56 protein-coding genes, 2 tRNA genes, 1 other RNA gene and 1 pseudogene (2 of these 60 running past the window's edge) are annotated in these 55,312 nt (G+C 70.6%); 34 read left to right on the top strand and 26 right to left on the bottom strand.

Features of this window, described 5'->3' with window-relative positions:
- The 5 genes from DC008_RS16835 to DC008_RS16815 form a co-directional block, all read left to right on the top strand.
- Positions 1-359, top strand: partial view of an SDR family oxidoreductase gene (locus DC008_RS16835; RefSeq protein WP_108707682.1) — the final stretch only. It extends 523 nt beyond the left edge of the window; only the last 359 of its 882 coding nucleotides appear in the window; its start codon lies beyond the left edge, outside the window; its stop codon occupies positions 357-359.
- 93 nt (positions 360-452) lie between these two features.
- Positions 453-1,757, top strand: a complete 1,305-nt coding sequence (locus DC008_RS16830; RefSeq protein ID WP_108707681.1) for a bifunctional glycosyltransferase family 2/GtrA family protein — start codon at positions 453-455, stop codon at positions 1,755-1,757.
- A complete protein-coding gene (locus tag DC008_RS16825) occupies positions 1,754-3,814 on the top strand; it encodes a glycosyltransferase family 39 protein (RefSeq protein ID WP_108707680.1) in 2,061 nt (686 codons plus the stop codon). The genes DC008_RS16830 and DC008_RS16825 overlap by 4 nt, the downstream gene beginning before the upstream one ends.
- Positions 3,815-3,871: 57 nt before the next feature.
- Positions 3,872-5,419: an MFS transporter gene (locus DC008_RS16820; protein WP_108710731.1), complete on the top strand. Its 1,548-nt coding sequence runs from the start codon at positions 3,872-3,874 to the stop codon at positions 5,417-5,419.
- 82 nt (positions 5,420-5,501) lie between these two features.
- Positions 5,502-6,287, top strand: coding sequence for a TetR/AcrR family transcriptional regulator (locus DC008_RS16815; protein WP_108707679.1), 786 nt, complete (start codon positions 5,502-5,504; stop codon positions 6,285-6,287).
- 10 nt (positions 6,288-6,297) lie between these two features.
- Here the strand turns inward: DC008_RS16815 and DC008_RS16810 are convergent, their stop codons facing one another.
- The 4 genes from DC008_RS16810 to DC008_RS16795 all read right to left on the bottom strand — a co-directional run bounded on the left by DC008_RS16810 (position 6,298) and on the right by DC008_RS16795 (position 10,692).
- Positions 6,298-6,768, bottom strand: a complete 471-nt coding sequence (locus DC008_RS16810) for a PPOX class F420-dependent oxidoreductase (RefSeq protein WP_055625249.1) — start codon at positions 6,766-6,768, stop codon at positions 6,298-6,300.
- 48 nt (positions 6,769-6,816) lie between these two features.
- Entirely contained in the window at positions 6,817-7,641 is an 825-nt protein-coding gene (locus DC008_RS16805; protein ID WP_108707678.1) for a YceI family protein, read from the bottom strand.
- Between the two features lie 92 nt (positions 7,642-7,733).
- The gene (locus DC008_RS16800) at positions 7,734-10,160 is read right to left on the bottom strand and encodes an MFS transporter (protein WP_164492458.1); all 2,427 of its coding nucleotides are present in this window, start codon (positions 10,158-10,160) and stop codon (positions 7,734-7,736) included.
- 82 nt (positions 10,161-10,242) lie between these two features.
- Entirely contained in the window at positions 10,243-10,692 is a 450-nt protein-coding gene (locus tag DC008_RS16795) for a MarR family winged helix-turn-helix transcriptional regulator (protein WP_055625252.1), read from the bottom strand.
- Between the two features lie 206 nt (positions 10,693-10,898).
- Here DC008_RS16795 and DC008_RS16790 point away from each other — a divergent pair, with 206 nt between their 5' ends.
- Positions 10,899-11,093 (top strand): hypothetical protein, encoded by a 195-nt coding sequence (locus DC008_RS16790; RefSeq protein WP_055625253.1) that lies wholly within the window; start codon positions 10,899-10,901, stop codon positions 11,091-11,093.
- 28 nt (positions 11,094-11,121) lie between these two features.
- On the opposite strand, the gene DC008_RS36340 is transcribed toward DC008_RS16790, so the two are convergent.
- The 6 genes from DC008_RS36340 to DC008_RS16760 all read right to left on the bottom strand — a co-directional run bounded on the left by DC008_RS36340 (position 11,122) and on the right by DC008_RS16760 (position 15,994).
- Complete coding sequence (locus DC008_RS36340) at positions 11,122-11,400, bottom strand: hypothetical protein (protein WP_341867291.1); 279 nt, start codon at positions 11,398-11,400, stop codon at positions 11,122-11,124.
- A gap of 500 nt (positions 11,401-11,900) precedes the next feature.
- Positions 11,901-12,806, bottom strand: coding sequence for an RNA polymerase sigma factor SigF (locus DC008_RS16780; protein WP_062665734.1), 906 nt, complete (start codon positions 12,804-12,806; stop codon positions 11,901-11,903).
- A 268-nt stretch (positions 12,807-13,074) separates the two neighbouring features.
- Positions 13,075-13,926: an RNA polymerase sigma factor SigF gene (locus tag DC008_RS16775; protein WP_179199572.1), complete on the bottom strand. Its 852-nt coding sequence runs from the start codon at positions 13,924-13,926 to the stop codon at positions 13,075-13,077.
- 164 nt (positions 13,927-14,090) lie between these two features.
- On the bottom strand, positions 14,091-14,384 hold the full coding sequence (locus DC008_RS16770; RefSeq protein ID WP_108707675.1) for a Dabb family protein: 294 nt from the start codon (positions 14,382-14,384) through the stop codon (positions 14,091-14,093).
- Positions 14,381-14,560: a hypothetical protein gene (locus DC008_RS16765; RefSeq protein WP_108707674.1), complete on the bottom strand. Its 180-nt coding sequence runs from the start codon at positions 14,558-14,560 to the stop codon at positions 14,381-14,383. Before DC008_RS16765 ends, DC008_RS16770 begins: the two co-directional genes overlap by 4 nt.
- 399 nt (positions 14,561-14,959) lie before the next feature.
- Complete coding sequence (locus tag DC008_RS16760) at positions 14,960-15,994, bottom strand: protein NO VEIN domain-containing protein (RefSeq protein WP_164492317.1); 1,035 nt, start codon at positions 15,992-15,994, stop codon at positions 14,960-14,962.
- Between the two features lie 338 nt (positions 15,995-16,332).
- On the opposite strand from DC008_RS16760, the gene DC008_RS16755 reads away from it, so the two are divergent.
- From DC008_RS16755 to DC008_RS35235, 3 genes are all read left to right on the top strand, one after another.
- On the top strand, positions 16,333-16,875 hold the full coding sequence (locus DC008_RS16755) for a hypothetical protein (protein ID WP_244221366.1): 543 nt from the start codon (positions 16,333-16,335) through the stop codon (positions 16,873-16,875).
- Between the two features lie 430 nt (positions 16,876-17,305).
- Entirely contained in the window at positions 17,306-18,670 is a 1,365-nt protein-coding gene (locus DC008_RS16750; RefSeq protein ID WP_108707672.1) for an AAA family ATPase, read from the top strand.
- A gap of 37 nt (positions 18,671-18,707) precedes the next feature.
- Complete coding sequence (locus DC008_RS35235) at positions 18,708-19,514, top strand: hypothetical protein (RefSeq protein ID WP_123954008.1); 807 nt, start codon at positions 18,708-18,710, stop codon at positions 19,512-19,514.
- A 125-nt stretch (positions 19,515-19,639) separates the two neighbouring features.
- Here the strand turns inward: DC008_RS35235 and DC008_RS16745 are convergent, their stop codons facing one another.
- Positions 19,640-20,344 (bottom strand): P-loop nucleotide/nucleoside kinase family protein, encoded by a 705-nt coding sequence (locus DC008_RS16745; RefSeq protein ID WP_108707671.1) that lies wholly within the window; start codon positions 20,342-20,344, stop codon positions 19,640-19,642.
- Positions 20,314-21,072 carry a GntR family transcriptional regulator gene (locus tag DC008_RS16740; RefSeq protein ID WP_108707670.1) on the bottom strand — a complete coding sequence of 253 codons (759 nt, stop codon included), beginning with the start codon at positions 21,070-21,072 and terminating at the stop codon, positions 20,314-20,316. Before DC008_RS16740 ends, DC008_RS16745 begins: the two co-directional genes overlap by 31 nt.
- Positions 21,073-21,482: 410 nt before the next feature.
- Between DC008_RS16740 and DC008_RS16735 the strand changes: the two genes are divergently transcribed.
- From DC008_RS16735 to DC008_RS16680, 12 genes are all read left to right on the top strand, one after another.
- Positions 21,483-21,746 carry a DUF6284 family protein gene (locus DC008_RS16735; protein WP_108707669.1) on the top strand — a complete coding sequence of 88 codons (264 nt, stop codon included), beginning with the start codon at positions 21,483-21,485 and terminating at the stop codon, positions 21,744-21,746.
- Complete coding sequence (locus DC008_RS16730; RefSeq protein ID WP_108707668.1) at positions 21,743-22,633, top strand: DUF2637 domain-containing protein; 891 nt, start codon at positions 21,743-21,745, stop codon at positions 22,631-22,633. Before DC008_RS16735 ends, DC008_RS16730 begins: the two co-directional genes overlap by 4 nt.
- Positions 22,633-22,980, top strand: a complete 348-nt coding sequence (locus DC008_RS35960; protein WP_108707667.1) for an RRQRL motif-containing zinc-binding protein — start codon at positions 22,633-22,635, stop codon at positions 22,978-22,980. The genes DC008_RS16730 and DC008_RS35960 overlap by 1 nt, the downstream gene beginning before the upstream one ends.
- A 1-nt stretch (position 22,981) precedes the next feature.
- Positions 22,982-23,299, top strand: a complete 318-nt coding sequence (locus DC008_RS16720; protein WP_108707666.1) for a hypothetical protein — start codon at positions 22,982-22,984, stop codon at positions 23,297-23,299.
- Between the two features lie 103 nt (positions 23,300-23,402).
- The gene (locus DC008_RS16715) at positions 23,403-25,511 is read left to right on the top strand and encodes an FtsK/SpoIIIE domain-containing protein (RefSeq protein ID WP_108707665.1); all 2,109 of its coding nucleotides are present in this window, start codon (positions 23,403-23,405) and stop codon (positions 25,509-25,511) included.
- A 204-nt stretch (positions 25,512-25,715) separates the two neighbouring features.
- Positions 25,716-26,180, top strand: a complete 465-nt coding sequence (locus DC008_RS16710; RefSeq protein ID WP_108707664.1) for a hypothetical protein — start codon at positions 25,716-25,718, stop codon at positions 26,178-26,180.
- A 91-nt stretch (positions 26,181-26,271) separates the two neighbouring features.
- Complete coding sequence (locus tag DC008_RS16705; RefSeq protein WP_108707663.1) at positions 26,272-27,000, top strand: DNA cytosine methyltransferase; 729 nt, start codon at positions 26,272-26,274, stop codon at positions 26,998-27,000.
- Complete coding sequence (locus DC008_RS16700) at positions 26,997-27,890, top strand: bifunctional DNA primase/polymerase (RefSeq protein ID WP_108707662.1); 894 nt, start codon at positions 26,997-26,999, stop codon at positions 27,888-27,890. Before DC008_RS16705 ends, DC008_RS16700 begins: the two co-directional genes overlap by 4 nt.
- Positions 27,887-28,306, top strand: a complete 420-nt coding sequence (locus DC008_RS16695; RefSeq protein ID WP_244221365.1) for a hypothetical protein — start codon at positions 27,887-27,889, stop codon at positions 28,304-28,306. Before DC008_RS16700 ends, DC008_RS16695 begins: the two co-directional genes overlap by 4 nt.
- Positions 28,303-29,451, top strand: a complete 1,149-nt coding sequence (locus DC008_RS16690; RefSeq protein ID WP_108707661.1) for a DUF3631 domain-containing protein — start codon at positions 28,303-28,305, stop codon at positions 29,449-29,451. Before DC008_RS16695 ends, DC008_RS16690 begins: the two co-directional genes overlap by 4 nt.
- Positions 29,452-29,621: 170 nt before the next feature.
- Positions 29,622-29,855 carry a helix-turn-helix domain-containing protein gene (locus DC008_RS16685; protein WP_108707660.1) on the top strand — a complete coding sequence of 78 codons (234 nt, stop codon included), beginning with the start codon at positions 29,622-29,624 and terminating at the stop codon, positions 29,853-29,855.
- A gap of 75 nt (positions 29,856-29,930) precedes the next feature.
- Positions 29,931-31,160: a tyrosine-type recombinase/integrase gene (locus DC008_RS16680; RefSeq protein ID WP_108707659.1), complete on the top strand. Its 1,230-nt coding sequence runs from the start codon at positions 29,931-29,933 to the stop codon at positions 31,158-31,160.
- Between the two features lie 95 nt (positions 31,161-31,255).
- On the opposite strand, the gene DC008_RS35445 is transcribed toward DC008_RS16680, so the two are convergent.
- The 6 genes from DC008_RS35445 to DC008_RS16655 all read right to left on the bottom strand — a co-directional run bounded on the left by DC008_RS35445 (position 31,256) and on the right by DC008_RS16655 (position 34,889).
- Positions 31,256-31,837: an RNA polymerase sigma factor gene (locus DC008_RS35445; protein WP_164492316.1), complete on the bottom strand. Its 582-nt coding sequence runs from the start codon at positions 31,835-31,837 to the stop codon at positions 31,256-31,258.
- 53 nt (positions 31,838-31,890) lie between these two features.
- Positions 31,891-32,634 (bottom strand): hypothetical protein, encoded by a 744-nt coding sequence (locus DC008_RS35440; RefSeq protein WP_164492315.1) that lies wholly within the window; start codon positions 32,632-32,634, stop codon positions 31,891-31,893.
- 599 nt (positions 32,635-33,233) lie between these two features.
- A tRNA-Ser gene (locus DC008_RS16670) sits at positions 33,234-33,318 on the bottom strand.
- Between the two features lie 56 nt (positions 33,319-33,374).
- The gene (gene tadA, locus DC008_RS16665) at positions 33,375-33,806 is read right to left on the bottom strand and encodes a tRNA adenosine(34) deaminase TadA (RefSeq protein ID WP_235073242.1); all 432 of its coding nucleotides are present in this window, start codon (positions 33,804-33,806) and stop codon (positions 33,375-33,377) included.
- 38 nt (positions 33,807-33,844) lie between these two features.
- Positions 33,845-34,372, bottom strand: coding sequence for a tRNA adenosine deaminase-associated protein (locus DC008_RS16660; RefSeq protein ID WP_055625259.1), 528 nt, complete (start codon positions 34,370-34,372; stop codon positions 33,845-33,847).
- A 313-nt stretch (positions 34,373-34,685) separates the two neighbouring features.
- The gene (locus DC008_RS16655; protein ID WP_108707656.1) at positions 34,686-34,889 is read right to left on the bottom strand and encodes a hypothetical protein; all 204 of its coding nucleotides are present in this window, start codon (positions 34,887-34,889) and stop codon (positions 34,686-34,688) included.
- Positions 34,890-35,029: 140 nt separating this feature from the next.
- On the opposite strand from DC008_RS16655, the gene upp reads away from it, so the two are divergent.
- Positions 35,030-35,665, top strand: coding sequence for a uracil phosphoribosyltransferase (upp, locus tag DC008_RS16650; RefSeq protein WP_108707655.1), 636 nt, complete (start codon positions 35,030-35,032; stop codon positions 35,663-35,665).
- A 15-nt stretch (positions 35,666-35,680) separates the two neighbouring features.
- Here the strand turns inward: upp and DC008_RS16645 are convergent, their stop codons facing one another.
- A complete protein-coding gene (locus DC008_RS16645) occupies positions 35,681-36,322 on the bottom strand; it encodes a LytR C-terminal domain-containing protein (protein WP_235073239.1) in 642 nt (213 codons plus the stop codon).
- A 112-nt stretch (positions 36,323-36,434) separates the two neighbouring features.
- Positions 36,435-36,731, bottom strand: coding sequence for a type II toxin-antitoxin system VapB family antitoxin (locus tag DC008_RS16640; protein ID WP_003999914.1), 297 nt, complete (start codon positions 36,729-36,731; stop codon positions 36,435-36,437).
- A 114-nt stretch (positions 36,732-36,845) separates the two neighbouring features.
- Here DC008_RS16640 and DC008_RS16635 point away from each other — a divergent pair, with 114 nt between their 5' ends.
- The gene (locus DC008_RS16635) at positions 36,846-38,504 is read left to right on the top strand and encodes a helicase HerA-like domain-containing protein (RefSeq protein ID WP_108707653.1); all 1,659 of its coding nucleotides are present in this window, start codon (positions 36,846-36,848) and stop codon (positions 38,502-38,504) included.
- 31 nt (positions 38,505-38,535) lie between these two features.
- On the opposite strand, the gene DC008_RS36250 is transcribed toward DC008_RS16635, so the two are convergent.
- The 4 genes from DC008_RS36250 to DC008_RS16620 all read right to left on the bottom strand — a co-directional run bounded on the left by DC008_RS36250 (position 38,536) and on the right by DC008_RS16620 (position 40,482).
- Entirely contained in the window at positions 38,536-38,661 is a 126-nt protein-coding gene (locus DC008_RS36250; protein WP_267146085.1) for a hypothetical protein, read from the bottom strand.
- A 47-nt stretch (positions 38,662-38,708) separates the two neighbouring features.
- Positions 38,709-39,038 carry a hypothetical protein gene (locus DC008_RS35710; RefSeq protein WP_208646145.1) on the bottom strand — a complete coding sequence of 110 codons (330 nt, stop codon included), beginning with the start codon at positions 39,036-39,038 and terminating at the stop codon, positions 38,709-38,711.
- A gap of 76 nt (positions 39,039-39,114) precedes the next feature.
- Entirely contained in the window at positions 39,115-39,708 is a 594-nt protein-coding gene (locus tag DC008_RS16625; RefSeq protein ID WP_108707652.1) for an HhH-GPD-type base excision DNA repair protein, read from the bottom strand.
- A 54-nt stretch (positions 39,709-39,762) separates the two neighbouring features.
- Positions 39,763-40,482: a siderophore-interacting protein gene (locus DC008_RS16620; RefSeq protein ID WP_108707651.1), complete on the bottom strand. Its 720-nt coding sequence runs from the start codon at positions 40,480-40,482 to the stop codon at positions 39,763-39,765.
- An 80-nt stretch (positions 40,483-40,562) separates the two neighbouring features.
- Here DC008_RS16620 and DC008_RS16615 point away from each other — a divergent pair, with 80 nt between their 5' ends.
- From DC008_RS16615 to DC008_RS16575, 9 genes and pseudogenes are all read left to right on the top strand, one after another.
- On the top strand, positions 40,563-42,671 hold the full coding sequence (locus DC008_RS16615; RefSeq protein ID WP_108710728.1) for a penicillin acylase family protein: 2,109 nt from the start codon (positions 40,563-40,565) through the stop codon (positions 42,669-42,671).
- Positions 42,664-43,281: a GNAT family N-acetyltransferase gene (locus DC008_RS16610; protein WP_108707650.1), complete on the top strand. Its 618-nt coding sequence runs from the start codon at positions 42,664-42,666 to the stop codon at positions 43,279-43,281. The genes DC008_RS16615 and DC008_RS16610 overlap by 8 nt, the downstream gene beginning before the upstream one ends.
- Positions 43,278-43,751, top strand: a complete 474-nt coding sequence (locus tag DC008_RS16605; protein ID WP_108707649.1) for a cupin domain-containing protein — start codon at positions 43,278-43,280, stop codon at positions 43,749-43,751. The genes DC008_RS16610 and DC008_RS16605 overlap by 4 nt, the downstream gene beginning before the upstream one ends.
- Positions 43,748-44,511 (top strand): annotated as a pseudogene (locus tag DC008_RS16600) (SDR family NAD(P)-dependent oxidoreductase). Before DC008_RS16605 ends, DC008_RS16600 begins: the two are co-directional and overlap by 4 nt.
- Positions 44,505-46,448: a copper resistance CopC/CopD family protein gene (locus DC008_RS16595; RefSeq protein ID WP_374207389.1), complete on the top strand. Its 1,944-nt coding sequence runs from the start codon at positions 44,505-44,507 to the stop codon at positions 46,446-46,448. The pseudogene DC008_RS16600 and the gene DC008_RS16595 overlap by 7 nt, the downstream one beginning before the upstream one ends.
- A 181-nt stretch (positions 46,449-46,629) precedes the next feature.
- On the top strand, positions 46,630-47,442 hold the full coding sequence (locus tag DC008_RS16590; RefSeq protein ID WP_108707646.1) for an Fpg/Nei family DNA glycosylase: 813 nt from the start codon (positions 46,630-46,632) through the stop codon (positions 47,440-47,442).
- An 86-nt stretch (positions 47,443-47,528) separates the two neighbouring features.
- Complete coding sequence (locus DC008_RS16585) at positions 47,529-50,003, top strand: SpoIIE family protein phosphatase (protein ID WP_108707645.1); 2,475 nt, start codon at positions 47,529-47,531, stop codon at positions 50,001-50,003.
- 229 nt (positions 50,004-50,232) lie between these two features.
- On the top strand, positions 50,233-51,528 hold the full coding sequence (locus DC008_RS16580) for a phosphatase PAP2 family protein (protein ID WP_108710727.1): 1,296 nt from the start codon (positions 50,233-50,235) through the stop codon (positions 51,526-51,528).
- Positions 51,529-51,666: 138 nt separating this feature from the next.
- Positions 51,667-52,170 (top strand): COG4315 family predicted lipoprotein, encoded by a 504-nt coding sequence (locus DC008_RS16575; RefSeq protein ID WP_235073229.1) that lies wholly within the window; start codon positions 51,667-51,669, stop codon positions 52,168-52,170.
- Between the two features lie 9 nt (positions 52,171-52,179).
- On the opposite strand, the gene DC008_RS16570 is transcribed toward DC008_RS16575, so the two are convergent.
- Positions 52,180-52,755 carry a DUF6529 family protein gene (locus DC008_RS16570; RefSeq protein ID WP_244221364.1) on the bottom strand — a complete coding sequence of 192 codons (576 nt, stop codon included), beginning with the start codon at positions 52,753-52,755 and terminating at the stop codon, positions 52,180-52,182.
- Between the two features lie 211 nt (positions 52,756-52,966).
- Positions 52,967-53,054 (bottom strand) — tRNA-Ser (locus DC008_RS16565).
- Between the two features lie 73 nt (positions 53,055-53,127).
- On the opposite strand from DC008_RS16565, the gene ffs reads away from it, so the two are divergent.
- Both ffs and DC008_RS16555 read left to right on the top strand, forming a co-directional pair.
- Positions 53,128-53,222, top strand: an RNA gene (gene ffs, locus DC008_RS16560) — signal recognition particle sRNA small type.
- A 51-nt stretch (positions 53,223-53,273) separates the two neighbouring features.
- Positions 53,274-55,312: the 5' portion of a DNA polymerase III subunit gamma and tau gene (locus DC008_RS16555; protein ID WP_108707643.1), read on the top strand. It continues 181 nt past the right edge of the window; only the first 2,039 of its 2,220 coding nucleotides appear in the window; its start codon is at positions 53,274-53,276; its stop codon lies off the right edge, out of view.

The following is a 55,312-nucleotide window of genomic DNA, read 5'->3' as shown; positions in this document are numbered from 1 at the left end:
TGACCGAGACCGCCCGCCGTACCGGTGTGGCCGGCCACCCGGGCGACGGCACCCAGCGCTGGCCCGCCGTGCACGCGGCGGACGCGGCGGCGCTCTTCCGCCTGGTGCTCGAGTCGGCGCCGGCGGGCACGGCCTGGCACGCCGTGGCCGACGAGGGCGACGCGGTACGGGACATCGCCGCGGTCGTCGGTCGGCGGCTCGGCCTGCCCGTGGCGTCGGTGCCGGCGGAGACCTTCGGTCCGTTCGGCCCGATCTTCGCCGCGGACCAGCCCGCGTCCAGCGTCCGCACCCGCGAGGTCCTCGGCTGGCGGCCGAAGCACCCGAGCCTGCTCGAGGACCTGGAGAACATCCGGCCCTGACCCGGACGAACGGGGACAAGCGCCCGCGCACTCACAGGTGCGGCACAGCCCCACCACACCGCCGGAACAGGGCAGTTGACGACAGTCGGCCCCATGCGAACCGACTCTTCCCCCGGCTCCCTGCCGGCCCGGGAGCACCTCCCGGCCATGGACGCCGGTACCCCTGTCCTGGACGTGGTGATCCCCGTCCACAACGAGGAGAAGGACCTTCGGCCCTGCGTACGGAGACTGCGCGACCACCTCGCGCGCACCTTCCCGTACCCCTTCCGCATCACCGTCGCGGACAACGCGTCGACCGACGCCACCCCGCGCGAGTCGCGCCGGCTGGCGACCGAGTTCCCCGAGGTGAGAGCCGTACGGCTGGAGCAGAAGGGACGCGGCCGAGCGCTGCGGACGGTCTGGTCCGCGTCCGACGCCCCGGTCCTCGCGTACATGGACGTGGACCTGTCCACGGACCTCAACGCCCTGCTGCCGCTGGTCGCCCCGCTGATCTCCGGTCACTCCGACCTGGCGATCGGCACCCGGCTCGGCCGGGGCTCACGCGTGGTGCGCGGCGCCAAGCGCGAGGTCGTCAGCCGCGGCTACAACCTCATCCTGCGCGGCTCGCTCCAGGCGCGCTTCTCCGACGCCCAGTGCGGGTTCAAGGCGATACGCCGTGACGTGGCCGAGGTGCTGCTGCCGCTGATCGAGGACACCTCCTGGTTCTTCGACACGGAGATGCTGGTGCTCGCCGAGCGGGCGGGCCTGCGGATCCACGAGGTGCCGGTCGACTGGGTCGACGACCCCGACTCCAGCGTCCACCTGGTGCGGACCGCGACCGAGGACCTCAAGGGCGTATGGCGGGTGGGCCGGGCCCTGGCGACGGGATCCCTGCCGCTGGACCGGCTCGCCCGCCCCTTCGGCGACGACCCGCGCGACCGCGAGGTCCGGGGCGTGCCCCAGCACCTGCTCCGCCAGCTCCTCGGCTTCTGCGCGGTCGGAATCCTCTCCACCGTCTTCTACCTGCTCCTCTACAGCGCCTTCCGTACGTTCGCCGGGCCGCAGACGGCCAACGCGCTCGCCCTCCTGGTCTCCGCGGTCGCCAACACCGCAGCCAACCGGCGCCTCACCTTCGGGGTGCGCGGCCGTACCGGCGCCGTACGCCACCAGGCGCAGGGGCTGGTCGTCTTCGGCATCGGCCTCGCCCTCACCAGCGGCTCGCTCGCCGCCCTCGACGCGGCCGGCGGTGAACCCGCGCACTCCACCGAACTCGCGGTGCTGGTCGCCGCCAACCTCGCCGCGACCGTCCTGCGCTTCCTCCTCCTGCGGGCCTGGGTCTTCCCGGACCGGCGCGCGCCCGTCCCGTCCGGCACCTCCCACCCGCCCCGTACCGCGACCGAAGCGAGGGACCCCCGATGACCGTCCACGACCAGACGTTCGTACGGCGGTTGTGGCGCGGGCGGCCCGAGGACCCGCGGTGGGCCCGCCCGGCGTTCCTCGCCCTCCTGCTCGCCACCCTCCTTCTCTACCTGGCGAACCTCAGCGCCTCCGGCTACGCCAACTCCTTCTACTCGGCGGCCGTCCAGGCGGGCAGCGAGTCCTGGAAGGCGTTCTTCTTCGGTTCGCTCGACGCGGCGAACGCCATCACCGTCGACAAGCCCCCGGCCGCGCTGTGGCCGATGGCGCTGTCCGTGCGCCTGTTCGGACTGCACAGCTGGGCGATCCTGCTGCCCGAAGTCCTCATGGGCGTCGGCACGGTGGCCGTGGTGTACGCGGCGGTACGCCGCCGCTTCAGCCCCGCGGCCGGCCTGATCGCGGGCGCGGTGCTCGCGCTCACGCCCGTCGCCGCGCTGATGTTCCGCTTCAACAACCCGGACGCGATGCTCGCCCTGCTGATGGCGGTGGCCTGTCATCTCGTCGTCCGGGCCCTGGAGGACGGCCGTACGCGCTGGATCGTGTGGGCCGGTGCCGCGATCGGCTTCGCGTTCCTGGCCAAGACGCTGCAGGCGTTCCTGATCCTGCCGCCGCTCGCGCTCGTGTACGCCGTCTGCGCACCGGTCCCGGTGCGCAGGCGCGTCGCTCAACTGGCCGCGGGGCTCGCCGCGATCGTCGTGGCGGGCGGCTGGTGGGTGGCGGTCGTCGAGCTGTGGCCCGCCTCCTCCCGCCCGTACATCGGCGGCTCGCAGAGCGACTCCTTCCTGGAACTGACCTTCGGCTACAACGGCCTCGGCCGGCTGAACGGCGACGAGACCGGCAGCGTCGGCGGCGGCGCCCCGGGCGGGGGCGGAGGCGGCGGCTGGGGCGAGACCGGCTGGGACCGGATGTTCGGCCCGGTCATCGGCGGCCAGGTCTCCTGGCTGATCCCGGCCGCGCTGATCCTGCTCGTCGCGGGCCTGGTGGCCACGCGCAAGGCGGCGCGCACCTCGGTGACCCGCGGTGCGTTCCTGGTCTGGGGCGGCGCCCTGCTCACGACGATGCTGGTGTTCAGCTATATGCAGGGCATCTTCCACGAGTACTACACGGTTGCTCTCGCCCCCTGCATCGCCCCGCTGGTCGGCATGGGCGCCGCGCTGCTCTGGGAGCGACGCGAGCGGGTCTGGGCCTCGCTCACCCTGACGGCCGCGATGACAGCGACCGCCGCCTGGGGGTACGTCCTGCTGAACCGCTCCTCCGGCTATCAGCCCTGGCTGAAGTGGCTGGTCCTGGTCGGCGGTCTGACGGCGGCGCTGGGCCTGCTGTTCGCGGCCCGGCTGGGACGCCGGATCGCCCTCGGCGTGGCCGGACTGGGACTCGTGACCGCGCTGGCCGGCCCGGCGGCGTACACCCTCACCACGCTGGGCGAGGCCCACACCGGTTCGATCGTCACGGCGGGCCCCGCGGTCACGGGCGGCCGGGGCGGCGGTCCGGGCGGCGGTGGTGGCCCCGGCGGAGGCATGCCGGGCGGGAACATGCCCGACGGCAACGGCTTTCCCGGGCGACCAGGTCAGGGCCGGCAAGGTCAGCAAGGCCAGGGCCGGCCCGGCCAGAACCTCCCCGGCGGGACGCTTGGCGACGGCAACCCCCAGGGCGAGACGCCCGACGGCCGTGGCGGGGCCGGCGGCATGGGCGGCCTGCTCGACGGCGCCGGCGTGAGCGACGAGGCCGAGGAACTCCTGGAGGACGACGCACAGGCGTACACGTGGGTCGCCGCAGCGGTCGGCGCGCAGAACGCGGCGGGCTACCAGCTCTCCACGGGCGGCCCGGTCATGGCGATCGGCGGCTTCAACGGCACCGACCCGTCCCCGACGCTCGCCGAGTTCGAGGAGTACGTGGCGAACGGCGAGATCCACTACTTCATAGCGGGCGGTGGCGGCATGGGCGGCGCCGGCGCCGGCACGTCCTCCCAGATCAGCACATGGGTCCAGGAGACCTTCGCATCGGTGACGGTCGACGGCACGACGTTCTACGACCTCACGAAGCCGGATGCCGAAGGCTGAGGGTGGCCGTAATCGCGTTGTACGCCGTACAGGAACCCCTCTACGGTGTAGAACATGATGACGTCCTCACCGGAACAGGCCGCGGCCCAGCCGCCGCAGCAGCCGCCCGCCCCCGGCGGCCACCCCCAGCGCTGGCTGATCCTCGGCGTCCTCTGTCTCGCCGTGCTCACCGTGGTGCTGGACAACACCGTCCTGAACGTGGCGATCCCCTCCCTCACCCGGGAACTGGACGCCTCCACCTCCGACATCCAGTGGCTGATCAACGCCTATTCGCTGGTCCAGTCGGGCCTGCTGCTCACGGCGGGCAGCGCCGCCGACCGGTACGGCCGCAAGAAGATGCTGGCGGTGGGCCTGGTCCTGTTCGGCACCGGTTCGCTGGTGGCCGGACTGGCCGGGTCCACCGGCCAGTTGATCGCCGCGCGGGCCGGCATGGGCGTCGGCGGCGCGCTGCTGATGACGACCGTGCTGGCCGTGGCGATCCAGATCTTCACGCCCGAGGAGCAGCCGAAGGCCATCGGCATCTGGGCGGCGGTGAACTCGCTGGGCTTCGCCGCCGGGCCGCTCCTCGGCGGCTTCCTGCTGGACCACTTCTGGTGGGGCGCGATCTTCCTGGTCAACCTGCCGGTCGCGGCGCTCGCCCTGGTCGCCGTCGTGACACTCGTCCCGGAGTCGAAGAACCCTCCCCCGAGCTCTCGGCTTCGCTCGAGCAGGGGGGACCCCCATGGCGACCGCCCCGACATACCAGGGGCCCTGCTCTCCACGATCGGCATGGCCGCGCTGGTGTTCGCGATCATCTCCGGTCCTGAGCACGGCTGGACGTCGGGCCGGGTGCTGCTGACCGCGGTCGTGGCCGTCGTGGTGCTGGCCGCCTTCGCGCAGTGGGAGCGCCGCGTCCCGTATCCCATGATCGACATGCACTTCTTCCGCGACCGGCGGTTCACCGGTGCGGTCTCCGGTGGTGTCCTCATCACCTTCGGCATGGGCGGCTCGCTCTTCCTGCTCACCCAGCACATGCAGTTCGTCCTCGGCTACGAGCCCCTGGAGGCCGGACTGCGGACGGCACCGCTCGCCCTGATGATCGTCGCGCTGAACTTCACCGGCGTCGCCGCGAAGTGGGCGGCCCGGCTGGGGACGCCGCGCGCCATCGGGCTCGGCATGCTGGTGATGGCGGCGGGCCTGGCCTCCGTGGCCACGGTCGCTCCCGGCGGCTACACCGGCACCCTGCTCGGGCTGGTGCTCATCGGCACCGGCGCCGCCGTGGCGAGCCCCGCCATGTCCCACGCCATCATGAGCGCGATCCCGCCGGAGAAGGCCGGCGTCGGAGGCGGTATCAACGGCACCGTCGCCGAGTTCGGTACCGGACTCGGGGTGGCCGTGCTGGGCGCCCTGCTCAACGCGCGGTTCGCCGCGCTGATCCCGATGGCGGCCGCCTCCCTGCCGCTGGCGCTGGCCCGGGCGGACGGCGCGGCCGAGCGCGGGCGGGTCCTGGACGCGTTCTCCTCCGGCCTGCAGACGAGTCTTCTGGTCGGGGCGTCGGCCGTGCTGCTCGGCGGACTGGTCGCCGGGGCGTTGCTGCGGCGGGCGGAGAGGGCAGACAAGACCTGAGTGCCGGCTCGGGCGGCTCCCCGGACCCCGGGGGCCGCCTGGCATCCTGAACAGCCGGTGACGGAGTCGAGGAAGGTGCGCGATGGCGAGGGCAGCCCGGCAGTCCCTGCGGACCAGTGTCTGGCTGGAGGAGAAGCCCCGCCGTGGTGGCCGTGCCGGCGGGGGTCAGCCCTCCGGCCTCGACCGGGAACGCATCACCGAGGCGACCGTACGGCTGCTGGACGCCGAGGGGCTGGCCAAGTTCTCGATGCGCCGGCTCGCCGCCGAGCTGAACGTGACCGCGATGTCCGTGTACTGGTACGTGGACACCAAGGACGACCTGCTCGAACTCGCCCTGGACGCGGCCTTCGGCGAACTCGACCTGCCCGACGCCGACTCCGAGGCCGACGAAGACACGGACTGGCGGGACGAGCTGCGCGCGCTCGCCCGCGCCTACCGGGGCCTCCTGGTCCGCCACCCCTGGCTCTCACCGCTGATCGGCACCTACGTCAACATCGGCCCCAACAGCCTCCGCTTCTCCCGGCAGGTGCAGCGCATCGTGCGCCGGACCGGCCTGCCCGCGCACGGCCTGGTGGCGGCGATCTCCGCCGTCTTCCAGTTCGTGTACGGCTTCGGCACGATCGAGGGGCACTTCATCGCCCGCAGCGCGGCCTTCGGGATGAGCCCCGACGACTACTTCCGGCATGCGATGAGCTCGGTGACCGCGTCCGCCGAGGCCGCCGACATCGTCCAGGACTCCGCCGAACTCATGGAGGCCCGGGGCGGCGACACGGTCGAGGAGATGTGGGAGCGGGACTTCGAGTTCGCCCTGGACCTGCTGGTGGCCGGCATCGAGGCGATGGTCGACCGGGCAGGCCCCACCTCGTAGTCCAACGACCTCAGTCGCCCTCGACCAGCCGCGCCGGGAATCCGCCCGTGGCCACCGGACCCCAGCGCTCCGGCGTCACCCGGATGATGGACTTGCCCTGTTTCACCATCGCCGCCCGGTACTCGTCCCAGTCCGGGTGCTCCCCGGCGATGTTCCGGTAGTACTCGACGAGCGGCTCCACCGAGTCCGGCGCGTCGACGACCTCGGCGGTCCCGTCGATCTGCACCCAGGGCCCGTTCCACTCGTCGCTGAGGACGACCACGCTCACCCGCGGATCCCGCTTGGCGTTACGGGTCTTGGCCCGCTCCGGGTACGTGGAGACCACGATCCGCCCCGAGTCGTCCACCCCGCAGGTCAACGGGCTGGCCTGCGGGCCGCCGTCGGACCGGCGGGTCAGCAGCAGGGCCCGGTGCCGGGGCCGTACGAAATCGAGCAACTCTTCGAGGGAGACCCGGGTGTTGGTCGCGATGTTCGGTGCCATGGGACGAGCCTAGGGCGCCGCGACCCGTTCAGCCTGACCCTGCTGTGCTCAGGCTTCCGGGAGTGTCTCGCCCTGCACGGCCTGGATGTCGAGCTCCACCTTCAGCGTCGTACCGATCGCGGCGATGCCGGCCTGCACGACCTGGTTGTAGTTCATGGCGAAGTCGTCCCGGCGCAGCTCGGTCGTCGCCCGGAACGCGGCGCGGGTGCCGCCCCACGGGTCGGCGCCGGTCCCGAGGTAGGCGAGGTGCAGGTCCACCGGACGCACCACCCCGCGCATCTCCAGCTCGCCGCGCACCATCCAGCGGTCGGTGCCGGTGGCCTGCGTGACGCCCGTCGAGCGGTAGACGATCTCCGGGTGCCGCTCCACGTCCAGGAAGTCCGGCGAGCGCAGATGCCCGTCGCGCATCTCGTTGCCGGTGTCGATCGAGGCGGCCTGGATCACCGCCTCCACCCTGGACTTGGTGATGTCGTCCGGCGCGATCTCGACGGCGGCGGAGAACCGCGTGAACCGGCCGCGCACACTGGAGATCCCCAGGTGCTGGGCGACCGCGGCGACCGTGGAGTGCGCCGGGTCGACGGTCCACGGGCCGGGCGGCGGCAGTTCGGTGCCGCCCTGGCGGGCCAGCGTGACCGTGCCGACCTCGGCCCGCCCGCCGGCGGTCACCAGCGCGCTCGCGGCGGCCGGCGCGTAGCCGACGGCGGTGACGATGACGGTGTAGGCCCCGGCGGGCAGCGGGTTCGCGTCGTGGACCGCGCCCTCCGGGTCGGCCTCCAGCCGCAGCACCTGCGCCCCGGTCATGTCCGTCACCGTGACGACCGCGTGCGGCACGGCCCATCCGTCCCGCGTGCGGACCCTCGCGGTCAGTCCCATCTCACGTACTCCTCAGGGGTCTTTGAGAGAACCGGCCCGTGGCGGCGGCGCGCCTTGGCTCGGAGCGCGCCGCCACCACGGGCCGGGTCGGGTCACTCGCCGGGGTGGGCGAGTTCGATGTCGTGGTCGTCGGTGCCGCGGCCGGTGACCGTCAGCGCCGTCGCCACCGGCGGGTAGCCGGTCGCGATGACCGTGTACTCGCCGCCGTCCAGGTCGGTGAAGGCGTACGCCCCGTCCGCCCCGGTCGTCGCCGTGCCGACGACGTTCCCGGCCGCGTCGACCAGCGTCACCCGGGCGTCGGCCAGCGGGCCGTGCGGCGCCCGGACGACACCCTGGACCTGGGCACCGGCCTCCAGCTCGACCTCGATCCGGGTGACCCCGGTGCCGGCGACCTCGACGGGCAGGGCGCGCGGCCGGAAGCCGTCGGCGTTGACCGCGACGGTCACGGCCCCGGGCACCAGCTCGGCGAAGCCGAACTCGCCCTGCTCACCGGTGGCGGCGGAGGCCAGCAGGTCGCCGCGCACATCGGTGACGATCACCATGGCGCCGGTGACCGGCTCCCCGCCCTGCGCGGCGCGCACCACGCCGTTCAGGCCGCTGGTGCCGCTGAGCAGGATGTCGTACGCCACCGGCTCGTCGCCGTCGACGACGATCGTGGAGGCCTGCGGCTGGAAGCCGTCGGCGGAGGCGATCAGGACGTACGAGCCCGCGCCCGGCGCGTCCACCGCGTAGGCGCCGTCGGCCTGCGCGACCGACCGGCCCAGCTGCCGTCCCGCCAGGGAGATCAGCGTGACGGCGGCCTGCGGAACCGGCGCGCTCTCGGCGCCCCGGACGAAGCCGCGGACCGGGACCCCGCCGGAGGCCGCGCCCCCGGCCGCCTCGGCGTCGGCCACGGTGGCCACGGCCGCGAGGGCCTGGGCCGTGCCCGGGGCGGTCTCGGCCCGCGCCTCCGGAGCGGTCTCCGCAGCGGCAGGCGTCGCGGCCGTCGTCTCGGCCGGTACGGCACCCGCGTCCTCTTCGGCCTGGGCCAGGGCACCCTTCGTCTTCAGGGGGACCTCCTTGATGAACACGGCGAACACCAGGGCGAGCAGGGCGATCGGCGCCGAGTACAGGAAGACGTCGGCGACACCGTGGCCGTACGCGCCCTCGACGACCGTGCGGACCGGCGCGGGCAGGGAGTCCAGGTCGGGGATCTCACCGTGACCGGAGGACGAGCCCCGCACCCCGAGCCCGGCCAGACCGTCCTGGACGTAGTGGGTGATCCGGTGGCTGAGAACCGCGCCGAGCGCCGAGACGCCCATGGCACCGCCGAGGGACCGGAAGAAGTTCACGACGGAGCTCGCGACACCCAGGTCGCTCGGGTCGACCTGGTTCTGCGTGGCGAGGACCAGGTTCTGCATCATCATGCCGACGCCGAGACCCAGCAGCGCCATGTAGATCGCGACGTGCCAGTACGCCGTGTCGTAGCGGATGGTGCCGAGCAGGCCCAGGCCCGCCGTGACCAGCACACCGCCGCCCAGCAGCCAGGCCTTCCAGCGGCCGGTGCGGGTGATGACCTGGCCGGAGACCGTCGAGGAGACGAACAGGCCGAGGATCATCGGGATCGTCAGGACACCGGACATGGTCGGCGACTCGCCCCGGGCCAGCTGGAAGTACTGGCTGAAGAAGATCGTGCCCGCGAACATCGCGACACCGACGAACAGCGAGGCCAGCGACGCGAGGGTGATGGTGCGGTTGCGGAACAGCCGCAGCGGGACGATCGGCTCGCTCGCCCTGGACTCGACGAACACGAAGAGCAGCAGCAGCACGAGCGCGCCACCGGTCATCGCACCGGTCTGCCAGGACATCCAGTCGTACTTGTCGCCGGCGAAGGTCACCCAGATCAGCAGCAGGCAGACCGCGGCGGTGATGAAGAACGCGCCGCCCCAGTCGACCTTGACCTTCCGCTTCACCACGGGCAGGTGCAGGGTGCGCTGCAGCACGATCAGGGCGACGACGGCGAAGGGCACGCCGACGTAGAAGCACCAGCGCCAGCCGAGCCAGTCGGTGTCGGTGATGACACCGCCGATCAGCGGGCCGCCGACCATGGCGGTGGCGAAGGTGGCGCCGAGGTAGCCGTTGTACCGGCCGCGCTCACGCGGCGAGATCATCGCCGCGAGGATGATCTGGGCCAGCGAGGACAGACCGCCCATGCCGATGCCCTGGACCGCGCGGAACGTGATCAGCATGGCCGGGTTCTGCGACAGACCGGCCAGCGCCGAGCCCGCCACGAAGACGACCAGGGACAGCTGTATCAGCAGCTTCTTGGAGAACAGGTCGGCGAGCTTGCCCCACAGCGGAGTGGACGCGGTCATCGCCAGCAGCGACGCGGTCACCACCCAGGTGTAGGCGCTCTGACCGCCGCCGAGGTCCTGGATGATGTCGGGCAGCGCGTTGGAGACGATCGTCGACGACAGGATCGCGACGAACATCCCGAGCAGCAGCCCGGTCAGGGCCTCCATGATCTGCCGGTGGGACATCGGAGCGCCGGTCGGGGCTCCCGAATGCTTGGCGTGGGCCCGCACACCGGCTGGTGTGGTCGTTGCCATGAACTTCCTTCTCCTACTGGGTGATCGCGGGTGTACGGCAGTCGTCGAAGCTGGCCCTCAGCCGGGCCATGAGCCGGATGAGCGCGGCGATGTCGTCGTCGGACCAGTCGCCGAGCCGCTCCTCGAGCAGCCGTGTGGTCCGGTGGGACATCTCCCGCACCCGTTCCTCGCCGCTGGGGGTGAGTCGCACGATGCGGCTTCGCTTGTCCGCCGGGTCGGGGGAGCGCTCGATCCAGCCGCGCTCGGCCACATGGGCGACATGCCGGCTGGTGACCGACATGTCCACGGCGAGCAGCTCCGCGAGCTTGCTCATGCGCATCTCCCCGTGGCGGACCAGCAACGTCAGTACGGCGGCGGAGCCGGAGGGGCAGTCGGACGGCAGAGTGCGTCCCATCTCCCGCTTCACGGCGCCGAAGGCACTGAACTGGCGGACCAGCTCCTCGTACTGTGCCGTTTCGGCCATCACACCTCCCGTATTTGTTGCTCAGGGCAACTATAGACAGTGCTTGGTTGCTACAGGCAAATAAATCCGGGGGTGTGGCCGCAAAAACTTGGCAAAGGCAAGTATTGCGGCCGTAAATGTGCAGGTGGCGTGGGGTGTGTGGACCTGTGTGCGGAGCGGCGTCCCCCACTTGGGCCGCACCGGCACATTCGCTAGGGTCTCGGGCCATGGCTAACACCCAGGGCCCCCAGGGCCACCACGACCCCGCAGGCAGCACCCAGATGTTCCGCGCCTTCGTCGACGAGGGGCCGCAGGCCGCCGCAAGCCCCCAGGCTTCCTCCGGCCCGCGCATCGGTCTGATCGTCGGCGTGATCGCCGCCGTCGTGATCGTCGCCGCGGTCGCCTGGCTGGCGCTGAAGTAACTCCGCGAGCAGTGGCGGCAGTACGGCCCTACTCCCACCGGACGGAGACGTCCCGCGTCTCGACGTGCATGCCGAGCGGCACCCTCCAGGCGTCCACGCACACCGTCCAGGTCCGCTCGGTCCGCGCGCCGGCCGCGAGGGGCGCCGGGAGATCGTGCGTCGACTCCACCGTGGACCAGTCGACGCCGAGCGCCCCGATGACATGGCTGCCGAAGATGACGGTGCCCGAACGCACCGGCCGACCACCCGCGTTGTGGAAGGCGAGCGTCACCTTCTCGCACCAGCGCCGGTCCGCGGGCTCGCGCACCGGCTCGCTCGTGACGAGCCGCGCCGGTGGGGCGGGTGCCGGGGATGCCGGGCTCGTCGGCGCGCTCGCGGAGGGGGCCGGGGCCCCAGGAGCCCCGGACGCCACGGGACCGGGGCCGGAACCGCCCGACGGTCGCCCCCCTACGGTGCTCGCGGCCTCCGTACCCGCTTCCGGCGCCCCCGCCTCCGTGGTCGTGGACGAGCCGGGCCCCTGAACCGCCCGCCGCTCGGCAGCGTCACCCGATCCCCCGGACGGCAGCGGCACCAGCCTCACCGCCCCGGTCGGCCCCGGAGTACCGGACGGCCCGCCCCCGGGCCCCGTCGCGACGAACCCCTCACCACCCTCGCCACCGCCCCCGCACGAGGCCAGGCCGGCCCCCACGCAGACGACGACGGCCGCCGACGCGCCCAGGAGGGCGGACCGACGGCCGGGTGTCGAGGTCGTCCACATCGCGCGGAGCATCGGGCCATGGTGGCTGACACCCCGTCACATGGGAAGGCTCAGTCGGAGATGAGTCCCTCGCGCAGTTGGGCCAGGGTCCGGGTGAGCAGCCGGGAGACGTGCATCTGGGAGATGCCGACCTCCTCGCCGATCTGCGACTGGGTCATGTTGGCGAAGAAGCGCAGCATGATGATGCGCCGCTCGCGGGGCGGGAGCTTGGCCAGCAGCGGCTTGAGGGACTCCCGGTACTCGACGCCCTCCAGCGCGGTGTCCTCGTAGCCGAGCCGGTCGGCAAGCGAGCCCTCGCCGCCGTCGTCCTCCGGGGCCGGGGAGTCCAGCGAGGAGGCGGTGTAGGCGTTGCCCACCGCGAGGCCGTCGACGACGTCCTCCTCGGACACGCCCAGCACGGCGGCGAGTTCGGTGACGGTCGGCGAGCGGTCCAGCTTCTGGGACAGCTCGTCGCTGGCCTTGGTCAGCGCCAGGCGCAGCTCCTGGAGCCGGCGCGGGACGCGCACCGACCAGGACGTGTCGCGGAAGAACCGCTTGATCTCGCCCACGACCGTCGGCATCGCGAAGGTCGGGAACTCCACGCCCCGCTCGCAGTCGAAGCGGTCGATCGCCTTGATCAGGCCGATGGTGCCGACCTGGACGATGTCCTCCATCGGCTCGTTGCGCGAGCGGAAGCGGGCCGCCGCGTAGCGCACGAGTGGGAGGTTGAGCTCGATCAGGGTGTCCCGGACATACGCGCGCTCGGGGCTGTTCTCGTCCAGCGCGGCGAGCCGCAGGAACAGGGAGCGGGACAGGGTGCGGGTGTCGATGTCCGCCGAAGCCGGGACGGCTGTGATGTCGGATGCCGGAAGAGCCGGGGCCGGAACGGCCTCGAGAGCCGAAACGTCGAGCGCGGCGTCGGGCGACTCGCTCTTCATGAGCGTGAGCACCTTCGAGCTGCCCTGGTCTGCGGACATGCCACCCCCTCTGGGTCGCGGGACGGTCGTGGCGAACGCTCCGAACGAGGAACGCCAGCCTTCACCTGAATACCGGAGCCGAAGCCGCGGCAAACGCGCTAGCCGAAGAATGTCACATGTCGGCAACACGCTGTAGTGACATGTCGACATGTGAGATCCGAATCAGCCCTGCGTACAGGGGGTCTGACGGCGTTTTGGCTCTCAACTGTCGGCATCGGCCCTGGTGAGCGATTCGCTCTCGCAGGTGATGGCTCGCTCGGATTTGCGGTCAGGCGTCGATACGGTTCGCCGAGCGGAGCCGCTGGAAGCTACGCGCCAGTAGCCGCGATACGTGCATCTGGGAAACGCCGAGTTCCGCACTGATCTGCGACTGGGTGAGATTGCTGTAGTAGCGCAGAAGCAGAATGCGCTGTTCCCGCTCCGGGAGCTGGACGAGGAGATGGCGGACCAGGTCGCGGTGCTCCACGCCGTCCAGCGCGGGGTCCTCGTAGCCGAGCCGGTCGAGCAGCCCGGGCAGCCCGTCGCCCTCCTGCGCCGCCTCCAGCGAGGTGGCGTGGTACGACCGCCCGGCCTCGATGCAGGACAGGACCTCGTCCTCGGTGATGCGCAGCCGCTCGGCGATCTCGGAGGTGGTGGGGGTGCGTCCGAAGGCGGTCGTGAGGTCCTCGGTGGCGCTGTTCACCTGGACCCACAGCTCGTGCAGCCGGCGCGGCACGTGGACCGTGCGGACGTTGTCGCGGAAGTAGCGCTTGATCTCGCCGACGACGGTCGGCATCGCGAAGGTCGGGAACTGCACGCCCCGGTCCGGGTCGAAGCGGTCGATGGCGTTGATGAGGCCGATGGTGCCGACCTGGATCACGTCCTCCATCGGCTCGTTGCGGGAGCGGAAGCGGGCGGCCGCGTAGCGCACGAGCGGGAGGTTCGCCTCGATGAGCGCCGCGCGCACGCGGTTGTGCTCCGGCGTACCCGGCTGGAGCTCCTTCAGCTCCCCGAAGAGGACCTGGGTGAGCGCCCGGGTGTCGGCGCCACGGCTGCGCGGCGGGGACGCGGGGGTTTCCTCCTGCGTCGGGGCTTGAGGCGCAGTACTGGCCGGCACGGTCAACTCCACCTCGTGATCCATCAACTCATCCGTCAAAAGCGGTCATAGCATCACAAGACAGTTCATTGTGTTCAAGTACCGCATAATCCCGTGTTGAGGGCCCGTCACCCCGCCGGACACGCGAAAGCCCCCCGCCGGGGGGCGGAGGGCTCGGGAAAGGGGCGTGCGCCCGGGGGTGCCGTGCCTCAGAATTCGTAGTCGGCGATCACCCAGCTGCTGAACTCCCGCCACAGGGCGACGCCCGCCTGGTGCTCGGGGTGGTCCACATAGGTGCGCAGGGCGGCCTGGTCGTCGAAGGCGGAGTTGATGGCGAAGTCGTAGGCGATGGGGCGGTCGCTGAGGTTCCAGCCCAGCTCCCAGGACCGGATCTCGGGGATCTTGCCCTCCAGCGAGCGGAAGGCCTCGACGCCCTCCACCACCCGGGGGTCGTCGCGCTCGACGCCCTCGTCGAGCTTGAACAGGACGAGGTGGCGGATCATGAGTCTCCTCCGTTGGCGATCCAGGTCATGAACTCCCCGACGGCCTGGGCGGCGTCCGAGATCCCCTCGAACCCGACCTGGACGTAGTCGGCGGCCTTGGCCGGGTCGGTGATGATCACGTAGAGCGCGAAGACCACGATCAGGTAGACGGCGATCTTCTTGCCATTCACCGCCATCGCGGCCTCCCCTGTGGCTGCTGTGCCCAGCGCGTCGAAAGAGCCGGAAAGGGCCCCGTGTTTCCGGCGGTGAGTGTAGCCTCCACGCCTCCACGGAGATCAACAGCACGAAGGGCCCCGTCTTGCGACGAGGCCCTTCCAGAGCGGTAGCGGAGGGATTTGAACCCTCGGTGACTTGCGCCACACTCGCTTTCGAGGTCTGTTCGTGCTGGCCAGAGGGTCATTCAGGGCCGTTCAACCTCGTTCATTCGCGCATCCTCGCCCGCCGCGTGAACCGCTGTGGACGGCTCCGAACGGGATTGAATGAGACGGAAACTGAGACGGAGCCGCCTCGGCTCGGCCGGCGCCCACCCTGGTAAGAGCCCAGGTCGTTCACCACATCTGGGGATCCCACTTAGGTCAGGCCGAAGGACGGCCTGTACGGGCATCCTCAGGAAGTGGGTAGCGATATGCAGTGGCCACGAGCTCTTCGCGACTCGGTGTCCAGTCGACCCACGTGCGCCATCGCCCGCCACGGCATCGAAGATCGGCATCCAGTTCGATCTGATCTACCACTATGAGGCAGGTCGGCAGGCCTTCAGCGTGGCGGACCTCTCCTTCGGTTAGATCGATGGCTTCACGCGTCGTAGTGCTGCCCTTCACCTCTATATGAGACTCAGCCCCGTCCTTGCGCACGGTGATGTCCCAAGGGGAGTGGTCGCCCACGTCCTCGACCTCGTAGCCCAGTGAGCGATAGTGACCGAGTACAAGGTCCATCGCATACCGCTCGACAGCCCGCCGCCGCTCGGCATCACGCTGTCGACCGTAACCGGTCGACTCAGGCGACCGGAGCGGTGACGAGGTCCGAAGGTTGGGTGTACTTGGCTCATGAGGCTCAGATATCGCGACCTGACGCAGTTCCAGCAGCTCAGGAAGTTCCTCTACCAGGACTCGCGGGAACTTGGTCAGGTACCCCTGCATGGCGCGAAGCGGCCGTGTCTCTGAGAAGACGAAGGGCAAGTAGAGAGGCCCTTTTACTTCCTCCTTGAGACGATCCAGCAGGGACTGTATACGCGGCTCGATGTCACGCAGACGGGCCTGCGTGACCGGACGCTTCAACTGCCGATACCCCCCGAGGGGGGCCTGCCAGGCGGGTTCTGGTCCTGATGCGCCGCGCTGGCGGCCGTAGGTACCCCGGCTTTGCCAAGTGATCATGGATCCGAAAGCCTCGCCCTGAACACGGGAGTAGCCGACCACACCGGGTCCGTGCTTCTTGTCCCAGTGCAGCACGAGGTCACCTGGCCGCACCTCACGGACGAGCGCATAAGACCAGTAGGGCTTACCCCCATCGTCACGTTGCGGCGCGAGCAGGTTGGTGCCAATGTCTTCACGGTTCGTGATCTCAAGCCAGTACCGCTCGTTCGGGTCGTGGCGCCACCACTTGTTTACGGGCACGGTCCCCCCTGAATGCCACCTTTGGATCTCTGCCGATCTTGTCAGGCTTGAGACGACCTGACGAGGCGTTCGGAAGCGAAGACATGCGGCAGGCATGGTGCCGCTACGCCTGACGACCTTCCCGCTCTTCAGGCCGTGGTCGAGTGTCAATGAACGGCCGCTTGGGGTATCCAGACTGCCGACAGCTGCCGCTGTGCGCTGCTGTTGGCGTACCGATTGGCATATGGAGGTAACCGAGAGCAGATGGTGCCCTGCGCCTGCCATGGGGGAGGATGCACGCTGGCACCGACTATTGAGAGCGTTACGGGGTGGGGATGGCACAGGGGGAGTCTGAGGGCGTGTCCGATGTCAGCATGCCGACAGCTCAAAAGGCACGCGAAGCCTGGGCCGCTGAGGCGTACTCGATCCTTGTAGGTGTGGCGCAGACGTACCACGCTGTGATCACCTACAAGGCTCTGGCCGAGGAGATCCAAAGTAGGACAGGCATCCGGACCAAGACTCTCTTGCATAACTGGATCGGTCCGGTCTTGGGTCGGGTGGTGCGTGAAGCACACCGTCGCGGCGACCCGCCGCTGACAGCTCTGGTGGTGCACACAGACGACGGGAAGGTGGGCAGCGGCTACAAGGAAGTTCTGGCGATCGCTGGGGAGCCGCCGGTGGAGGATGAACTGGAGCGCGAGCATCACGCTGCCAAGGCGCGCCTTGCTTGCTACAGCTACTTTGGCGCGAGCCTGCCACCTGGCGGTGGAGTGCCGGCCCTCGCTCCCAGGCTGCAGGCCACCGTCGATCGGCGCCATCAAAGCGTCGAAAAGCCTCTGCGGATCTGTGAGCGCTGCTTCGTTCAACTACCCTCGACGGGCGGTTGTGACTCGTGCGGTTAGCGCATAGGGCTCACTAGGGCGTGACATCTGATCCGTAGGCGCGTACCCGCTGGCTGCGCGTCCCCCCAACCAGCAACTCAGTCCCACTGCACTGCGATACTCGGCCCGCGCTGCTGCATGGTCGTGCGCTGATGTACGTGGCTGTTGATGTCACTCGTTGATGTCAAAACGGCCCGGCTGGCTGCGCCTCCAGAGGAACAGGACAGCTAACTCGGCAAGTCCACGGCCGCCGAGCGAGCTGCTAGCTGTGCCAACGGACGTCAGCAGAGGACCGAACAGACACCGGTGGCGCTGGTCGCCGCGCATGCGCTCACTTCCTGGGCATTCCAAGTCGTTGACTGGCATCGTCGGAGAGGTTCCGAGAAACCGGTCAGGCCGACGTGTTTTGAGCTACCGTTGACCTTAGCCACTGAACTAAGCGAGGGCAGGAATGGAAGACAGCTTTCCGGAACACCTAGGTGACCCGGATCCTCACGCCGGGGACTCGGCGCGGGTGTTTCGTTTTGGCCATTTGATGAATTACACCGTGCATGGCCTTTTTGGATCACCTCTTCAAGATTTCGCATTGGACGTCCACGAACCCACCATGCTCACCGGGGCGAACGGAACTGGAAAGTCGACGATCCTGCGCACGATCGATTGGATTAGTCGATGCGAGTGGGCTTCACTGGCGGCGATTAAATTTGACCGCATCATTCTAGAATTCGAGAACGCGCGACTTGAGGTTTCCCGTAAATCCAGCGGAACGCTAAGCATTCTGCTAAATCGGAACCATCTTAAGCCCAAGCACTGGGAATATAAGCCGGGCGTCATCCCTCCATTCATGGAGGACCAGGATTGGGCAGAGCTATCGGATTACGAACGACATGCCCTGCTTACGCGATTTATGGGAAACGATCAGACAGAGCCTCTGCACAGAGAGGCTTCTCGTCTTCTCCGTCTCGCCTCACGGCACAAAGAGCCGGTCCCGGTGTGGGTAGCTCAGATCCCACGCTCTTTCCCTGCACTACTTGTATCCGATCAGCGACTTGCCCCGGCGCGGAGGAAACGCCCCAGAAAAAGGGGAACGGGCGACACCGTTGACGTTGTGGCTGCCATTGAGGCTGCGGTGCTTCACATCAATGATGAAGTCCAACGATACAAGTCTCTATACGGGACGGCCTCCCAGAACCTTGACCGTGATTTCCCAAGGCGGGTCTTCGCAGCGATGAGCTCCCAGCGAACGTTTGGCGGTTCACAAAACATCGCTCGCGAATTCAAAGAAGTGCAAGATCTGCGGTCCTCTCTTGCCGCGACTGGATTGATCGATGCTACAGAAGTTGAAGAATCGATCTCCGATCTACCGCTCGACAACCCCGACTCCCTTGCATTGATCTCAACTTATCTAAGCGACACCAAGGACAAGCTTTCTACTTTCGAGCCGCTGCGTCGCCGACTAGAACCCTTCATTGAGTTTCTCCGGAGGCACTATAAAGGGAAGAAGATCCGCATCGATGCAGAGCGCGGCTTCCAGATCAGCTCAGAAGCATTGGATGAGGATATTAGCCCAGTTCATCTGTCGAGCGGCGAGCAGCAGATGTTCATCCTGGCTCACAAGCTACTCTTTGAATCCAGCCCGGGAACGCTCGTCATGATTGACGAGCCTGAATTGTCCCTGCACGTCTTGTGGCAATCCACTTTCGTAGAAGACTTGACTGAAATCTCGGAAGTTTCAGGTACGTATTTTCTGCTTGCTACTCATTCGCCGACCTTGATTGCTGGGCGTACCGACCTGCGGCGATCGCTGGACCGGTGACTCCGTGCCTGAGTACACCAACGCGTATGAGCTACTCATGGATGCCGAGTTGCGTGCCGACGGACTTGGGCCATCGCAGGGCATTCTGGTCGTCGAAGGGCCAGACGACAAGAGAATATTTGCGCGTCACGTGCAGAACCTATCCCAGATCCTTCCCGCCGGCGGACGCAAAATGCTTATTAGCGCACATGAGAAAGCGAATTCTCAGCAGCGCGCGAAGATCCTTTTTGTGACGGATTGCGACTATGAGGTTCGCAGAGGCACGCTGCGGGGATGCCCTGACCTTGTGATCACTACTCTGACCGACATGGAAAGTGACCTTCTCGCTCTCGGCCTTATTGAGCTTCTCGTGCTGGAACTCGTGCCGCAGGCGCTAGAGTCTCAGGCCGTTTGCAAGTCAATTAGCGCCAAGCTTCGGATCAAGACCGAAAAGATGGCGCTGCCAATTGGACGGCTGCGCATGGCGGCCCAGCCTCTCGGCATCCCTTTGGAATGGGGAGACGTAAAGATAGCTAGATACTGGGATTCCCGAACTGAATCCGTAAATTTCACGAAGCTTATTGACGCGATGCATTCAAAGGTTTCAGATGAAGTCAGTTTTGCTGAGTGGCGCAAGCTGGCAACAGAAACGCCAGAAGATACCGGCATGTGCCACGGAAAAGACTTGGTAAGAATCCTGGCTTCCCTGCTCAAATCAGATTATCGAGTTGAGAATGTCACTGCCGATGTGCTGGCTAGGATGATGCGAGCCAACCTAACTAGCGAGTACTTGGATTCATGGGGCGTGGTTCGGCGGATCAAAACTTGGCAGGAGGGCAACCGACGGCAAATTCTGCGACCTTAACCTAGCTGCCAGGGCCATCCCCCCACGCGCATTCCCCCCGCCCCCCTTCTGTCCGCAGTATGAACTGCTGTGTACGCCTCCGTAGAACACCACCCGGCTGACGTAGCGCGCCTATCCTGAACGCGTCAAGGGCGAGAGGCTTCCAGGGCTGCGATCACGGTCGCTGGGTCACCGTCGTACAACAAGTGCTGTTCATCTGCCTGCGGAGGGATGAAGCGCGTGCGGTATCGCTGTAGGTCGTCCTCGGAGAAATAGATGGAGTTGGGATCGTCCGCATGGAACTCGTTCCGCTTGCTGATCCTCGCCCACAGCTCGTCATGACTGGCTGCGAGGTAGACGAGTACCGACCTGGCGCCGGCTTCCGTGACGATCGCTCGCCACTTAGCTCGGTCTTCTGGGGTCCAAAAGCCGTGGTCAACGACCACATCCCGCCCGGCCTTGAGCTGCTCCTGGAGTTCCACTGCCACGTCTTCGAGAACGGGCCGCTCAAGGATGGGGAAGACGCCCCGGGGGAAGTCCACGCCATAGACGCCGTGCCGACGGAACATCTCTTCATCCGGGCACAGTCGTATAAACCCACGGGCGGTCAGGGCGCGGGAGAGGGTCGTCTTGCCAGAGCCGGGGAGTCCGGCCATCAGGACACAGAACGGCGGATGAGGGGGCATCGGTCTCGTCAGAGTTCGGGAGATGGCAGCCACCTCCGCTTCGGCTTCGAGCGTGATTGTGCCAGCCCTGCGTGACGCAAGGAGTGTATCTAGGCGGTCTTCAAGCACGCTCACGAGCGTGTCGTCAGCGGCCGTCACTGCGAGACCTCCGATTCTGTGCGCCATGTACGGCCAGGTCCCCCGAGGTCTACACCGTATTCAACGACGTTTCCTTCGCTGTCCACGAACTTGGCTGTCATCACGACCACTGGGTCCGGCGGCAGGTTGTCGGGGTCCAGCTCCAGGAGCCGGGCGTACTCCGGGGTCAGTCGGCGGGCTGACGCGGTGTCAATGCGATGACTAATCCGGCGGCCAGTCGCCTGAGCAATGAGCTGGAGCGAGGTTCCCCCGGTCAGTCGCTCGCTCGCTGCTAGCTGCGGGATCAGCTTCCCGTACCGAGCGGGAATCCACGACGTACTGTGAGCGACGATGCCGTGCCGGTCCCTGTACACGCGGCTACGGCGCACCACGTCGGAGCCGGGCTGAATGTCCAGCGCTTGCGCAACTTCATCGGGCGCGGGCACCACGGCCGCTTGGTGTGAGTCGGACCGCTCGCCCGCCCCCCAGCTAGACCCGGTACGGCGTCCCCGGTCCTGCCGCTGCGCCCCGGACGACATCGGAGCCGGCTGGTCCAGCACTTCGGTACCGATGCCGTGGATGCCACGGACAAGCCCCTCGTTGCGCAGCTTGCGCAGGGCTTTCTCGGCTGTCGCCGTGCTCACCTTCCACTCTTCCGAGAGGTTCTTGATGCTCGGCAAGAGGGTCCCTGGCTGCAGCTGACCAGACGTAATCAGCTCCGCATAGTGGGCGGCAATCCTCGCGTACGGCGCCCGATTGTCGGCCTGACCGGCCATGTCGTCAGCTCCCTCATCAGCGGTTCCCTGGGGTTCCCTAGCTTACCGCTTGACACCACAGGGAACCCTAGGGAACCCTAGGGATGTGCCCGGAGGAAAGCCCAGCGGGGTGAGTACGAAGTGAGCGCCTGTGCCTTGAGAACTCAACAGCGTGCCGAGGGGATCCCGCCCCCCTCCGCGAGCAAGCGGGCGGGCGCGTGCAGGTTCTGTCCCTGTGCGCGGTACAGCGCGACCTCAACTTCTCCGCAGTGCGACTGACCTGTGCTGCGGCCGGTTGCCTCCGCTGCTCGTCTCGCACGAGCGGCGCTGAGGGGAGCCGGAGATTCCGACTTCAACGGCGTGAGCCCCCGGTGCTGGAACACCGGGGGCTCTGTTCGGGCCGTTGCCACCTGCGAGGGAGAACACGACCCATGGACCACATCGTCACTGTTCAGGACGCTGTTACCGCGTTCGAGTCGTGGATGGAGCCCACGGATGCGGAGCTGGACGCCATCGACGCGGAGATGCCCGTCATCCGCGCGGAGATGGAGTTGCTGGACGCGCAGATCGTCGTCGTTGACCGCACGCCGTGCGATCTGGACGAGCGGCGCATCCGCCGGGCCTGCCGGCGCATGCTCGCCGCCCACCGCGACCACCTCAACGGCCTGTCTGGTGAGACGGGCGGTGCCGCATGAACCTGCACCGTAAGGGCCGTGCGGCCCTGGTGCTCGCGCTGGTCGCCGTGGTCGGGATGGCCTTCCGGGTGTCCTGGAACGCTCTGCGCGACATCGCGGGCGCCATCGGCGCCGACGACACCGCCGCGACGCTCTACCCGTTCGTGGTCGACGGCCTCATGGCTCTCGCTCTGATTGCGACGCTCGTGCTCGCCGGCCGGGACCGGACGTTCGCGCTGCGGGTGCTGGCCGCCTACACCATCGCTTCGCTCGTGCTGAACTACGTGCACGGCCTGGTCCCGGAGCTGCACGGCCGGTTGGTCGACTGGGGCCGACTGGCCGACTGGGATCCGGCGAACTGGGCCCTGGTGCTGCTCGCCACCTCGCTTCCGGTCGGCTCGATCTACTTCGGCTCCGACCTCGTGGCGAAGGTGCTGCACCACCGCCCCACCCCGATCACGCTCCCGCCCGCGAATGCGGAGAAATCGACCAATACCGAGAGGAATCGGTCTACGTCTGACCTCGCGGAATCGGCCCCGGAGCCGATCACCCCGAACGTCACGGCGCTGCCCCGACCGGTGGCCGTCGGCTTCATCAAGTCGACCATCCCGGCCAAGCCTCTCCCCTCGATCGAGCCGACCCCGGCCGTGCCGATCGAGACGCGTGCGGTGGCTGCCGAGTCGACGCGTCCGCGCCGGGCCACGGGCCGTGTGCCCGAGGCCGCCCGCACTCCGCGCCCGAAGCGCACTCCGGATGAGCTGCTCGATGAGGCTCGGAAGGCCACGGCCGATTGGCCGGACACCAGGCTCACCGCCGAGGGCATCCGACGTGAGGTTCGCACCTCCCCGGCGAACGCCCGCACGCTGCGCGACACCCTGCGCGCCGAGCGCGGCCTGCAGGTCGTCTGATGGCCGCGCTGCCGGTCTACCGGTGGCGGCTCGCCCCTGACGGCTACGCCACCCGCCGCCAGCTCCGCGCCCTCGGGCTCCGTCCCGGCGGTCAGGACGTGGCCGCTCAGCTGGAGCGGCCCCGGCGACGGCGGGGTCCGCTGGTCGCCTACCTGTATCGCGTCGATCGGGCCAAGCCGGTGCGTCCGATGACGGCGGCCCGGTGGGCGGCGCTGGCCAAGGCGAACGCGGCGCGCCGTCGCTGTCCCGCGTGCCGGCGTGATGCCGGATACGTCATCCCTGCCTCGCTCGGCACCTGTACCCCGTGTGCCTTTCCCGACCCTGACGGGTCCGAACGGAGTCACTGACATGGGCAACTCCGAGATACGCCGCCTTGACCGTGAGATCGAGAAGACCCGGAAGAAGCTGGAGGCCGTGCGGCGGGGCGAGTGGTGGCCCCTGACCGCCCGTGAACGCCTCGCCATGAGCCGCGCACTCGCCTCGGGAGCGCACCGCGCCCACCGGGCCCGTAGCACGACCGGCGCGGAGAACCGCATGGACTCCCTCGGCTCGTCCGTGGAGATGCGGCTGACCGCTGAGCTGACGGCCCTGCACGGCGAGCGTCAGCGCCTGATCACCGAGGCCGCGCGCGCCAAGGCCGCACGCAAGTCGTCCGGCTGGTTCTGACCAGCCAATCCCGCCCGGGGTGGCCGCTCTTTCCACGGACCCGGCCACCCCGGTTCTCTCCCTCACTCCCGCCCCGACAGGGGCAGTCAGGAGAACTTCCAGCATGTCCGAGAACGTCGTTCACCTCCACAAGAACACCGACCCGGCGGCGGCTGTGACGACCCTGACCGTGGTCCCGGACGCGCCCCCGGCACGGCCCGTGCCGCTGTGGGTCCGCTCGGGTCGGGCCATCAAGACCGGCGTCACGCACGAGAGGACCAGGGCGGCCGCGCGGGCGGCGGCCCGGCACACGTCGTACACGTTCAACGGCGGGCGGATCGTGGCCCGCCGCGCGTGGGACGGCCGTACCGGCTCCCGCTACGAGCGGATGATCCGCGCGGCGGAAGCCGCGGGGAACCTCGAAGCGGCCGAGGAGTGGGAGGAGCGGTTGCAGCGCTTCCGGGCCGCCCGCCACCACCGCCGCATGGACCTCCTGCACTCGCCCGTGGAGGCCGCGAAGGGCGTCGCCGTCGGCGCCGGCATGAGCGTCGGTGTGCTGGTCGGCCTGGGTGTCGTCCTGGCCATCAGCAGCGGGCAGGCCGCAGACGTCATCACGCCGCTCGTGGCCACCATCGAGTTCATCGCCCTGCTCATCCGCATCGTTCAGGTGGTGTGGGGACCGGCCCTCACGCTCGGCCCGTTCCTCGCCCTGCTCGCCCTGTGGGCCGTCGGCCGCAAGCAACAGGCCGCACCCCAGTGGGCCCTCCCGGCGAACGTCCGCTCGGGCGAGGGGGAGCCGATCACCCCGTCCATCGTGGTCAAGGCCCTGCGCGACCTCGGCATCCCCGCCCTCCGGGGAGCCATCAAGGACATGGGAGACGCCGGCGCCTCCATGCTCGGCCCGATCACCATCGCCGGATGCGGCGTAGAAGTCGACGTCACCCTGCCCTCCGGGGTGTCGACCAACGAGGTGCAGAACAAGCGCCGCAAGCTCGCGGAGAACCTGACCCGGCACGAACACGAAGTGTTCATCACCATCCCGCAGGCCGCCCGCACGGTCCGGTTGTGGATCGCCGACTCCGGCGCGCTGGATGAGCCGATCGGCCCGTCCCCGCTGGTCACCGACGACACCATGACCGCCAACTACAAGACCGGCAGGGCGCCGTGGGGGCAGGACCTGCGTGGCGACGCCGCAGCGCTGTCCCTGTATCAGCGGCACCTGCTCATCACTGGTCTGTCGAATCAGGGCAAGACTGTGGCGCTGCGTTCCCTGGCGCTGTGGCTGTCGCTGGACCGGTCGGTGCAGTTCCTCATGGGCGATCTCAAGGGCGTGGGTGACTGGGCCATGTTCGACGGGCTCGCGAGCACGCTGATCCAGGGGCCGACCGATGAGCACGTGATCCAGGTGACCGAGATGGTCGAAGGCGCCGTGGACGAGATGAACCGCCGTATCCAGGCCCCGCCCGGCACGGTGTTCCCGCCGCTCATCGTGCTCGTGGACGAGGCGCAGGTGGCGTTCATGTGCCCGGCCAAGGACGAGGACAAGCGGCCCTACGGGGGGTCGAAGGCCAACTCTCGGTACTTCATGGCCGTCCGCAAGATCCACAATCAGGGGCGGGCCGTGAACGTGCTGATGTGGCAGGGCACCCAGGACCCGACCAACGAGAACCTGCCCAAGCTCGTGCGCGAGGGCGCCCACACGCGGGCCTCGCTCGCCCTGGGCACGGAGTCGCAGGCCCGCATGGCGCTCGGGGACAAGGCCGTCGATGGCGGCGCCGCCCCCAACCTGCTGCGTCCCGGCCTGGACAAGGGAACCCTGGTGGTTGCCTCCGACGGCATCACCATCCCGGCCGGCCAGTCGTCCATCACCGTGCGCACGCACTACATCGATGACGATGCGGCCACCGCGATCACCGACCGTGCCAAGGCCCTGCGCGATGGTGTCACCACCCTGCACGCCATCGAGCGTGGCGAAGACCGTGACCCGCTCGCGGACATCGCCTCCGTGGTCGGTACGGCGTCGCGGGTGCTCACCCAGGACGTCCTCAAGCGACTCGCCGCCCTGAACGCGGACGCGTACGGCAAGTGGTCGTTCATCGACCTCAAGCGCGTACTCGACGGCACCGGAGCCGAGCCCTACAAGTCCGACGGCCGCATGGTCGTCGGCCGCGACCGGCTCACCCGAGCCCTCGCCAACCGCGACAGCGAAGGTTCCGCTTCCGCCGACGGATGACAGGGACCCGACCCCGCCCGGGTCAGGGAGGCAGGGAGAAGTCCCTGAACCTCTCCCTGACCCGCCTCCCTGCCCCTGACCTGCGCAAATGATCAGTCAGGGAGTCAGGGAGGCACCCCAGGTCAGAGCCCTGAAACCCCCTCCACAGCACACCCCCAAGGGGGTGCGTCTGCCTCCCTGAACCACTCCGCGAAGGGATTCCGCATGCTCCCCGAACACGCTTCACAGACACCCGCCGTGAGGGCTGTGGAGATTCACCACCTGACCCCGCAGCCGCCCGCTGTCGCGGCGCCGGCACAGGTCGTCCCGGTGCAGCCGGGCACGGTCCCGTCGGTGGCGAGTGTCGTCCTGCCGGACGGCCGCGTCGTCACCGGTTACAGCCTCAGCCCCCTACAGCCCGAACCCCTCGCAGCCAAGCCGCCCGTCTCCCGCGCGGCGGTGAACGTCGCCCTCGGAGGCGTCGGGTTCCTCGCCATGTGCGGCGGACTACTGCTGCTCACCACGTTCATCGCGGCCCTGACCGCTCTGGTGACCCAGCTCATCACCCTGGCCGCCGTGATCTTCGGCGGATGGATCGCCGTCCAAGTCTTCACCGCGAGCGGCCACCGAGGCGGCAGCACGGTCAACATCCGCAAGGCCACGTTCAAGCGCAACCACTTCCACGGCTAGCTACGCCAAGGGCGGCCCCCACCGTCTCGCCAAAGCCGCGGGGCCGCCCTTGCCAGCCAGTCACCCACACAAGGAACTGGAGACATCCAGCATGACCCAACCCATCGTCATCCGGCGAGAGCGTGCCTTACGGCCACGCGCACTGGATCTGTACTCGTGCGCCGGCGGCGCCGGAACCGGCCTGGCGCGAGCCGGGTTCGCAGTGGACGGATGCGACATCGCCGACCGTCCGAACTACCCCTTCCCGTACCACCGGGGTGACGCGCTCGCCTACCTCGCCCACCTGATCGCCACCGGTGAGATCCGCCGGTACGCGTTCGTGCACGCCTCTCCGCCCTGCCAGCACGGATGTGCGCTGACCGTGGGCACGAACGCCTCGCAGGGATGGGGCGGAACCCACGTGGACCTGGTGGCCCCGACCCGGGCCCTGCTCGAACGAACCGGCCTGCCCTACGTCATCGAGCAGCCCAACGGCCGCGCGGACATCCGTAAAGACCTCACCCTGTGCGGAGAGATGTTCGGTCTCGGAGTCATCCGTCACCGCAACTTCGAGCTGGGCGGCTGGAGCGTCGAGAAGCCGGCCCATGTCCCGCACCGGGGCCGCGTGCGCGGCTACCGCCACGGCCGCTTCTACGACGGCCCCTACGTCGCCGCCTATGGCAACGGCGGCGGCAAACCCAGCGTCCCGGAGCTGCAAGCCGCGATGGGCATCGACTGGACCGACGTGCGTGAGGAACTGACCGAGGCCATCCCGCCCGCCTACACCGAGTTCATCGGCCGCGCCTTCCTCGCCCGGACACTGATGGGGGTGGCGGCATGAGCGAGCACCTGCTGACCGCCGCGCTCGACGCCGCCGCGCGTGGCTGGCACGTCTTCCCGTTGCGGCCCGGCACGAAGCGGCCCGCCCTGCACGGTGAGAAGTCCTGCACCCGCACCGGGGAATGCGCCGGCGGACACCGCAAGTGGGAGCAGCGCGCCACCACCGACCCCGACCGCATCCGGGCCGCGTGGTCGCGGGCCCCGTTCAACGTCGGCATCGCCACTGGCCCCTCGGGGCTGGTCGTGGTCGACCTGGACACGCCAGAGCACAAGGGCAGTTCGGACGCGCCTGACGGCGCGGCAACCTTTGGAGCGCTCTGCGAGCGCGCCGGACAGGCCGTCCCCGACACCTACCGGGTGCGGACCACCAGCGGCGGAACCCACCTGTACTTCACCGCCCCGGCAGGCGTCCGCATCGGCTCCACGGCGGGCACCGTCGCCGAATCGGTGGACACCCGTGGGTGGGGCGGATACGTCGTCGCTGCGGGCAGCATCCTGCCCGCCGGACAGTACGAAGCCCTGAGCGCCCCTGAGACGGTTCCGGTGCCGTCGTGGCTCCAAAGCGCCCTGCAACCCGCCCCCAAGCCCGCTCAGGCCCCTTCTGTGGCCGTAGCGGGGCAATCACGCCGATACGCGGACGTAGCGCTCGCCAACGAGACACGGAACGTCGCCACCGCCCAACACGGCACGCGGGAAGCGGCGTTGTTCCGGGCCGCCCGCGCTCTCGGTCGCTTCGTCGCGTGGGGCGACCTCCCCCGGCACCTGGTTGAACAGGCTCTTCAGGAGGCAGGCGAGGCGACCGGACTGTCCGCGTCCGAGTGCCGCTCCACCCTGCGCAGCGCCCTCAACTGGTCCATCACCCACAACAGCCGCAGCGGGGCGACGGCATGAGCACCCGTTCCCGCCCCCACCTGAAGAGCATCCCCATCACCCCGGACGGCCCGCCGGACGCTACACAGGTTGCGGACACACCGGCCGTGGGCGAGCCGAAAGGCGCCGCCCGCAAGGGCGTCCCAACTGCTCTTCGTCCGAACCGATCCACCGCCCGGCCCGGTAGCGACCCGACCCCGGATGCGCCAGGTATCCGGATCTCCGCCCCGCCGGTCTACCGCCACCACTACGACGGCGCCCGCTGGTCGACGCGCCCCGGCGCCCTGCCCACCGCCGGCTACGCCTGCCGCTGCGGGCTGACCGGCGCTGCCACCGGCCCCGAGAACGTGGTCGCGCTCGTCGCCGAGTACGACGCCCACCGATCCGCCTGCACGGGAGCTCCCGCCGCACCCCCCGAAAGGAGGGCCGCCGCATGACCGACCGCATCGACGGCGCCGCGCTGCTCAACGAGGTGGAAGCCTTCCACCGCCGCTTCAACGTCTTCCCCAACGAGGCCGCCTACGTGGCCGTGGTCCTGTGGGACGCGCACGCCCACCTGCTCGACTGCTTCGAGTCCACCCCGCGTCTCGCGTTCCTGTCCCCGGAACCCGGGTCCGGGAAGTCGCGGGCGCTGGAAATCGTGGAAACGCTCGTGCCCAACCCGATGGCCGCTGTCGACGCCTCCGCCGCCGCGCTCTTCCGCGCGGTGGCCGGGGTCGACGGCAAACGGCCCACGATCCTCTTCGATGAGATCGACACCATCTTCGGCCCCAAGGCCGGGGAGAACGAACAGCTCCGCGGGTTCATCAACGCAGGCCACCGCCGCAACCGGCCGATGTTCCGGTGCGTGGGAGACGGCGCCAACCAGACCGTGCAGGCGTTCCACTCCTTCGCCGCCGTCGCCGTGGCCGGGCTCGGCTACCTGCCCGACACCATCCGGGACCGCTCCGTCAACATCCGCATGCGCCGCAGGGCCCGCAACGAGACGATCGAGCCCTACCGCACCCGCATCCACGAAAAGGAAGGCTTCGCCCTGCGCGACCGGCTCGCCACATGGGCCGAGCAGGTCAGCGAGCGCGTCATGAACGTGTGGCCGGCCCTGCCCGAAGGCGTCACGGACCGGCCCGCCGACGTATGGGAACCGCTGCTCGCGATCGCGGACGCAGCGGGCGGGGACTGGCCCGACCGGGCCCGCGAAGCCTGCGTCGTCCTGGTCACCGCATCCAAAGCCAACGACAAAGGAAGCCTCGGAGTCCGGCTACTGACTGACCTGCGCGATCACGTGTTGGTCGGCATCGACCGCTTGCCCACCGTCGCGATCCTGGACCGGCTCAACGCCCTGGACGACGCCCCGTGGGCGGACCTGCACGGCAAGCCGCTCGACAACCGGCGCCTGTCACGGATGCTCGCGGAGTACATGACGGCGGACAACGAGCCGATCACCTCCCGCAACATCAAGGCCGCCGGGAGCGTCCTCAAGGGCTACTACGCCGCCGATCTGCGGGACGCGTGGGCCCGCTACTGCCCCCCACCCCCGGAAAGTCCGCTACCTCCGCTACCCGGCACCGAAAACGCAGCCTGACCAGCACAAATGCGGTAGCGGCAACCGGCCCCGGTTGCCGCTACCCCGCCGCTACCGCTACCCCATCCCGCTACCCCGAACAGGCCCCTGACCTGCGCGGTAGCGGCGGTAGCGGAAGTAGCGGCCCTCAGAGGGACCCCCCGACGGACCGTCCTTAGAGGAGACCTTCCATGAGCACCGCTGCCGTGGAGATCACCCCCCATGCTGTTGCCGGCGAGCCGGCTCCCGTGCTCCTGACCGTCGAAGAGGCCGCACGCTGCCTCCGTATCGGGCGTACGACCTGCTTTGCCCTCATCCGCACCGGCGAGCTGGAGTCCCTGACTATCGGCGGATTACGGCGCGTCCCTGCCGACGCACCGGCCGCCTACCTCGCCCGCCGTCGCGCCGAGCAGCGCGCCGCCTGATCCGTCCCGTACCGGGGCACCGCCTCATCGGGTGGTGCCCCGGCTGCTTTCACCTCAACTCGAAGGAGTCCGCCTGTGGCGGAGGACAAGAAGCGCACACGACAGCCGAACGGCCGCTCCTCCATCTACCTGGGCAAGGACGGCAAGTGGCACGGCCGCGTCACCGTAGGCATCCGTGACGACGGCCGACCGGACCGCCGCCACGTTGAGCGCAAGACCCGCGCTGAGGTGACGGCGGCGGTCCGTGAGCTGGAGAAGCAGCGTGACGGCGGGTCGGTGCGCAAGGCGGGGCGCGCCTGGACGGTCGAAGCGTGGCTGACTCACTGGGTCGAGACCATCGCCCCGCTCGCCGTCAACGAGAACACGATGGTCGGCTACGGCGTCGCCGTGCGGAAGCACCTGATCCCCGCGCTCGGGGCTCACCGTCTCGACAAGCTCGGGGCGGAGCACATCGAGCGCTTCTACGGGCGAATGCAGGCGGACGGCCGGCGGGCGGGCACGATTCACCAGATTCACCGCACCTTCCGCACTGCGCTCAATGAGGCGGTCCGGCGTGGCCACCTCAGCCGCAACCCGGTGCAGCTTGCCAAGGCGCCCCGCGTCAGTGAGGAGGAAATCGAGCCGTTCACTGTCGAGGAGGTCAAGCGGCTCTTGCGCGCCGCCGATGACCGGCGCAACTCCGCTCGCTGGGCCGTCGCTCTCGCCCTCGGTCTGCGACAGGGGGAGGCGCTGGGCCTCAAGTGGGCCGACGTGGACATGGAACGCGGAGTGCTGATGGTTCGCCGTAGCCGGCGCCGCCCGCGATACGCCCACGGATGCGGCGACACCTGCGGCCGAAAGGCTGGATATTGCCGGCAGCGCCAACGCACCAACCCGGAGACGGCCGACACAAAATCCCGCGCTGGCCGACGGTCGGTCGGTCTGCCCGCACAGCTCGTTGAACTACTCCGGGTCCACCGCGCGAAGCAGGAGGCCGAACGTGCGGCGGCAGGGGAGAAGTGGGCGGATGAGGGCTGGCTGTTCGCTACGCCGGACGGACGTGGCACCCCGCCCCGCACCGACTATGACGACTGGAAGGAACTGCTGACCGACGCCAAAGTGAGGGACGGCCGGCTGCACGATGCCCGACACACCGCCGCCACGGTGCTGCTGATCCTCGGAGTCTCGGAACGGGCGGTCATGGGCCTCATGGGGTGGTCGACCACGGCTATGGCCGCGCGGTACCAACACATGGTGGACTCCGTCCGCAGTGACGTCGCTCGACAGGTAGACGGGCTCATTTGGGATATCGGAAACGCTACCTGAAATAGCAGCGATATCGGTGGTGTAACTAGCTAGGAAAAGGTAAAGGGCGACCGGTGGAGGGTCGCCCTTTACCTTTCAGGGATCGAGAAGGAACGTCAGCGGTACTGCAAAACGTCCGGGTTGCTCCGGGCGAGAGAGCGCCGCAACTTCTTTCGCGATCGGAGGATGTATGTGCGAACCGTTGCCGCACTGGTGCCCAAACGCTTTGCGATTTCGTTCGGTCTGTAGCCCGAAGAATACATTAGGATGACTTCCCGTTCGCGGTCGCTTAGGGCTGAGTACATCGATTTGTATAGCGAGTCTGCCTGAATGTTGCTAACCGCTACTTTCTCCGCCGACTCGACCGTTCCTCGTTCGGATTCGTCTGGTGGATCTGCCCCTTCGTGATACTTTGATACATACGCTTGAGCTCGTTGATCACGACGGTGCGCGTCGATGCATCTATTTCTGGCGACACGGTACCCGTACATCAGCTTTTCGGTATCGCTCCCCCCGATTTTGTCCCACTTCGACCATAGGGTGATGAAGACTTCGGAGACGATATCTTCGACGTACTCCGTGTCGCGCAACTGTCGCGCTGCGAAGCGCACGAAATTTGCGTAATTCTCTTCGTAGAAAAGGCGAAACGCTTCGGTCTGAGGATCCGTCTCTGTCTGGGGATTGGAGACAGGGGACATCCCCCCCGCGCCTGTGGGCGCGGAGGGGTCTGACCTAACGTAAGGAGGAGGCATTATTCCTCGGAACCCGCGTCCTTGCCGGAGTAGCGGAAGGGGACGGCCTTTTCCATCCAGCGTGACATCTTCTCGCTCACCCTTCCACTGATCTCGGTGACGATGTCGACAACGAGGATTACGCCGGCGAAGATCAGCGTCTCGGCGTGCACGGCCTGCAAGCCCTCGTACCACTGGCTGGCGATCAGGGTGGCACTCGCCAGTCGACCCGAAATCCTGAGCTTGCGCCGCTTCGGCAAGGCCGTGATGACCGCGTTCACCGAGACGCTGACCTTGTCTCGCTGGATCCGCGTGGCTGACGCACGGCTGAGCCGAACGCATCGGAAGATGTCTGCAATTCGCTTCCCGATGCTTGCGGTGACCTCGAAGGTAACGTCAAGCACAAGGAGGACCAGTACCGCTGCTCGCAGGCCCGGTTCTAGAGACTCGGCGGCCGGGATCAGCTGGCCGCCAGTCATGATCGCGCTGGCAGCCCGAAGGGCCAGTCGGGACCTGCCCAACGGGACGAGGGGTGCCGCATCCCCGTCTGCGGACAGGTCCTGCACGTCGAGAGGAGCTGGCAAGAGAGGCCCCGCAGTCTCGGCTGGCACGCGAGGCCCAGGGATGGGCAGGTTCTGCGTGTCCACCGGCTTCCGGCGCGAGCCGTTGTTCGGGGTCTGAGTCGGCTTGCCGCCTTCGGCGGTCTTCTTGGTGGGGCGCTTGGTCTTACCGACAGGCTTCTTAGCCTTGCCGCTTCCGCTCATCGTCATGATCTTTCTGCGCGACGTGTTGCAGTTCAGCTGCTTCGAAGTGGGGCCCCGGCCTTCGGGTGTTGGCAGGTCTCCTGGCCTTGCATCGCCCGGTGTTCGCACGCGTGTGGCGGTGGTACTCGGGAAGGACCGCACGCATCGAACGCCCACTATCTTGCTCACAGGTCAGAGCGGTGTCCAACCTCGAAATGTGACGCCGGTCACAACTTGTCCGCACAAGGGCGAGGCTGCGCGCTAAGCGAGTGCGACGTATTTCAGCTGCGTCGAAGTGGGGCCCGCCGTGGAAGCTCCGGGAAGGGTGAAAGCGGCGGGCTTCACGCAGGTCAGGGGCTTACTGAGCGTGGCAAATATTCCGCTCTGTGTAATATTCAAATCCGAACGTCAGGCCTCAGAGGCCCATCCTGTGATCCGCATCACTCTGGATGTGTCCATGACGAGCGGTTGGTCCCGTTGTAGGTGTTTGTTCTGGAATCGGCGTGTAGCTCTTGGTTCCTGACGTGGCCAGGAGGGGTGTCGAGCCGCAAGTGAGACGGAAACTGAGACGGAATCACGAGAAGAGGGGTCCCGCCTGAACGGGACCCCTCTTCTATCTGCGGTAGCGGAGGGATTTGAACCCTCGGTGACTTGCGCCACACTCGCTTTCGAGGCGAGCTCCTTCGGCCGCTCGGACACGCTACCGAGGGAGACCTTACAGCACGCCGGGCCGTGCTCAGAAATCGATAAGCGGCCCCGGCTCAGCGGTCCCGAAAGAACTCCGTGAGCAGGCGGGCGCAGTCCTCGGCGAGGACGCCCTCGATCACCTCGGGCCGGTGGTTGAGGCGCCGGTCGCGGACGACGTCCCACAGGGAGCCCGCCGCGCCGGCCTTGTCGTCACGGGCGCCGTAGACCACCCGGTCCACCCGGGACTGCACCAGGGCGCCCGCGCACATCGTGCACGGCTCCAGGGTGACGACGAGCGTGCACCCGGTCAGCCGCCACTCGCCGAGCTCGGCGGCGGCCCGGCGGATCGCCAGCACCTCGGCGTGCGCGGTCGGGTCCCCGGTCGCTTCACGCTCGTTGTGCCCGGCGCCGAGCACCCGGGTCCCGTCGGCGGACAGCACGACGGCGCCGACGGGGACGTCCCCGCCCCGGACGGCCTCCTCGGCCTCGTCCAGGGCGAGCCTCATCGCCGCCCGCCAGCGGTCGCGTACGGGGTCGGGCGAGGTCAGCGGACGGTCTCCAGGACCTCCGAGGCACCCAGCGCCTCGGCGATCGCACCGAGGGCGTCCTCGGCGTCCAGGGACTTCAGCTCCTTCTCGCCGACACCAAGGTCGTCGAGGATCTCGCTGTCGCCCACGGGGCTGTGCGGGACCGCGTCGCCGCCCCCGCCCTCCTCGTCGTCGGAGTCGCCGTCGGGCTCCTCCGTGCCGTCGAGGTCGAGGGAGTCCAGGTCGGCGCCGTCGTCGCCGGGCTCCCTGCCGAGCAGTTCGTCGGTGAGCAGGATCTCCCCGTAACTGCTGCGGGCAGCGGCGGCGGCGTCCGAGACGTAGATACGGGGGTCTTCCTCGCCGTCGATCCGGACGACGCCGAACCAGGCGTCCTCCTGCTCGATCAGCACCAGCACCGTGTCGTCGTCGGGCGAGGCTTCACGGGCCAGGTCGGCCAGATCCGACAGGGTCTCCACATCGTCGAGCTCTGTGTCGCTCGCTTCCCACCCGTCTTCGGTGCGCGCGAGCAGTGCGGCGAAGTACACCGTGACTCTCCCACTGGTCTGAGGCGTGCCGGTTGGGGGTCCCCCCGGCGGAGGTTACGGGCGGGACGGCTCGGGGTCCGAGCCCCACCCACTCGGAATCGTGGCAGAAACAAGGCGTCCAGGGGACGTCTTCGGCTCCCTGTGTCCGGCTCTTTTGATCGCCGTGGCCCGAGGGGGTCCGCGAGCGCGTCCGTGAAGGACTCACCAGCGCACTCGTTGCCGCCACGTGCGGATCGTACGCGGCTTTTCCAGGTGTTCCGGCACGCCCCGGCCCCAACGGCGCCCGGCGCGGCCGGTCTTCCGGGGCGCCGGCCTACCAGCGGAACGTGCGCATGCGCATGGCGTGGCGCAGCCGGGCCGCCTTCGCGCGGCGCGGCTGGACCCGGTCGCGCAGCGCACGCGCCTCGGCGAGTTCCCGCAGGAACTGGGCGCGCCGCCGGCGCCGGGCCGCGTCGCTCGTCTCCGGCGCGTCCTGCGCGTCCTGCGCGGCGTCCGCCGGCGAATCGGCTTTCGGCATCGGCTCACCACCCCCGGTCGCGGTCCCTCCCACTTTCCCCCCGACGGGCGGTTTGATGCCAGCGCGAGGGTGAACCGCGGTCCGCGGGCTTGCCGTGTGTGGGGGCGCCGGGCATACCGGGCCCGGTTACTGTTGTGGACATGCGTCTCCACGTCGTCGACCACCCTCTGGTCGCCCACAAGCTCACCACGCTGCGCGACCGCCGCACCGACTCCGCGACCTTCCGCCGGCTCGCCGACGAACTGGTCACCCTGCTCGCCTACGAGGCCACGCGGGACGTGCGGACCGAGGCGGTCGACATCGCGACCCCCGTCACCGAGACCACCGGTGTGAAGCTCTCCCACCCGCGCCCGCTGGTGGTGCCGATCCTGCGGGCCGGACTCGGCATGCTGGACGGCATGGTCCGGCTGCTGCCGACCGCCGAGGTCGGCTTCCTGGGCATGATCCGCAACGAGGAGACGCTCCAGGCGTCCACGTACGCCTCGCGGATGCCGGAGGACCTCTCCGGGCGTCAGGTGTACGTCCTCGACCCGATGCTCGCCACCGGCGGCACCCTGGTCGCGGCCATCCAGGAGCTGATCAAGCGTGGCGCGGACGACGTGACCGCCGTGGTCCTCCTCGCCGCGCCCGAGGGCGTGGAGCTGATGGAGCGCGAGCTGGCGGGCACGCCGGTGACGGTGGTGACGGCAGCCGTGGACGAGCGTCTCAACGAGAACGGGTACATCATGCCCGGCCTCGGCGACGCGGGCGACCGCCTGTACGGCGCCGCCGAGTAGGCGCCACGGCGCCCCTCAGCACCCCTTCTTCGACGAGGCGGGCGTCGGCTCGGGCTCGGCCAGCGCGGCCAGGGCCTTGGTGGCGTCCGCCTTCTTCGTCAGCTCCTTGAACGCGTCGCCGATGATCAGATCGACGGCGGCGCCCTTGCGGGCCGCGTCGGTGCGGCGCTCGGCGGCGGTCAGCTGGGTCGCGAGGACCGGCAGCGAGGTGTTCAGCGAGGAGGCCGGGCCGAGCAGCAGACCGGTGCCCTTGACCTTCTTGTCGTACTCCTTGCTGGCGTTGCCCACGTCGCCGATCTTGAAGCCGCGCTTCTTCAGCTCGTCCGCGGTCTTCTTCGCCAGCCCGCCGCGGGTCGTGGCGTTGAGGACGTTGACGGTGATCGCGTCCGGCTTCGGGAGCTTCGGCGCGGCGGACGGCGAGGCCGTCGCCTTCGTCGAGCAGTCGCTCTTGGCGCCGACCGCGGACGCCGTGCCGCCACCGCCGGTGAAGACGTCGACGAGCTGGAGCGTGCCCCAGCCGACCAGGCCGAGGCCGGCGAGGGAGGCAGCGCCGAGCAGGACGAGCCTGCCGCGCGGCCGACGACGCCGCATCCGTGGGTACTTGTCCCCCTTGATCCGGTATTGGCCACCCATGCCGGGGGGAGTCAGCATGCTCATGGGCGCAGCGTAGTGCGCCCGGGCGGCAATGCCTACTAGATGATCATTCGCAGCCGCGCGGTCCAACCCGAAAGGGTCAATGCGGACGGGTCCCGGCCGCGTCGGCCCGGACTCAGTCGAGTTCGAGCACTCTCGCGTGCAGCACCTGGCGCTGCTGGAGTGCCGCACGGACCGCTCGGTGCAGGCCGTCCTCGAGATACAGGTCGCCCTGCCACTTCACGACATGCGCGAAGAGGTCGCCGTAGAACGTGGAGTCCTCGGCCAGCAGGGTCTCGAGGTCGAGTTGGCCCTTGGTCGTCACGAGCTGATCGAGGCGGACCGGGCGCGGAGCGACGTCCGCCCACTGCCGGGTGCTTTCCCGGCCGTGGTCGGGGTACGGCCGGCCGTTTCCGATGCGCTTGAAGATCACACGGAAAGCCTACCGGTCGAGACGTTCTGGGCGCAGCCATGGCGACGGAGTGCGACGCTGGAAAAGATCGGGCAGAACGTGACGAAACGGCGAAGGCCGTGGGGGAGAGCGGACATGAGCGACCGCAGGAACACCCCCGGGACCGGGGCGGCGCCGCCGGCGCCCGGCACCCGGACCGGTGCCCCCGCCCTCCCGCAGGAGGCCCTGGAGATCGCCGCCGGATACGCCTTCACGGGGCCCGCGCTCGACCTGGGCGCCCTGCTCTGGGACGGGACCTGCCTGCCCGACGCCCAGATCCGGGTGCCGCTGACCATGCTCAACCGGCACGGCCTCGTCGCGGGCGCCACCGGCACCGGCAAGACCAAGACCCTCCAGCTCATCGCCGAACAGCTGTCCGCGCAGGGCGTGCCCGTCTTCCTCGCCGACGTCAAGGGCGACCTGTCGGGGATCGCGGCACCCGGACAGCCCAACGACAAGGTCCGCTCCCGGGCCGCCGAGGTGCACCAGCCGTGGCAGGGGACCGGTTTCCCGGCCGAGTTCCTCGCGCTGGGCGGCATCGGGCACGGCGTCCCCGTGCGCGCCACGATCACCAGCTTCGGCCCGGTGCTGCTGTCCAAGGCCCTCCGGCTCAACCGGACCCAGGAGCAGTCGCTCGGCCTGATCTTCCACTACGCCGACACCAAGGGCCTGGAGCTGGTCGACCTCAAGGACCTGCGGGCGGTCGTCGCCTTCCTCACCTCCGACGAGGGCAAGGCGGAGCTGAAGAACATCGGCGGCCTGTCCACCGCCACCGCCGGGGTGATCCTGCGCTCCCTGACCGCCTTCGAGGCGGAGGGCATGGGCGACTTCTTCGGGGAGCCGGAGTTCGACACGGCCGGGCTGCTGCGGACGGCACCGGACGGGCGGGGCATGGTGTCGGTCCTCGAACTCGCCGCCGTCCAGGACCGGCCCCGGCTCTTCTCGACGTTCCTGATGTGGCTGCTCGCCGACCTCTTCCACGATCTGCCCGAGGTCGGGGACGCCGACCGGCCGAAGCTGGTCTTCTTCTTCGACGAGGCGCATCTGCTGTTCGACGACGCGTCCAAGGCGTTCCTGGACGCGATCACGCGGACCGTGCGGCTGATTCGCTCTAAAGGAGTCGGCGTCTTCTTCGTGACGCAGACCCCGAAGGACGTACCCGCCGAGGTGCTCGGACAGCTCGGCAACCGCGTCCAGCACGCGCTGCGGGCCTTCACCCCGGACGATCAGAAGGCGCTCAGTGCCACGGTGAAGACGTTCCCCGACTCGCCGTACGACCTGGAGGAACTGCTCACCGGGCTGGGCACCGGCGAGGCCGTGGTGACCGTCCTCAGCGAGAAGGGCGCCCCGACCCCGGTGGCCGCGACCCGGTTGCGGGCCCCCGAGTCGCTGATGGGCCCGCTGGAGGCGGGTGCGCTGGACCGGGCGGTGACCGAATCCGCGCTGCGCGAGCGGTATGCACAGGCTGTGGACAGGGAGTCCGCGTACGAGAAGCTCCAGGAGCCGCGGCCCGGGAAGGGCCCGGACGAGATCACCGGGGAGCGGAGGCCCGGCAAGGGGCCCGACGAGATCGTCGATGAGGGGGAGCGCGGGCGCGAGGCCCCTCGTGGCAGGGCCGGGAAGGACGAGGACCGCTCGGTCGTCGAGCAGGTCGTCGGCAGCGGCATGTTCAAGTCCCTCGCCCGGTCGGTCGGCACCCAGATAGGCCGGGAGATCACCCGGTCCCTGTTCGGGACGGCGCGGCGGAGGCGGTGACCCGGAGAAGGCCGCCCCCGCCGCGCCGGTCTCAGCCGCGCCTCCGTTCCTCGCGGGGACGCGGCGGCTCCTTCTTCCGTGCCCCGGGCCTCGGAGCGGTGCGCGCCGCCTCCGCGCGCAGCAGGGCGCGCAGGACGGCGTAGGGGTCGGTGGGCATGGCTGTGCTCCTCCTGTGGTGCCGACGGGCCTTCACGCGGAGGGCGGTCAGCAGCGCAGGACGACGGTGTCCAGGAGGCGCGGGACGTGCGGGGCGGCCACCGGACGGCCCACCGCCCGGTCGGCGGCGGGGGTCGGCGGCGAGGGCGGCACCGGGCACGGCCGGACCGCGAGAGGGGCGCCCGCGCGGCGGGCGGAGCGGGCCGGTGGCCGCAGGGCGGTGTCGAGGCTGTCGTGCTCGACGGCCTCGGCCTCGACCGTCACGGCCACCGGCAGGGCGTGGGCCTGGGCGTGCGCTCCCGGCACCAGCAGCGCGAGCAGCAGCACGACGATCCGCAGCCAGATCCGGCCGCGCGCTCCACTCCGTGCGGTGCTCACGGAAGGTCATGTCCCCCCGGCCCCTCCGCCGTTCATCGCCTTGGGACGAGAAACCCCCGCACGGGCTAGGGAAGCGTCAGGCGCGGGACGCCTTCGCCGCCTTCGCGGCCGCCTTCATCTCCTGCTTGTGCGCCCGCACCTTGGTCAGCGACTCCGGTCCGGTGATGTCGGCGACGGACCGGAAGGAATCCGGCTCGCCGTAGGCGCCGGCGGCCTCCCGCCAGCCCCGCGGTCGTACGCCGAGCTGCTTGCCCAGCAGGGCGAGGAAGATCTGCGCCTTCTGCTTGCCGAACCCGGGCAGCTCCTGGAGCCGGCGCAGCAGTTCGCGGCCGTCGTCGACGCCCTTCCAGACGAGCTCGGCCTCACCGTCGTAGTGCTCGACCAGGTACTGGCACAGCTGCTGGATCCGCTTGGCCATGGAGCCCGGGTAGCGGTGCACGGCCGGCTTCTCGGAGAGCAGGGCGGCGAACGCGTCGGGGTCCTGGGCGGCGATGTCGTGTGCGTCGAGGTCGTCCGTGCCGAGCCGGTCCGCGATCGTGCGCGGCCCCTTGAACGCCCACTCCATCGGCACCTGCTGGTCCAGCAGCATGCCGACCAGCGCGGCGAGCGGGCTGCGGCCGAGGAGCGCGTCGGCCTCCGGGTCCTGGGCGAGATGCAGGGTGACGTCCATGCCCCGATCATGCCGCGCGGGCCGCCGGGACGCGCGCGGGGGCTTTCCCGCCGGTCAGGGGCGCCAGTAGCCCAGAGCGTTCACCCGCTGCCTCGGCAGCCCGAGCTCCTTGCGGACGTACGCGGTCAGGGCGCGGGTCGTCGCCGTGTCGCAGGCGATCCAGACGTACGGGTCGGGGGTGCGCCCGAGCAGCCCGGGCAGGGCCTCCTTCACCGTGGCGACGAGGTGCGCCCCCGCGTCCCGCCGCGGCACGGCCCGTACGTCGTGGCGGGCCGGGTCCGCGCGGAACGGGAGGCCGTCGCGCTCGCCCTCGAACCACACGGTGGCAGGGGCCCCGCCGACCGCGCCGAGCAGGGAGTTGAGGGCGGGCAGGGAGGCGGCGTCGGCGACGGCGAAGACATGCGAGGGCGCCGGGTCGGGGTCGGCGAAGCCGGTGCCGTGCACGGTCGCCTCGACGGTGTCGCCCGGCTTCGCGTCGCGCGCCCAGTCGCTGGCGACGCCTTCGTGCAGCGCGAACTCCAGGCTGAAGGTGCCGGCCGCGGGGTCCGGGTCGACCAGGGTGTAGGCGCGCTGATGGGGCCTGCCCGCGTTGTCGAACCAGAGCCGGACCCACATGGTGGGGTGGACGCCGGACGCGGCGAGCATGCCGCCGTCCGTGAGGTGCACCCGGCGGTAGGCCGCGGTGACGTCCTCGGCGCCGGTCACGGTGAACGTGAAGTCCTTGGCGCGCAGCAGCTTCAGGACCGCGCCCTCCCAGCCGTGCCCCTGCGCCATGACCCGCTCCCCGTTCCCGTACCATTCCGGCACCGATGATGACTTAGGCAAGGCTAACCTAAAGCAAGGGAGGGGTGCAGGTGATCGGCGAGATCTTCCGTGACGCCTGGGGCATTCCGCATCTGCGGGCGGACGGGGTGACGGAACTCGCCCGTGCCCAGGGCCGGGTCACCGCCCTCGACCGGGCCTGGCAGCTGGAGGTGGAACGGCACCGGGCGCGCGGCACCTCCGCGTCCTTCCTCGGGGCCGAGGCACTCTCCTGGGACGTGCTCGTGCGCCGGGTCCGTCTCGACGACACCGCGCGCCGCTGCTTCGCCGCGCTGGAGAAGCGGGACCCCGAGACCGCGGACTGGGTACGGGCGTACGTCGACGGGGTGAACGAGGGTCTCGCCGAAGGCGCCCGCAGGACACCCGAGTTCACGCGGACCGGGCTGGCCCCGGGGCACTGGGAGCCGTGGACGCCGTTCGGCGTGTGGCTCGGCGTGCACCTGCTGTTCGCCGGGTTCCCGGCCAAACTCTGGCGCGAGCGGGTGCGGCGGCATCTGGGCGCGGACGCGGTCGGCCTGTTCGCCACCGACGGGCCGGGCACCTCCGGCAGCAACGGCTGGCTCGTGAGCGGCGAACGGACCGTGACCGGGCAGGCGGTCATCGCCGGCGACCCGCACCGCTTCATCGAGGAACCCGGCGTCTACCAGCAGATCCACCTGTCCTGCCCGGAGTTCGACGTCGTCGGCCTCGCCGTCCCCGGCGTCCCCGGCATCGCCCACTTCGGGCACACCGGCTCGGTCGCCTGGGCCATCACCAACGCCATGGCCGACTACCAGGACCTGTACCGCGAGCGGCTGCGGCGCACCGGGGCGGGCGTCGAGGCCCTCGACCCGGACGGCGGGTGGCGGCGCGCCTCCCGGCACACCGAGACCGTGGAGGTCGCGGGGGAGGGTTCGGTCGAGATCGAGGTGATCGAGACGGCCCGTGGACCCGTCGTCGTGGGCGGCCCGGAAGGACTGCCCGACGGGACGTCCGGCCCGGACCCCGCAGGCGACGACGACCCGCCCCTGGCCCTCGCCCTGCGCCACCCGCCCCGCGTCACCGGCGACCTCGGCTTCGGCGCCCTGCTGCCCCTGCTGCGGGCCCGCAGGGTCGCCGACGTCGACCGCGCCTTCGACGCGTGGACGGAACCCGTCAACGTCGTCCAGGCCGCCGACACCGAGGGCGGCCTGCTGCACCGCGTCGCCGGGAAGGTGCCCGTCCGCTCGACCGCCAACCGGCTCCACCCGGTGCCCGCCTGGGAGCCCGGACACGAGTGGCACGGCTGGCACGAGACCCCCCGGGGCGGCCTCACCGACGGCGTCGCCGCCATGGCCAACCAGCGCGGCCTCGCCGCCCCCCTCGGCGTCGAGTTCGCCGCACCCCACCGCGCCGACCGCATCACCGGCCTGCTGACGGCGAAGGAGCGCTGGTCCGCCGCCGACATGCCCGCCCTCCACATGGACACCCACCTGGCCTCGGCGGCCGCCCTGCTCGACCTCCTGGAAGCCCTGGAGACCCTCAGCCCCGCGGCCGGTCGTGTCCGCCGGGCGCTCCTCGTCTGGGACCGCCGGATGGACGCGGACAGCGAGGCCGCCGCCCTCTACGCACGGGTGCGCGGCGCGGTCGTCCGCCGGATCGCGGCGCACCCCGCCTTCGCCGCGCTGACCGTCCCGCCCGCCTACCCCGACGTCCTGCTCCCCTGGCTCGCCCTGCTCCCCCGTGTCGCCTTCGCCCTCGAACACCTGCTGCGCGCCGACGACCTCTACGGGATCGACCGCGCCGAGGTGGTGCGGGCGGCCGTCGAGGAGGTCGCCGGGGACACCGCGTCCCGGCGCACCTGGGGCGACACCCACCGGCTCGCCCCCTGGCGGGCCCTGCCCGACCCGGCGGCCGAGGAGCCCGGCCTCTCCGGCGACCACGACTGCGTCCTGTGCACCTCCGCCGTGCCCGGCCTCACCGACCTGAGCGCGCGCGGCCCCGCCGCCCGCTATGTCTGGGACCTGGCCGACCGCGAGGCGAGCCGCTGGGTCGTCCCGCTCGGGGCGTCCGGTGTCCCCGGCTCGCCCCACCACCGCGACCAGCTGCCGCTGTGGCTGCGGGGAGAACTGGTCCCCGTCGTCACCGACTTCACCGCGTTCGAGAAGGAGACCGATGTCTGACCTGCCCACGGCCGCCCCCGCGCCCGCCGCCGTCCACCGGCAGGCCGTCGACGGCTTCGGCACCGTCACCGTCCGCCCCCTCGACCCGGACACCGACGCCGGGACCGTGCACACCTGGGTGAGCGCGGAGCGCGCCGTCTTCTGGGGCATGAACGGCCTGACACGGGACCAGGTCGCCGAGATCTACGCCCATATGGCCGGTCTCGACAGCCACCACGCCTTCCTCGTCGAACGCGACGGCGACCCGGTCGCCCTGCTGCAGACGTACGAGCCCGACGCGGACCGGGTCGGCGAGTGCTACGAGGTCCGCCCCGGCGACCTCGGCCTGCATCTGCTGCTCGCCCCGGCCGGGCCCGGCGGGGCGCAGCCCGGCTGGACCTCCGCGCTGCTCACCGTCGTCGCGGACTACGTCTTCCGCACCCTGGGCCGGACACGGGTGGTCGTCGACCCCGACGTGCGCAACGAGAAGGCCGTGGCCCGCTTCCTGCGGCAGGGCTTCACCGCCGGGCCGGTCGTCGTCCTGCCGGAGGTCGACCTGCCCGATGTGTACCTCCCGCGCAAGGAGGCCCAACTCGCCTTCCTCACACGGGAGGTAGCTTGTGGGAGATGACGCCCGAGGAACTCGTCGCGCACTACCGCCTGGAGCCGATCCCGCGTGAGGGCGGGCTGTTCCGCCGTACCTGGGCCGGACCCGAACAGCCCGACGGGCGGCCGCAGGGCACCGCGATCGTCGTCCTGCTCACCGCGGACGACTACTCGGCCCTGCACCGCCTGCCGTCCGACGAGGTCTGGCACTTCTACCTCGGGGACCCCCTGGAGATGCTGCTGCTCGCCCCCGACGGCACCTCCCGCACCGAGATCCTGGGCCACGGCATAGCGCGCGGCCAGCACCCGCAGCTCACCGTGCCGGCCGGCACCTGGATGGGCGCCCGGGTGGCGGCCGGGGGCTCCTGGGCCTTCTTCGGCTGCACCATGGCCCCCGGCTTCACCTACGGGGACTACGAGCACGGCGACCTGGCGGACCTCACGGCGCGCTATCCCCACGAGAGCGCCCGGATCGCGGAACTGTGCCGTCCATGAGCGGACTTCTCGACGGACAGATCGCCTGGTGACCGGCGCGGGTGGCGGTATCGGGCAGGGCATCGCGGCCCGGTTCGCCGAGGAGGGCGCGGCGGTCGCCCTGCACTGCCGCGCCTCCCGGGAGGCGGCCGACGGGCTCGCCGGGCGCATCCGGGAGGCGGGCGGCCGGGCCGTCGTCCTGACCGCCGACCTGACCGACGAGGACGCCTGCCGGCGGCTGCTCGCCGAGGCCGCCGAGTGGGGCGGTGGCCTCACCGCCCTGGTGAACAACGCGGGCATGCAGCCGACTCTGCGGCTCGAGGAGATGACCGCGGCCGACTGGCGGGCCGTGGTGGACGCCAACCTGTCCGGCGTCTTCGCCTGCACCCGCGCCGCCGCGGAGATCATGCGCAGCCGGCCCGGCGGCGGTTCGGTCACCCACATCGCCTCCGTCGAGGCGGCCCGCCCGGCCCCGCTGCACGCCCACTACGGCGCCTCCAAGGCGGCGGTGGTGGCCCACGCCCGTACGGCGGCCCAGGAGTACGGACCGCACGGCGTCCGCGTCAACACGGTCTCGCCCGGCCTCGTGCACCGCGAGGGGCTGGAGCGGGCATGGCCGGACGGGGTGGCACGATGGCGGGCGGCGGCGCCCCTGGGACGGCTGGGTCGTGCGCGGGACGTGGGCGACGCCTGCGTGTTCCTGGCCTCGGACCTGGCGTCCTGGGTCACCGGGCACGATCTCGTGGTGGACGGCGGGGTGTCCGCACGGCCCGGATGGTGACCCGGCGGACCGGTGAGCACGGAGCCCGTCGCGTCCGTATGTACCGGGAGGCCGGTGCGGACGTAAGGCGGAGATGCGGCGTGACGTGTGCGGACGGACGAGGAGCGGGGCGCCGGAGGCTGCGGCGGGCGCTCCTGCTGGGCCCCCTGCTGGTCCTGCTCCTCCTCGGCGGCGCCGGGCCCGCGTCCGCGCACGCCGCGCTGCGCACCACTGACCCGGAGGACGGCGCCGTCCTGAAGTCGGCGCCCCGGGTGCTCACCCTGACCTTCACCGAGTCCGTCGGCCTGCTCGACGACTCCTTCCGCGTCCTCGACCCCGACGGCCGCCGGCTGCGCACCGGTGAGCCGGAGCACGGCCCGGACGGCGCCGACACCGCCCGGGTGACCCTCCCCGAAGGGCTGGAGCAGGGCACCTACACGGTGGCCTGGCGGGTGGTGTCGGCCGACAGCCACCCGGTGTCCGGGGCGTTCACCTTCTCCGTCGGCAAGGCCACCGTCACCGCGTCGGCCGCCGTCATCACCGGCCCCACCGAGGACCCGGTCACCAAGGCCCTGCACACCATCGCCCGCTATCTCGCCTATCTCGCCGTCGCCCTGCTCATCGGCACGGGCACCTTCGTCGCGGTCTGCCGTCCGACCCGGGTCGCGGTTCTCCACAGCCTGTTGAGGACGTCCTGGTGGGCGCTGTTCGCGGCCACGCTGGTCCTGCTGGTGCTGCGTGCCCCGTACGAGACGGGCGAGGGCCCGCTCGGCGCGTTCGACGCCGACGGGGCCGTCCGCACCCTGACCGGCCGCCCCGGCCTCGTCCTGCTGGCCCGCCTCGCCCTCCTGCTGGCCGCCGGCGCCTATCTGCTGCGGCTGTCCCGGCAGAGGAGGCCCTACGGCTGGACGGGCGCCGCGCTCGCGGTCGGTCTCGCCATGACCTGGGCGGCCGGCGAGCACGCCTCGGCCGGCATCCAGGTTCCGGTCGCCATGACCTCCTCGGCGCTGCACCTGCTCGCCACCGCCGTCTGGCTGGGCGGTCTGGCGGCCCTGCTCGTCACCCTGTACCGCGCCGACCTTTCCGCGGAGGCGGTACGCCGGTTCTCCCGCCTGGCGTTCGTGTCCGTCACCGTCCTGGTCGTGACCGGCGTCTACCAGTCCTGGCGCGGCCTCGGCGGCTGGGACGCGCTCGCCGACACGACGTACGGCAGGCTGCTGGCCATCAAGCTGATGGCGGTCGTCGTGCTCCTCGCGGCGGCGGCCGTGTCCCGCCGCTGGACGGCCCTGCAGACGACGGCGGCGGTGGACCGCGCGCAGACGCCGGTCCCGGCGGAGACGGCGGTACGGGACAAGGTGACGGTGGGAGCCGGGGGCTCGCCGTCCGGGTCGCCCTCCGCATCGGAGCCGTCCGCCCCGCCGGAGCCGCCGGATGAGCCCTCCGCCCCGGTCCCGCCCGCCGAGGAGACCCCCGACCCCGCGCACCGCCGGTCCCTGCGGCGCTCCGTGCTCACCGAGGTCGCCGTCGGCGCGGCCGTGCTGGCGGTCACCACGCTGCTGACCAGCACGTTGCCGGGCCGGGCGGAGGCCGAGGCGGCGACCGCCGCGCCCGCGGTCGTCGGCGCCTCCGTCACCGATGTGCCGTTCGACGTCGGCACCCCCGGCGGACGCGGCACGGTGCAGATCACCATCGACCCGGCCCGGGTCGGCGACAACTCGATCGAGGCCCTGGTCTACGGCTCCGACGGCGGTGTCTCGACCGTCCCCGAGCTGCGGATCACCTTCACCCACCCCGCCCAGGACATCGGCCCGCTCGACGCCGGTCTCACCGACCGGGGCGGCTACTGGGGCAACAGCTTCCTCAACCTGCCCGTCGCCGGGACCTGGGAGATGAAGGTGACCGTCCGCACCTCGGACGTCGACCAGATCAGCGAGACCAGCACGATCACCGTGCACTAGGTCGTGTCCGCAAAGTCGCGTCGTCCGCCCACAGGGCGTGCCGGGCGTCGGTCGGCAGGCGCGACTCTGCGGACACGACCTAGGGGATGTCTTGCCGGCAGCCCGCCCCACGAGGTGAGGAGCCGGAGGAAAAGGGCACACCATAAGAAGTACGGCATTCACCTGAGGAAGGCCGTCCGTCATGCCCGAACTGCCGGACGTCGAGGGTTTCCGGGGCGTACTCCGGACCTGCGCACAGGGCCGGATCGTGCGCCGGATCGAGGTGCGTGACCCCGGCGTGCTGCACGGCGCCGACGCGCGGCGGCTGCGGGAGGCGCTGGAGGGCCGGCGGATCACCGGCGCCGAACGGCACGGCAAGTGGCTGCTCGCCCGTACCGGCGGCCCCACCCTGGCCCTGCACTTCGGTATGACCGGCTCGCTCGTGTGCGCCGGGCCGGACGACCCCGTGGACCCCCACGACCGCGTTCTGTTCACCCTGTCCGGCGACCGCCGCCTGCGCTACCGCGACCAGCGCAAGCTCCGGGGCCTGTGGCTGGCCGAGGACGAGTCCGACGTCGTACGGCTGCTGGCCGGGCAGGGGCCCGACGCGCTGGACGTGGACCGCGAGCGGTTCGAGGAGGCCCTGCGCGGGCGCCGGGGCACCGTGAAGGGCGTGCTGCTCGACCAGTCCGCCGTCGCCGGTCTCGGCAACCTGCTCGCCGACGAGATCCTGTGGCGGGCCCGGCTGAGCCCCGACCGTCCGGTGCGCGAGCTGACCGACTCCGACCGCGGGGGCCTCTACCGCCAGATGCGGCGCACCCTGCGCTCCGCCGTGCCCACCGGGCGCGTCCCGCCGCGCGCCTCCTGGCTGACCGGCCGCCGGGACGACCCCGACCCGCACTGCCCCCGCTGCCGCGCCCCGCTGCGCCGGACCCGCGTGGCCGGCCGGACGACCGTGTGGTGCCCCGGCTGCCAGACCGCGGCCTCCGGCGCCCCCACCGGATCGCGCCGATGACGCGCCACGGTGCGCGGAGGGAGGCGCGGCCCGGAGTGCCGGAGCGCGGGCCGGACGGAACCCCTCCGAGAGCGAGATGAGCGATCATGCACGAGCCCGCCGCCGGCGCCCGGGCCCCGTCCGACCTCGACGACCTGGTCGGTGAGGAACTGACCGCCCGGGTCACCGTCGACGAACGCGGCACGGTCACCGGCTGGAACGCGGGGGCCGAGCGCCTTCTCGGCCACCCGGCGCACGAGGTGGTGGGCCGTCCGGCGGCCGGTCTGCTGGCCGACCCCCCGCGCGGGCGCGAGCTGCCCCCGTTCCCCCGGCTGCGGCGCTGGCACGGCACCGTCCGGCTCCGGCACCGCGACGGCCGTACGCTCACGACCACGGTCCTGGCGCACCACCGGACGGGGGAGAACGGGCGGCGCGAGTGGTTCTGCGTGTGCGCGCTGACCGCCCGGCAGGCGCCCCCCGACCGGCGCGACGAGCCGTTCGTCAGCTGGAGCTTCGCCCAGTCGCCCTGCTGCGCGACCGCCCTGTACGACACCCGGCTGCGGCTGCGCCGGGCCAACGGGGCCATGGAACGCGCCGTCGCCCTCTCCGAGGCCGACATGGTGGGCCTGCGCGTCGAGGAGATCGTGGACGAACCGGCCGGCCGGCGGGCCGAGCAGAGCATGGCCCGCGTGCTGAGCACCGGGGAGACGCAGGTCAACGAGGACTTCCTGCCCGCCGCCGGCGAGACCCGGGCGCACGCCTGGTCCCTGGTGATGTCACCGCTGCGGGACGCCGCGGGCGCCGTCCGGGGTGTCTGCCTCACCGCCCACGACATGACCGAACAGCACGGGGCCCGGCAGCGGCTCCAGCTGATCGCCGAGGCGGGCCGGCGCATCGGCAGCACCCTCGACGTGATGCGCACCGCGCAGGAACTGGCCGACGTCATCGTCCCCGAGCTCGCCGACTTCGTCTCCGTCGACCTGCTGCCCTCCGTCGACGACGTACCGGACGCGGCCGCGCGCGGCGGAGGCCCGCCGCCCGGCCCGCTCGAACTGCTGCGGGCCGCCCACCAGTCGGTGACGCCCGGCGTCCCCGAGGCGGTCACCGCGCTGGGTGCCCTGGAGCGGTACGCCGAGGGCTCCGCGCCGGTCGAGACACTGCGCTCCGGCCACGCCACGGTGTACGAGATGACGCATCCGGCGATCACCGCGCTCGTGGCCCGCGACCCGGTCCGGGCCGCCCGGGTCCGGGAGTTCGGCATCCACTCGGTGATGACGGTGCCGCTGACGGCTCGCGGCACCACCCTGGGCGTCGCCGTCCTGGCCCGGCACACGCACCCCGAGATCTTCCAGCGGGACGACCTGGTGCTGGCCGAGGAGCTGGCGGCCCGGGCGGCCGTCGGCATGGACAACGCCCGCCGCTACACCCGGGAACGCGACCGCTCGGTCACCCTGCAGCGCAGTCTGCTGCCGCAGCGGCTGCCCGAGCAGGCGGCGCTGGAGGTCGCCTCCCGCTACCTCCCGGCCGGCGCGCACACCGGGGTGGGCGGCGACTGGTTCGACGTGATCCCGCTGTCCGGGGCGCGGGTGGCCCTGGTCGTCGGGGACGTCGTCGGCCACGGCATCCACGCCTCCGCCACCATGGGCCGGCTGCGGACGGCCGTACGCACCCTGGCCGACATCGACCTGGCCCCGGACGAACTGCTCACCCACCTCGACGACCTGGTGTCCCGGCTGTCCACCGAGCGGGACGGCGGCCGGGCGCACGAGCGGTACCCCGAGTGCGTGGGGGAGGTCGGCGCGACCTGCCTGTACGCCGTCTACGACCCGATCTCCCGGCGCTGTTCGCTGGCCCGCGCCGGGCATCCCCCGCCGGTCGTGGTCGCCCCCGGAGGCACCGCCGACGTCGTCGACCTGCCCTCGGGCCCGCCGCTGGGCGTGGGCGGGCTGCCCTTCGAGTGCGCCGAGATCGACCTGCCCGAGGGCAGTCTGCTCGCCCTCTACACCAACGGCCTGGTCACACCCGGCGGCCGGTCCAGCTCCGAGGGCGCGGACGAGGGCGTCCGCCGCCTGAGGGGCCTGCTGGCGAGCCGCGAACCCACCCTGGACGCCCTGTGCGACCGCATCCTCACCGAGCTGCTGCCGCCCCGGCCGCCCGACGACGTCGCCCTCCTCGTCGCCCGCACCCGCGCGCTGGACGCCTCGCAGGTCGCCACCTGGGACGTGCCGTCCACCCCGTCCGCCGTGGCCCAGGCCCGCAAGGACGCGCTCGCCCAGCTCGACGCGTGGGACCTGGAGGAGGCCGCCTTCGTCACGGAACTGGTCGTCAGCGAACTGGTCACCAACGCCATCCGGCACGCCCAGCCGCCCGTCCAACTGCGCCTGATCCACCTCACCCACGACGACTCCCTCATCTGCGAGGTGTCCGACGGCGGCAGCACGGCCCCCCATCTGCGCCGCGCCCGCAGCTTCGACGAGGGCGGCCGGGGCCTGCTGCTGGTGGCCCAGCTCACCCGGCGCTGGGGCACCCGCCAGTCGGCCAAGGGCAAGACGATCTGGGCGGAACAGCCACTGGACGCATGACCCCGTGCGGGCCCGACACGCGACTTCGGGGCGGGTGGCAACGCGCGACGCCCCTTTGACGTCTCTCCCTCGGGGGGCGGCCGAGCAGCGCGAAATCCGCCTACCGCGCTTCGGTACCATGCTCGAACTCACGAACGAGTGCTGACGACCGCCCTTCACACATCGGCCGAGACCATTGATATCCAACACATCGCAGACGTTCGCGCGAATAGGCAGCCGGCAGCGTGCGCTGGTGTGGTCCGCCGTGGGCGTGGTCGCCCTGGGGTTCCTGATCGCACTGGAGGTGGCCGCCCGCCACTACGGTGAGCCGGGCCCCCTCACCAACCAGGTCCGTGAGATCGCGTTCCCGCCCAAGTCCGGCTTCCTGCTCTACGCGGGCATGGGCCTGATGATGGTCGTCCTCACCTGGCGGGAACGCCTCATCGCGCTCGGCGCGGCCCTCGGCGTCGATCTGGCCGTCCTCGCCGTGCGCTGGGCCACCGGCACGCTGCCGGTCCTGGGCGGGGACGAGGGCCACCCCTTCGGCAACGGCGCGCTGTGCGTGGTCCTCGGCTGCGCGGTCGTCGCCGTCACCCGCCGCACGGGAGCCGAACGTCTCCTGCTCCTCAAGGGCGTCGGTCTGGCACTGCTCCTGGTCGCCGGCCGCAAGACCGGCGACACCTGGCTGCTGATCACGTCGAAGACCCAGCCGCAGGTGCTCGATCCGTACGTGGCCATCGCCGACAACGCGCTCGGCAACCCCTCCTGGGTCGTCGGCCGGATCGTCGAGGCCTCGGGCCCGGTCGGCGCCCACATCCTCGACTACGTCTACGTGCAGCTCGCGGTCGCAGCGGTCCTCGTCGCGCTCTACCAGCTGCGCCATGTGGCGGCCGAGCGCCGCTTCCCGAGCCACCACCTGGTGCGCACGTTCCTCGTGATCGGCCTGCTCGGCCCCGGTATCTACATGATCTTCCCGGTGGTCGGCCCGGTCTTCGCGTACGGCCCCGACGGCGGGCCCTGGGCGACGGCCGACATCTGGCCCCACACGGTGCCGGCGCTCGCCGCCCCGCACCCGATCCCGTTCGACGGCATCACCCCGCGCAACTGCATGCCCAGCCTGCACACGGCCTGGGCCACCGCGATCTTCATCCACTCCCGCCGCGGGCCCCGCCCGCTGCGCTGGGCGGGCACGTTCTGGCTGGTCGCCACCCTCGGCGCGACCCTGGGCTTCGGCTACCACTACGGCGTCGACCTCGTCGCCGGTGTGGTCTTCACCCTCACCATCGAGGCGGCCCTGCGCGCGACGTCCCGCGGCTGGGACCGCGCGGGCGCCCGCCTGGTCGCCCACGGCGCCGCGGTGTTCACCGCACTCCTGCTGTCGTACCGCTTCATCCCCCTGGAGATGGGCCGCCACCCCTGGCTCTTCGGCCCCCTCCTGCTGGGCGCGATGGCCTCGGTGATCTACGGCTACCTCCGCACGACCCGGGCCTGGGACCCGAAGCCCACCCCGGCCCTGCGTCCGGAACCCCAGCCCGAGATGGCCTGACCGGACGGCGGCAACGGACGGCGTCGCCGAGCACTCGCCGTCTGCTGTGGCCGGGCGGTCCGCTTCGTTGTCTACTGGGACTCACGTGACGCGCGCGCCCAGAGCGGAAGCCGTACCCCATTCTCCGAGGCGATTCTCGTGAACATTCACGTCCGAGCACTTGTCGCTGCCACCGGAACAGCCCTCCTGCTGTGCGGGACGTCCGTCGCCCACGCCGCCGGCGCCCCGTCGGCGACCGGGACCAAAGCGGCGTCCTCCGTGACGGTGACCACCAAGAACACGTCACTGGGGAAGATCCTCGTCAACGACAAGGGGCACACCCTCTATCTGTTCGAGTCCGACAAGAAGGACAAGTCCACCTGCAACGACGCCTGCGCGGAGGCGTGGCCGCCGCTGAAGGCGGACGGCAAGGTCGTCGCCAAGGGCGGCGTGGACAGCAAACTGCTCGACACCATCAAGCGCAGCGACGGCTCGAAGCAGGTGACGTACAAGGGGCAGCCCCTCTACACGTTCGCCGACGACACGAAGGCCGGGCAGACCAACGGCCAGGGCGTCGACGCCTTCGGCGCCAAGTGGTTCGTGCTGGGCACCGACGGCAAGAAGATCACCAAGCAGCCAGCGTCCCAGAACGGCGGCTACTGAGCGCCCGCGTCACGTCAGCCCCGGCGCGTGGAACCCGTTCAGCTGCCACAGCGCGGCGGTGTACCAGAGCAGGGCGATCGCGCAGAAGAGCAGGCCGCCGACGAGCGGCAGCGTCCACCCGGGGAACCGCCGGCTGCGCACCACGACGACCTTCGCGGCGAAGGCGCCGTACAGGACGCAGCCGGTGACCGAGTGGATCGCCACCCGTGGCGAGGTCAGCTCGATGCCGTACGCGCTCAGGCACTGGTAGGCGATCGGCACCGAGAGCAGGAAGGCGAGCAGTCCGGTCACCCGGTGCGCGCGGGGCACGGCGCGCGGGGCCCGCTTCGCCCCGGGCAGCAGGCCGTACATCCAGGCGGCCAGCAGCAGCTGGACGAGCGCGAGCCCGAGCAGGGCGCTGCCCAGCCGGGCCTTGAGCTCCATGGCCTCGTCGTATCGGGCCCCGAACAGGCTGCTGTTCGGATCGGGCGTCACGCCCCGCCCCACGAACCAGATGCCCAGGCCCACGGCCACGGGGATCAGCAGCAGGGCCGCGGCACGCCCCTTGCCCGTCGGGCCGCGGGAGGGGTCGGGGTGCTGTTCCACGAGGGCTCCGTACGAAGGCGACGACCGGACCCTCACCATGGCGCCGCCCCCGCCCGACGCCCGGCCGACCGCCCCGCCGGCCCACCGGGAATCACCCGATGGACGGCCGCCGCGTGTGACTGACGCCACGCTGAGCGAGAAGGGCCCGGACAATGTCGAAGGGCCCCACCGCGAACGGTGGGGCCCTTCGACATCGTGCCCGGTGAGGCACTGGCGGAGGATACGAGATTCGAACTCGTGAGGGGTTGCCCCCAACACGCTTTCCAAGCGTGCGCCCTAGGCCTCTAGGCGAATCCTCCGCCGCAAACAATACAAGACGTTGAGGAGTGCTCGCGAACTCGTTCCCCGCCCCCGTCATCGGGTACTGTTTGGGCAGCCCCTCACGCGGCGCTATCTGACTGAACTCCCCCAGGGCCGGAAGGCAGCAAGGGTAGGTCGGCTCTGGCGGGTGCGTGAGGGGCGTTCGCGTGCCCCGGGGGCGGGACCCGATGTCAGTGCACGCCTATAACCTCGTAGGCGTGTCGTCTCTCGCGCTGTACCGCCGCTATCGCCCGGAGTCGTTCGCCGAGGTCATCGGGCAGGAGCATGTCACCGACCCGTTGCAGCAGGCGCTGCGGAACAACCGGGTCAATCACGCGTACCTGTTCAGCGGTCCGCGCGGTTGCGGCAAGACGACCAGCGCACGGATCCTGGCCCGCTGTCTGAACTGCGAGCAGGGCCCCACGCCGACCCCCTGCGGGACATGCCAGTCCTGCCAGGACCTCGCGCGCAACGGCCCGGGCTCCATCGACGTCATCGAGATCGACGCGGCTTCGCACGGTGGTGTGGACGACGCCCGTGAGCTGCGCGAGAAGGCGTTCTTCGGGCCCGCCTCCAGTCGATACAAGATCTACATCATCGACGAGGCCCACATGGTCACGTCGGCCGGCTTCAACGCCCTGCTGAAGGTCGTCGAGGAGCCACCGGAGCACCTGAAGTTCATCTTCGCCACGACCGAGCCCGAGAAGGTCATCGGGACGATCCGGTCCCGGACCCACCACTACCCGTTCCGGCTGGTCCCGCCCGGCACCCTGCGGGAGTACCTGGGCGACGTCTGCCGTCGCGAGGACATCCCCGTGGAGGACGGCGGGCTCCCGCTCGTCGTGCGCGCGGGCCAGGGGTCCGTACGTGACTCCATGTCCGTCATGGACCAGCTTCTCGCCGGGGCGCGGGAGGAGGGTGTGACGTATGCCATGGCCACCTCCCTCCTCGGGTACACCGAGGGTTCGCTGCTCGACTCCGTGGTGGAGGCCTTCGCGACCGGTGACGGCGCCGCCGCCTTCGAGGTCGTGGACCGCGTCATCGAGGGCGGGAACGACCCGCGGCGGTTCGTCGCCGACCTGCTGGAGCGGCTGCGGGACCTGGTGATCCTGGCCGCCGTGCCCGACGCCGCCGAGAAGGGGCTCATCGACGCCCCCGCCGACGTCCTGGAGCGGATGCAGGCCCAGGCCGGCACCTTCGGCGCCGCCGAGCTCAGCCGCGCCGCCGACCTGGTCAACCAGGGGCTGACCGAGATGCGCGGTGCCAACTCGCCCCGCCTCCAGCTCGAGCTGATCTGCGCGCGCGTGCTGTTGCCCGCCACCTATGGCGACGAGCGGTCCGTCATGGCCCGGCTCGACCGGTTGGAGCGAGGCGTCAGCTTCTCCGCGGGCGCCGGCGCCCCCGCGATGGGGTACGCCCCCGGTCCTGAGGCCCACGCCGCCCCCGCACCCGCCCAGGCCGCGCCCCCGCAGGCCGCCCCTCCGGTGCCGCCCGGCGGGGGACTGGCCGCCGCCCGAGCCGCCGTACGGGGTCCCGCCCCGGAGACGCCGGTCGCGCCAGCGGGTGCGCCGACGGCAGAGCCACCTGCGCCCCCCGCCCCCGCCGCACAGCCCGCCCCGGCGCCCCAGGCCCCGCCCGCGCCCGCCGCCCCCGGCGCCTGGCCCACCGCCGCGCCCGCGGGCGGCGGCAGGCGACCCGGCGGCTGGCCCACGGCGGCCCCGGCGGGCGGTGGCACCGGCACCCCCGCGCCCACACCGGCACCCGCAGCCGCACCCGCACCTACGTCCACACCCGCACCGGCACCCGCAGCCGCAGCCGCCCCCGCGGCCGTCGCGGCCGGAGGCCTTGACCCCCGCCAGTTGTGGCCGAACATCCTGGAGGCGGTCAAGAACCGCCGCCGCTTCACCTGGATCCTGCTCAGCCAGAACGCCCAGGTCGCGGGCTTCGACGGCACCACCCTCCAGCTCGGCTTCGTCAACGCGGGCGCGCGGGACAACTTCGCGAGCAGTGGCAGCGAGGACGTGCTGCGGCAGGCGCTGTCCGAGCAGTTCCACGTGCAGTGGAAGATCGAGGCGATCGTCGACCCGTCGGGCGGCGCCTCGGCGCCCCCGGCCCCGGGCGGATCCCCCGGCTTCGGCGGTGGAGGCGGAGTCCCGGCTCCCGGCGGCCACGGCGGCTACGGAGGTCAGAGCGGCGGCCCGGGCGGTTCGGCCGCCCCGCGCCCGGCGCCGGCCCCGTCCGCGGCACCGGCGGCCCC

It is taken from the genome of Streptomyces nigra, from assembly GCF_003074055.1.
Classification (GTDB): Bacteria; Actinomycetota; Actinomycetes; order Streptomycetales; family Streptomycetaceae; genus Streptomyces; species Streptomyces nigra.
The sequence above is the reverse complement of the archived record's forward strand: the minus strand, read 5'-3'. Positions and strand labels throughout refer to the sequence as shown.

What these genes read in the sequence shown, in the direction of transcription:
- DC008_RS16830 (WP_108707681.1), top strand. Translation starts at nt 453, where the DNA reads ATGCGAACCGACTCTTCCCCCGGCTCCCTGCCGGCCCGGGAGCACCTC.
- DC008_RS16825 (WP_108707680.1), top strand. Translation starts at nt 1,754, where the DNA reads ATGACCGTCCACGACCAGACGTTCGTACGGCGGTTGTGGCGCGGGCGG.
- DC008_RS16820 (WP_108710731.1), top strand. Translation starts at nt 3,872, where the DNA reads ATGACGTCCTCACCGGAACAGGCCGCGGCCCAGCCGCCGCAGCAGCCG.
- DC008_RS16815 (WP_108707679.1), top strand. Translation starts at nt 5,502, where the DNA reads ATGGCGAGGGCAGCCCGGCAGTCCCTGCGGACCAGTGTCTGGCTGGAG.
- DC008_RS16810 (WP_055625249.1), bottom strand. Translation starts at nt 6,768, where the DNA reads ATGGCACCGAACATCGCGACCAACACCCGGGTCTCCCTCGAAGAGTTG.
- DC008_RS16805 (WP_108707678.1), bottom strand. Translation starts at nt 7,641, where the DNA reads ATGGGACTGACCGCGAGGGTCCGCACGCGGGACGGATGGGCCGTGCCG.
- DC008_RS16800 (WP_164492458.1), bottom strand. Translation starts at nt 10,160, where the DNA reads ATGTCCCACCGGCAGATCATGGAGGCCCTGACCGGGCTGCTGCTCGGG.
- DC008_RS16795 (WP_055625252.1), bottom strand. Translation starts at nt 10,692, where the DNA reads ATGGCCGAAACGGCACAGTACGAGGAGCTGGTCCGCCAGTTCAGTGCC.
- DC008_RS16790 (WP_055625253.1), top strand. Translation starts at nt 10,899, where the DNA reads ATGGCTAACACCCAGGGCCCCCAGGGCCACCACGACCCCGCAGGCAGC.
- DC008_RS16780 (WP_062665734.1), bottom strand. Translation starts at nt 12,806, where the DNA reads ATGTCCGCAGACCAGGGCAGCTCGAAGGTGCTCACGCTCATGAAGAGC.
- DC008_RS16775 (WP_179199572.1), bottom strand. Translation starts at nt 13,926, where the DNA reads ATGGATCACGAGGTGGAGTTGACCGTGCCGGCCAGTACTGCGCCTCAA.
- DC008_RS16770 (WP_108707675.1), bottom strand. Translation starts at nt 14,384, where the DNA reads ATGATCCGCCACCTCGTCCTGTTCAAGCTCGACGAGGGCGTCGAGCGC.
- DC008_RS16765 (WP_108707674.1), bottom strand. Translation starts at nt 14,560, where the DNA reads ATGGCGGTGAATGGCAAGAAGATCGCCGTCTACCTGATCGTGGTCTTC.
- DC008_RS16750 (WP_108707672.1), top strand. Translation starts at nt 17,306, where the DNA reads ATGGAAGACAGCTTTCCGGAACACCTAGGTGACCCGGATCCTCACGCC.
- DC008_RS35235 (WP_123954008.1), top strand. Translation starts at nt 18,708, where the DNA reads ATGGATGCCGAGTTGCGTGCCGACGGACTTGGGCCATCGCAGGGCATT.
- DC008_RS16745 (WP_108707671.1), bottom strand. Translation starts at nt 20,344, where the DNA reads ATGGCGCACAGAATCGGAGGTCTCGCAGTGACGGCCGCTGACGACACG.
- DC008_RS16740 (WP_108707670.1), bottom strand. Translation starts at nt 21,072, where the DNA reads ATGGCCGGTCAGGCCGACAATCGGGCGCCGTACGCGAGGATTGCCGCC.
- DC008_RS16735 (WP_108707669.1), top strand. Translation starts at nt 21,483, where the DNA reads ATGGACCACATCGTCACTGTTCAGGACGCTGTTACCGCGTTCGAGTCG.
- DC008_RS16730 (WP_108707668.1), top strand. Translation starts at nt 21,743, where the DNA reads ATGAACCTGCACCGTAAGGGCCGTGCGGCCCTGGTGCTCGCGCTGGTC.
- DC008_RS35960 (WP_108707667.1), top strand. Translation starts at nt 22,633, where the DNA reads ATGGCCGCGCTGCCGGTCTACCGGTGGCGGCTCGCCCCTGACGGCTAC.
- DC008_RS16720 (WP_108707666.1), top strand. Translation starts at nt 22,982, where the DNA reads ATGGGCAACTCCGAGATACGCCGCCTTGACCGTGAGATCGAGAAGACC.
- DC008_RS16715 (WP_108707665.1), top strand. Translation starts at nt 23,403, where the DNA reads ATGTCCGAGAACGTCGTTCACCTCCACAAGAACACCGACCCGGCGGCG.
- DC008_RS16710 (WP_108707664.1), top strand. Translation starts at nt 25,716, where the DNA reads ATGCTCCCCGAACACGCTTCACAGACACCCGCCGTGAGGGCTGTGGAG.
- DC008_RS16705 (WP_108707663.1), top strand. Translation starts at nt 26,272, where the DNA reads ATGACCCAACCCATCGTCATCCGGCGAGAGCGTGCCTTACGGCCACGC.
- DC008_RS16700 (WP_108707662.1), top strand. Translation starts at nt 26,997, where the DNA reads ATGAGCGAGCACCTGCTGACCGCCGCGCTCGACGCCGCCGCGCGTGGC.
- DC008_RS16695 (WP_244221365.1), top strand. Translation starts at nt 27,887, where the DNA reads ATGAGCACCCGTTCCCGCCCCCACCTGAAGAGCATCCCCATCACCCCG.
- DC008_RS16690 (WP_108707661.1), top strand. Translation starts at nt 28,303, where the DNA reads ATGACCGACCGCATCGACGGCGCCGCGCTGCTCAACGAGGTGGAAGCC.
- DC008_RS16685 (WP_108707660.1), top strand. Translation starts at nt 29,622, where the DNA reads ATGAGCACCGCTGCCGTGGAGATCACCCCCCATGCTGTTGCCGGCGAG.
- DC008_RS35445 (WP_164492316.1), bottom strand. Translation starts at nt 31,837, where the DNA reads ATGTCCCCTGTCTCCAATCCCCAGACAGAGACGGATCCTCAGACCGAA.
- DC008_RS35440 (WP_164492315.1), bottom strand. Translation starts at nt 32,634, where the DNA reads ATGAGCGGAAGCGGCAAGGCTAAGAAGCCTGTCGGTAAGACCAAGCGC.
- tadA (WP_235073242.1), bottom strand. Translation starts at nt 33,806, where the DNA reads ATGAGGCTCGCCCTGGACGAGGCCGAGGAGGCCGTCCGGGGCGGGGAC.
- DC008_RS16655 (WP_108707656.1), bottom strand. Translation starts at nt 34,889, where the DNA reads ATGCCGAAAGCCGATTCGCCGGCGGACGCCGCGCAGGACGCGCAGGAC.
- upp (WP_108707655.1), top strand. Translation starts at nt 35,030, where the DNA reads ATGCGTCTCCACGTCGTCGACCACCCTCTGGTCGCCCACAAGCTCACC.
- DC008_RS16645 (WP_235073239.1), bottom strand. Translation starts at nt 36,322, where the DNA reads ATGAGCATGCTGACTCCCCCCGGCATGGGTGGCCAATACCGGATCAAG.
- DC008_RS16635 (WP_108707653.1), top strand. Translation starts at nt 36,846, where the DNA reads ATGAGCGACCGCAGGAACACCCCCGGGACCGGGGCGGCGCCGCCGGCG.
- DC008_RS36250 (WP_267146085.1), bottom strand. Translation starts at nt 38,661, where the DNA reads ATGCCCACCGACCCCTACGCCGTCCTGCGCGCCCTGCTGCGCGCGGAG.
- DC008_RS16625 (WP_108707652.1), bottom strand. Translation starts at nt 39,708, where the DNA reads ATGGACGTCACCCTGCATCTCGCCCAGGACCCGGAGGCCGACGCGCTC.
- DC008_RS16620 (WP_108707651.1), bottom strand. Translation starts at nt 40,482, where the DNA reads ATGGCGCAGGGGCACGGCTGGGAGGGCGCGGTCCTGAAGCTGCTGCGC.
- DC008_RS16610 (WP_108707650.1), top strand. Translation starts at nt 42,664, where the DNA reads ATGTCTGACCTGCCCACGGCCGCCCCCGCGCCCGCCGCCGTCCACCGG.
- DC008_RS16605 (WP_108707649.1), top strand. Translation starts at nt 43,278, where the DNA reads ATGACGCCCGAGGAACTCGTCGCGCACTACCGCCTGGAGCCGATCCCG.
- DC008_RS16595 (WP_374207389.1), top strand. Translation starts at nt 44,505, where the DNA reads ATGGTGACCCGGCGGACCGGTGAGCACGGAGCCCGTCGCGTCCGTATG.
- DC008_RS16590 (WP_108707646.1), top strand. Translation starts at nt 46,630, where the DNA reads ATGCCCGAACTGCCGGACGTCGAGGGTTTCCGGGGCGTACTCCGGACC.
- DC008_RS16585 (WP_108707645.1), top strand. Translation starts at nt 47,529, where the DNA reads ATGCACGAGCCCGCCGCCGGCGCCCGGGCCCCGTCCGACCTCGACGAC.